The sequence below is a fragment of the Donghicola mangrovi genome (assembly GCF_013377535.1).
GTDB lineage: Bacteria > Pseudomonadota > Alphaproteobacteria > Rhodobacterales > Rhodobacteraceae > Donghicola > Donghicola mangrovi.
This window is the reverse complement of the sequence record NZ_JABCJE010000002.1, coordinates 114,023-170,475: the sequence shown is the minus strand read 5'-3', so window position 1 is coordinate 170,475 and position 56,453 is coordinate 114,023. Positions and strand designations below refer to the sequence as shown.

Annotated in this window: 57 protein-coding genes (2 of these 57 running past the window's edge); 16 read left to right on the top strand and 41 right to left on the bottom strand. The window is 62.2% G+C overall.

Features of this window, described 5'->3' with window-relative positions:
- The 3 genes from secD to HJ536_RS05330 form a co-directional block, all read right to left on the bottom strand.
- Positions 1-527 carry the start of a protein translocase subunit SecD gene (gene secD / locus HJ536_RS05340; RefSeq protein ID WP_176854134.1) on the bottom strand. 1,135 nt of this gene lie to the left of the window's left edge, so 527 of the gene's 1,662 nt are visible here — the first part of the coding sequence; its start codon is at positions 525-527; the stop codon falls past the left edge of the window.
- A gap of 28 nt (positions 528-555) precedes the next feature.
- Positions 556-840, bottom strand: a complete 285-nt coding sequence (gene yajC, locus HJ536_RS05335; protein WP_176854133.1) for a preprotein translocase subunit YajC — start codon at positions 838-840, stop codon at positions 556-558.
- 136 nt (positions 841-976) lie between these two features.
- Positions 977-2,341, bottom strand: a complete 1,365-nt coding sequence (locus HJ536_RS05330) for a calcium-binding protein (RefSeq protein ID WP_177156946.1) — start codon at positions 2,339-2,341, stop codon at positions 977-979.
- 480 nt (positions 2,342-2,821) lie between these two features.
- On the opposite strand from HJ536_RS05330, the gene serS reads away from it, so the two are divergent.
- Together serS and HJ536_RS05320 are read left to right on the top strand one after the other, a co-directional pair.
- A complete protein-coding gene (gene serS, locus HJ536_RS05325) occupies positions 2,822-4,114 on the top strand; it encodes a serine--tRNA ligase (protein WP_177156945.1) in 1,293 nt (430 codons plus the stop codon).
- A gap of 78 nt (positions 4,115-4,192) precedes the next feature.
- Positions 4,193-4,600, top strand: a complete 408-nt coding sequence (locus tag HJ536_RS05320; protein WP_177156944.1) for a hypothetical protein — start codon at positions 4,193-4,195, stop codon at positions 4,598-4,600.
- Between the two features lie 99 nt (positions 4,601-4,699).
- Here the strand turns inward: HJ536_RS05320 and der are convergent, their stop codons facing one another.
- From der to HJ536_RS05305, 3 genes are read right to left on the bottom strand one after another with little or no spacing between them, the layout of a single operon-like run.
- Complete coding sequence (der, locus tag HJ536_RS05315) at positions 4,700-6,181, bottom strand: ribosome biogenesis GTPase Der (protein ID WP_177156943.1); 1,482 nt, start codon at positions 6,179-6,181, stop codon at positions 4,700-4,702.
- 49 nt (positions 6,182-6,230) lie between these two features.
- Positions 6,231-7,544, bottom strand: coding sequence for a PQQ-binding-like beta-propeller repeat protein (locus tag HJ536_RS05310; protein ID WP_228028644.1), 1,314 nt, complete (start codon positions 7,542-7,544; stop codon positions 6,231-6,233).
- Between the two features lie 22 nt (positions 7,545-7,566).
- Positions 7,567-8,229, bottom strand: coding sequence for a tetratricopeptide repeat protein (locus tag HJ536_RS05305; protein ID WP_176854128.1), 663 nt, complete (start codon positions 8,227-8,229; stop codon positions 7,567-7,569).
- Between the two features lie 247 nt (positions 8,230-8,476).
- Here HJ536_RS05305 and HJ536_RS05300 point away from each other — a divergent pair, with 247 nt between their 5' ends.
- Both HJ536_RS05300 and HJ536_RS05295 read left to right on the top strand, forming a co-directional pair.
- The gene (locus tag HJ536_RS05300; RefSeq protein ID WP_177156942.1) at positions 8,477-9,691 is read left to right on the top strand and encodes an efflux RND transporter periplasmic adaptor subunit; all 1,215 of its coding nucleotides are present in this window, start codon (positions 8,477-8,479) and stop codon (positions 9,689-9,691) included.
- Positions 9,688-13,401, top strand: coding sequence for an efflux RND transporter permease subunit (locus HJ536_RS05295; protein ID WP_177156941.1), 3,714 nt, complete (start codon positions 9,688-9,690; stop codon positions 13,399-13,401). Before HJ536_RS05300 ends, HJ536_RS05295 begins: the two co-directional genes overlap by 4 nt.
- A 64-nt stretch (positions 13,402-13,465) precedes the next feature.
- Here the strand turns inward: HJ536_RS05295 and HJ536_RS05290 are convergent, their stop codons facing one another.
- The 3 genes from HJ536_RS05290 to HJ536_RS05280 form a co-directional block, all read right to left on the bottom strand.
- Complete coding sequence (locus tag HJ536_RS05290) at positions 13,466-15,235, bottom strand: FAD-dependent oxidoreductase (protein ID WP_177156940.1); 1,770 nt, start codon at positions 15,233-15,235, stop codon at positions 13,466-13,468.
- Positions 15,236-15,454: 219 nt separating this feature from the next.
- A complete protein-coding gene (locus HJ536_RS05285) occupies positions 15,455-17,281 on the bottom strand; it encodes an ABCB family ABC transporter ATP-binding protein/permease (protein WP_177156939.1) in 1,827 nt (608 codons plus the stop codon).
- Positions 17,282-17,347: 66 nt separating this feature from the next.
- A complete protein-coding gene (locus HJ536_RS05280; RefSeq protein ID WP_177156938.1) occupies positions 17,348-18,631 on the bottom strand; it encodes a LysM peptidoglycan-binding domain-containing protein in 1,284 nt (427 codons plus the stop codon).
- A gap of 108 nt (positions 18,632-18,739) precedes the next feature.
- On the opposite strand from HJ536_RS05280, the gene HJ536_RS05275 reads away from it, so the two are divergent.
- Complete coding sequence (locus HJ536_RS05275; protein WP_177156937.1) at positions 18,740-19,306, top strand: LOG family protein; 567 nt, start codon at positions 18,740-18,742, stop codon at positions 19,304-19,306.
- Here the strand turns inward: HJ536_RS05275 and rarD are convergent.
- The 8 genes from rarD to HJ536_RS05235 form a co-directional block, all read right to left on the bottom strand.
- Complete coding sequence (gene rarD, locus HJ536_RS05270; RefSeq protein WP_177156936.1) at positions 19,198-20,127, bottom strand: EamA family transporter RarD; 930 nt, start codon at positions 20,125-20,127, stop codon at positions 19,198-19,200. The genes HJ536_RS05275 and rarD overlap by 109 nt on opposite strands.
- A 158-nt stretch (positions 20,128-20,285) precedes the next feature.
- Positions 20,286-20,894, bottom strand: coding sequence for a superoxide dismutase (locus HJ536_RS05265; protein ID WP_176854120.1), 609 nt, complete (start codon positions 20,892-20,894; stop codon positions 20,286-20,288).
- A gap of 89 nt (positions 20,895-20,983) precedes the next feature.
- Entirely contained in the window at positions 20,984-21,424 is a 441-nt protein-coding gene (locus HJ536_RS05260) for an NUDIX hydrolase (protein ID WP_177156935.1), read from the bottom strand.
- Positions 21,425-21,461: 37 nt separating this feature from the next.
- The gene (locus HJ536_RS05255; RefSeq protein WP_176854118.1) at positions 21,462-22,031 is read right to left on the bottom strand and encodes a sarcosine oxidase subunit gamma; all 570 of its coding nucleotides are present in this window, start codon (positions 22,029-22,031) and stop codon (positions 21,462-21,464) included.
- A complete protein-coding gene (locus tag HJ536_RS05250; protein ID WP_177156934.1) occupies positions 22,024-25,038 on the bottom strand; it encodes a sarcosine oxidase subunit alpha family protein in 3,015 nt (1,004 codons plus the stop codon). Before HJ536_RS05250 ends, HJ536_RS05255 begins: the two co-directional genes overlap by 8 nt.
- A gap of 63 nt (positions 25,039-25,101) precedes the next feature.
- Positions 25,102-25,431 carry a sarcosine oxidase subunit delta gene (locus HJ536_RS05245; RefSeq protein WP_177156933.1) on the bottom strand — a complete coding sequence of 110 codons (330 nt, stop codon included), beginning with the start codon at positions 25,429-25,431 and terminating at the stop codon, positions 25,102-25,104.
- A 204-nt stretch (positions 25,432-25,635) separates the two neighbouring features.
- On the bottom strand, positions 25,636-25,881 hold the full coding sequence (locus HJ536_RS05240) for a hypothetical protein (protein ID WP_177156932.1): 246 nt from the start codon (positions 25,879-25,881) through the stop codon (positions 25,636-25,638).
- A 66-nt stretch (positions 25,882-25,947) separates the two neighbouring features.
- Positions 25,948-27,192, bottom strand: a complete 1,245-nt coding sequence (locus HJ536_RS05235; RefSeq protein WP_177156931.1) for a sarcosine oxidase subunit beta family protein — start codon at positions 27,190-27,192, stop codon at positions 25,948-25,950.
- A gap of 199 nt (positions 27,193-27,391) precedes the next feature.
- On the opposite strand from HJ536_RS05235, the gene ccmI reads away from it, so the two are divergent.
- From ccmI to aat, 7 genes are all read left to right on the top strand, one after another.
- Positions 27,392-28,624 (top strand): c-type cytochrome biogenesis protein CcmI, encoded by a 1,233-nt coding sequence (ccmI, locus tag HJ536_RS05230; RefSeq protein ID WP_176854113.1) that lies wholly within the window; start codon positions 27,392-27,394, stop codon positions 28,622-28,624.
- Positions 28,621-29,097 (top strand): Holliday junction resolvase RuvX, encoded by a 477-nt coding sequence (gene ruvX / locus HJ536_RS05225; RefSeq protein ID WP_177156930.1) that lies wholly within the window; start codon positions 28,621-28,623, stop codon positions 29,095-29,097. Before ccmI ends, ruvX begins: the two co-directional genes overlap by 4 nt.
- Positions 29,094-29,327 (top strand): DUF1289 domain-containing protein, encoded by a 234-nt coding sequence (locus HJ536_RS05220; RefSeq protein WP_176854111.1) that lies wholly within the window; start codon positions 29,094-29,096, stop codon positions 29,325-29,327. The genes ruvX and HJ536_RS05220 overlap by 4 nt, the downstream gene beginning before the upstream one ends.
- 135 nt (positions 29,328-29,462) lie before the next feature.
- The gene (locus tag HJ536_RS05215) at positions 29,463-30,077 is read left to right on the top strand and encodes a TetR family transcriptional regulator C-terminal domain-containing protein (RefSeq protein WP_176854110.1); all 615 of its coding nucleotides are present in this window, start codon (positions 29,463-29,465) and stop codon (positions 30,075-30,077) included.
- Positions 30,078-30,310: 233 nt separating this feature from the next.
- The gene (gene accB / locus HJ536_RS05210; protein ID WP_177156929.1) at positions 30,311-30,802 is read left to right on the top strand and encodes an acetyl-CoA carboxylase biotin carboxyl carrier protein; all 492 of its coding nucleotides are present in this window, start codon (positions 30,311-30,313) and stop codon (positions 30,800-30,802) included.
- Positions 30,803-30,810: 8 nt separating this feature from the next.
- A complete protein-coding gene (gene accC / locus HJ536_RS05205) occupies positions 30,811-32,157 on the top strand; it encodes an acetyl-CoA carboxylase biotin carboxylase subunit (protein WP_176854108.1) in 1,347 nt (448 codons plus the stop codon).
- A gap of 87 nt (positions 32,158-32,244) precedes the next feature.
- Positions 32,245-32,883 carry a leucyl/phenylalanyl-tRNA--protein transferase gene (aat, locus tag HJ536_RS05200; RefSeq protein ID WP_177156928.1) on the top strand — a complete coding sequence of 213 codons (639 nt, stop codon included), beginning with the start codon at positions 32,245-32,247 and terminating at the stop codon, positions 32,881-32,883.
- On the opposite strand, the gene HJ536_RS05195 is transcribed toward aat, so the two are convergent.
- The 6 genes from HJ536_RS05195 to HJ536_RS05170 all read right to left on the bottom strand — a co-directional run bounded on the left by HJ536_RS05195 (position 32,820) and on the right by HJ536_RS05170 (position 36,595).
- Positions 32,820-33,203, bottom strand: a complete 384-nt coding sequence (locus HJ536_RS05195) for a DUF2155 domain-containing protein (protein ID WP_338082408.1) — start codon at positions 33,201-33,203, stop codon at positions 32,820-32,822. The two genes, aat and HJ536_RS05195, sit on opposite strands and share 64 nt — an antisense overlap.
- Positions 33,200-33,649: an outer membrane lipid asymmetry maintenance protein MlaD gene (gene mlaD / locus HJ536_RS05190; RefSeq protein WP_177156927.1), complete on the bottom strand. Its 450-nt coding sequence runs from the start codon at positions 33,647-33,649 to the stop codon at positions 33,200-33,202. The genes HJ536_RS05195 and mlaD overlap by 4 nt, the downstream gene beginning before the upstream one ends.
- Before the next feature lie 2 nt (positions 33,650-33,651).
- Complete coding sequence (locus HJ536_RS05185) at positions 33,652-34,035, bottom strand: NADH:ubiquinone oxidoreductase subunit NDUFA12 (RefSeq protein WP_176854105.1); 384 nt, start codon at positions 34,033-34,035, stop codon at positions 33,652-33,654.
- Positions 34,036-34,094: 59 nt separating this feature from the next.
- Entirely contained in the window at positions 34,095-34,451 is a 357-nt protein-coding gene (locus HJ536_RS05180) for a RidA family protein (RefSeq protein WP_176854104.1), read from the bottom strand.
- A gap of 100 nt (positions 34,452-34,551) precedes the next feature.
- Positions 34,552-35,823, bottom strand: a complete 1,272-nt coding sequence (gene clpX / locus HJ536_RS05175) for an ATP-dependent Clp protease ATP-binding subunit ClpX (protein WP_176854103.1) — start codon at positions 35,821-35,823, stop codon at positions 34,552-34,554.
- A gap of 142 nt (positions 35,824-35,965) precedes the next feature.
- The gene (locus tag HJ536_RS05170; protein WP_176854102.1) at positions 35,966-36,595 is read right to left on the bottom strand and encodes an ATP-dependent Clp protease proteolytic subunit; all 630 of its coding nucleotides are present in this window, start codon (positions 36,593-36,595) and stop codon (positions 35,966-35,968) included.
- Between the two features lie 187 nt (positions 36,596-36,782).
- Between HJ536_RS05170 and HJ536_RS05165 the strand changes: the two genes are divergently transcribed.
- Positions 36,783-38,009, top strand: a complete 1,227-nt coding sequence (locus HJ536_RS05165; RefSeq protein ID WP_177156926.1) for an FAD-binding domain-containing protein — start codon at positions 36,783-36,785, stop codon at positions 38,007-38,009.
- A 13-nt stretch (positions 38,010-38,022) separates the two neighbouring features.
- On the opposite strand, the gene hemA is transcribed toward HJ536_RS05165, so the two are convergent.
- From hemA to HJ536_RS05105, 12 genes are all read right to left on the bottom strand, one after another.
- A complete protein-coding gene (gene hemA, locus HJ536_RS05160; RefSeq protein ID WP_177156925.1) occupies positions 38,023-39,249 on the bottom strand; it encodes a 5-aminolevulinate synthase in 1,227 nt (408 codons plus the stop codon).
- Between the two features lie 66 nt (positions 39,250-39,315).
- Positions 39,316-40,572 carry an NAD(P)/FAD-dependent oxidoreductase gene (locus HJ536_RS05155; RefSeq protein ID WP_177156924.1) on the bottom strand — a complete coding sequence of 419 codons (1,257 nt, stop codon included), beginning with the start codon at positions 40,570-40,572 and terminating at the stop codon, positions 39,316-39,318.
- A gap of 34 nt (positions 40,573-40,606) precedes the next feature.
- On the bottom strand, positions 40,607-41,323 hold the full coding sequence (locus HJ536_RS05150; RefSeq protein ID WP_420811088.1) for a c-type cytochrome: 717 nt from the start codon (positions 41,321-41,323) through the stop codon (positions 40,607-40,609).
- Positions 41,324-41,335: 12 nt separating this feature from the next.
- Positions 41,336-42,424, bottom strand: coding sequence for a c-type cytochrome (locus tag HJ536_RS05145; RefSeq protein ID WP_177156923.1), 1,089 nt, complete (start codon positions 42,422-42,424; stop codon positions 41,336-41,338).
- Entirely contained in the window at positions 42,408-43,673 is a 1,266-nt protein-coding gene (gene soxC / locus HJ536_RS05140) for a sulfite dehydrogenase (RefSeq protein WP_176854096.1), read from the bottom strand. The genes HJ536_RS05145 and soxC overlap by 17 nt, the downstream gene beginning before the upstream one ends.
- A gap of 82 nt (positions 43,674-43,755) precedes the next feature.
- Positions 43,756-45,453: a thiosulfohydrolase SoxB gene (gene soxB / locus HJ536_RS05135; RefSeq protein ID WP_176854095.1), complete on the bottom strand. Its 1,698-nt coding sequence runs from the start codon at positions 45,451-45,453 to the stop codon at positions 43,756-43,758.
- 104 nt (positions 45,454-45,557) lie between these two features.
- Positions 45,558-46,424, bottom strand: a complete 867-nt coding sequence (gene soxA, locus HJ536_RS05130) for a sulfur oxidation c-type cytochrome SoxA (protein ID WP_176854094.1) — start codon at positions 46,422-46,424, stop codon at positions 45,558-45,560.
- A gap of 67 nt (positions 46,425-46,491) precedes the next feature.
- A complete protein-coding gene (gene soxZ, locus HJ536_RS05125) occupies positions 46,492-46,821 on the bottom strand; it encodes a thiosulfate oxidation carrier complex protein SoxZ (protein ID WP_176854093.1) in 330 nt (109 codons plus the stop codon).
- Between the two features lie 44 nt (positions 46,822-46,865).
- Entirely contained in the window at positions 46,866-47,285 is a 420-nt protein-coding gene (gene soxY / locus HJ536_RS05120; protein WP_177156922.1) for a thiosulfate oxidation carrier protein SoxY, read from the bottom strand.
- 25 nt (positions 47,286-47,310) lie between these two features.
- Entirely contained in the window at positions 47,311-47,787 is a 477-nt protein-coding gene (gene soxX / locus HJ536_RS05115) for a sulfur oxidation c-type cytochrome SoxX (protein WP_176854091.1), read from the bottom strand.
- Between the two features lie 140 nt (positions 47,788-47,927).
- Entirely contained in the window at positions 47,928-48,482 is a 555-nt protein-coding gene (locus tag HJ536_RS05110) for a SoxW family protein (RefSeq protein ID WP_177156921.1), read from the bottom strand.
- A 36-nt stretch (positions 48,483-48,518) separates the two neighbouring features.
- Positions 48,519-49,256 (bottom strand): cytochrome c biogenesis CcdA family protein, encoded by a 738-nt coding sequence (locus HJ536_RS05105; RefSeq protein ID WP_177156920.1) that lies wholly within the window; start codon positions 49,254-49,256, stop codon positions 48,519-48,521.
- Between the two features lie 70 nt (positions 49,257-49,326).
- On the opposite strand from HJ536_RS05105, the gene HJ536_RS05100 reads away from it, so the two are divergent.
- From HJ536_RS05100 to HJ536_RS05090, 3 genes are all read left to right on the top strand, one after another.
- Positions 49,327-49,719 (top strand): thioredoxin domain-containing protein, encoded by a 393-nt coding sequence (locus tag HJ536_RS05100; protein WP_228028643.1) that lies wholly within the window; start codon positions 49,327-49,329, stop codon positions 49,717-49,719.
- Positions 49,720-49,746: 27 nt separating this feature from the next.
- Positions 49,747-50,082: an ArsR/SmtB family transcription factor gene (locus HJ536_RS05095; protein WP_176854087.1), complete on the top strand. Its 336-nt coding sequence runs from the start codon at positions 49,747-49,749 to the stop codon at positions 50,080-50,082.
- A 61-nt stretch (positions 50,083-50,143) separates the two neighbouring features.
- Complete coding sequence (locus HJ536_RS05090) at positions 50,144-51,196, top strand: YeeE/YedE family protein (protein ID WP_177156919.1); 1,053 nt, start codon at positions 50,144-50,146, stop codon at positions 51,194-51,196.
- Here HJ536_RS05090 and HJ536_RS05085 read toward each other — a convergent pair whose 3' ends face one another.
- The 6 genes from HJ536_RS05085 to HJ536_RS05060 all read right to left on the bottom strand — a co-directional run.
- The gene (locus tag HJ536_RS05085; RefSeq protein ID WP_176854085.1) at positions 51,197-51,673 is read right to left on the bottom strand and encodes an Rrf2 family transcriptional regulator; all 477 of its coding nucleotides are present in this window, start codon (positions 51,671-51,673) and stop codon (positions 51,197-51,199) included.
- A 67-nt stretch (positions 51,674-51,740) separates the two neighbouring features.
- Positions 51,741-52,133: a Cu(I)-responsive transcriptional regulator gene (gene cueR / locus HJ536_RS05080; RefSeq protein WP_176854084.1), complete on the bottom strand. Its 393-nt coding sequence runs from the start codon at positions 52,131-52,133 to the stop codon at positions 51,741-51,743.
- Entirely contained in the window at positions 52,130-54,544 is a 2,415-nt protein-coding gene (locus tag HJ536_RS05075; protein WP_177156918.1) for a heavy metal translocating P-type ATPase, read from the bottom strand. The genes cueR and HJ536_RS05075 overlap by 4 nt, the downstream gene beginning before the upstream one ends.
- A gap of 74 nt (positions 54,545-54,618) precedes the next feature.
- Entirely contained in the window at positions 54,619-55,377 is a 759-nt protein-coding gene (locus HJ536_RS05070; protein ID WP_177156917.1) for a LamB/YcsF family protein, read from the bottom strand.
- Positions 55,374-56,387 (bottom strand): 5-oxoprolinase subunit C family protein, encoded by a 1,014-nt coding sequence (locus HJ536_RS05065; RefSeq protein ID WP_177156916.1) that lies wholly within the window; start codon positions 56,385-56,387, stop codon positions 55,374-55,376. Before HJ536_RS05065 ends, HJ536_RS05070 begins: the two co-directional genes overlap by 4 nt.
- On the bottom strand, positions 56,384-56,453 hold the final stretch of the coding sequence (locus HJ536_RS05060; protein WP_228028642.1) for a 5-oxoprolinase subunit B family protein. 653 nt of this gene lie beyond the right edge of the window; only the last 70 of its 723 coding nucleotides appear in the window; the start codon falls outside the window, past its right edge — the gene reads right to left on this strand; the stop codon is at positions 56,384-56,386. The genes HJ536_RS05065 and HJ536_RS05060 overlap by 4 nt, the downstream gene beginning before the upstream one ends.

Here is a 56,453-nt window from a genome sequence, read left to right as displayed (position 1 = left end):
TCCGCTTCGGAGAGCTGGACGATGATGTCCGACCCGTCCGAGCTGACAGCCAGATCGCTGGCGCCGGCGCCGGTCAGACTGGTGACCGGACGGGCCAGACCATTCACAACCTCGAGCGCCTTGGCCATGCCCTCGGGCTGGCTGATGCGCACGCGCAGGATGCCGGGCTCGCTGTCCTGCAGACGGATGGTGCCGACAGTGGCACGCTCGTCCCGCAGGGCATCACGGACTTCGGGCCACAGGGCCTCCATCCGCTGCTCGTAAACATCTGCAACCTTGACCTCGGCCAGAAGGTGCGCGCCGCCCCGCAGGTCGAGACCCAGGTTCACCAGGTTCGACGGCAGGAACGACGGCCATTGGGCAGCCAGTGCTTGGTTTTCTTCGGTATCCATGCCCGCAGCGATCGCCGCTCTGGCATCATTGGCCTGTTCCACACGGGTGTAGAACAGGTTCGGAAGCGCGAACACCAACCCGAGGACAACAACGCCCCAGATCAGAATGCGCTTCCACAACTCGAGTTGCAGCATGACTGCCCCTTTTAAAACGAGTGACGGATTACTCGGCCTTCGCAGGTTCGGTCTTGCTCAGAACCTGGGTGATGGTCGATTTGATAACGCGGACCTTCACACCTTCGGCGATTTCGACTTCCAGTTCGTTCTCGTCTTTGACCTTCGAGACCTTGCCGATCAGACCACCCTGAGTGACGACCTGATCACCGCGGCGCAGATTGGCAACCATGTTCTGGTGCTCTTTCATCTTTTTCTGCTGGGGGCGGATCAGCAGGAAGTACATGATCAGGAAAATCAGGACCAGGGGTACGAACTGCGCAAATGCTTGCATGAGGATGGTTCCTTTGTAATCGGCGGGCGTCGCCCGAAAAGTGTCGGGCGGAACCTATGCCCCCGACCCTGCCAATGCAAGGACAAGGGGGCGCAATTCGCATTGCACCCCCTTGGTTCGGGTCGAAAACGGGCCGTTACAGGATCAGCTGTCCACCGGGGGCCGCATCCACGAATTGGCGCAGTTCCAGATGGTCCTGAATTTGTTCGATCGTCACGTGTTTGACGAACAACAGGGGCGCGCCGTTTTCCTGATCGTAATTCCAGACCACCAGACTGACGCCCTCTTCTTCCTGACGCAGATAGAAGGCCAAGTTTTCATTGGAACTCTGCATATCGGCCAGATCTTCCTCGGTCTGGCTGCCATCCAGATGGTGGAAGGGATCATAGTCGATGACGATCTTCTCGCCCTCTTCCCAGTCGTCGATGGTGGCCATGTCCTCGATCATCAGGTGCTGGCCGTTGTCTGAAATCACCGAGTCGATGTAGAGCCGGAAGGTATCCTCGCCCGCGCCCCCCTGCAGGGTGTCGCCATCGTCGCCGATCAAGGTGTCATTGCCGTTCCCGCCGCGCAGAATATCGGTGAATTCGTCAATATCGCTGGCGTCATCGTCCTTGACGCTGGACTTGGCAAAGCCCTCGACCGCGACCAGAACGTCATCCCCATCGCCGCCATTCAGCGTAGACGAACCGTCGAAGTCATAGAGCCGGTCATCCCCGTCCCCGCCCTCGAGCAGGTCATAGTCGATGGTGCCGTCGGTGCTGTCGTACTGGGAATAGCCGTCATAGATCAGGTCATCCCCAGCCCCGCCATAGTAGCTGTCGTTGCCATCATCCTCGCCATCGGGGGCGGCGGACAGAACCTCGCGCAGGGCGTTGCTGTTAAAGAGGTTCAGGTTGGGCTGCCCCATCAGGGCTTCGGGATCGTCGATATCGTCAGCCGTGTTCTGGTCACCGATCAGGATGTCATTCCCGTCACCGCCCGAAACACTGTCATCGCCGGTTTCACCGATCAGATAATCCGCGCCATCATCGCCCCAGAGACTGTCATTCTCGGCCCCGCCAAAGATGTTGTCGTCGCCGTCATCACCATGGATGCTGTCATTGCCCGCATCCCCGAACAGAGAGTCCTGTCCCGCATCACCGTTGATGGTATCATCCTCGGAGCCGCCGAAAATCTCGTCATTGCCGTCGCCACCGTTCAGCAGGTCATAGCCAGCCTCGCCATAAAGCATGTCGTCATCGGCATTACCCGAAACGGTATCGTCGCCTTCGCCCGCGTTCAGGGTATCCTCGCCCTGCCCGCCGCGCAGCAGATCGTTGCCTTCGTTGCCGCTGATCAGATCGCTGCCGCTGTCGCCGGTGATGGTGTCATCCTCCTCACCCCCGACCAGATCGTCTTGCGTGCTTTCGGTATCCTCTCCGGACACGCTGCTGGACGCGACGCCACCTAAAATCCCCAGGCTCGCCAAGCCCAGCAGGAGCATAACTGCACCACTCATAATTGAACCTCATGACCCGATTTTTTTCGTTGTTTCCAGTGCTGGCACAGTCTCGATTCAGCGCAAAACCCTTTTTCCCAAGGGCATTCAGGCGCAAATCGCCCTTGCCACATTGGTTAACGTTGCCGTTTCCCAATGAAAAAAGGGGCCCCCGCGCGCCCCGCCATACCGCCACCACCCGCGCGCCCCAATCACGCCCCGAACATTCCCAAACCGCGCCAAATCCCTGCCCCGCGCCCGCGCCCGATCTGCCCGATCCGCGCCACAATCCGCCCCGCACCAGGCCTCTGAAACAACCAGCCCGCGAATCACGGCCCCTCTTTCTTGGGGCCAATACCCCCGGGGGTCTGGGGGCAGGCAGCCCCCGGCCGCGCCCCATCCGCAACGCTCCGGACTTTTCCGCAGATGCGAAACCCGCAACTCTACCCCTCGGTCAAAATCTGTTGCATAAGGCCCGCGGAAGATTCAGTGGAGAGACCCATGCACGACATTCGCTATATCCGCGAGAACGCAGCAGCCTTTGACGCCGCCCTGGCCCGCCGTGGCCTCGATCCGGTCTCGCCCTCGATCCTGGCCATTGACACCTCGCGCCGCGAAAAGATCCTCGCGGCCGAAACCGCTCAGGCCGAACAGAACAAAGCCAGCAAAGAAGTCGGCGCCGCCAAAGCCCGCGGCGACGAGGCCGAATTCGAACGCCTGCGCGCGCTGGTCGCCGAGAAGAAAGCCGAAATCGCCCGCCTCAACGAAGAGGCCAAGGCCGAAGACGTCGCTCTGAACACCCTGCTGATGGAAATCCCGAACCTGCCGTTCGACGATGTCCCCAATGGCAAGGACGAAAACGACAACGTCGAGGTCAAGAAATGGGGCACCCCCGCGACCCTCGATTTCGACGCCAAAGAGCACTTCGAGATCGCTGGCGTCATCCCCGGCATGGATTTCGAAACGGCTGGCAAAATCTCCGGTTCGCGCTTTGTGGTGCTAACCGGCGCAGTCGCCCGCATCCACCGCGCTCTGGCGCAGTTCATGCTGAACACCCACGTGGATGAAAACGGCCTGACCGAAGCTTGGACCCCCGTCCTCGTCAAAGAAGAGATGATGTACGGCACCGGCCAGCTGCCCAAATTCGGCGAGGACAGCTACAAAACCACCAACGGCTGGTGGATGGTCCCGACCGCCGAGGTCACCCTGACCAACTTCGTCAACGGCGAGGTTATCGACGAGGCAACCCTGCCCCGCCGCTATGCCGCGCACACCCAGTGCTTCCGCTCCGAAGCGGGCAGCGCGGGCCGCGACACCTCGGGGATGCTGCGCCAGCACCAGTTCGAAAAAGTCGAAATGGTCTCGATCACCCACCCCGACACCAGCCGTAATGAACTGGACCGCATGACCGCCTGCGCCGAAGGCATCCTTGAGCGTCTGGGTTTGCCCTACCGCACCGTCGCGCTCTGCACCGGCGACATGGGCTTTGGCGCGCGCCGCACACACGACATCGAAGTCTGGCTGCCCGGCCAGAACAAATACCGCGAGATCAGCTCGGTCTCGGTCTGTGGTGATTTCCAGGCCCGCCGCATGAACGCGCGCTTCAAGCCCACCGCTGGCGGCAAGCCCGAATTCGTGCACACCCTGAACGGCTCGGGCCTTGCTGTGGGCCGCTGCCTGATCGCGGTCCTCGAAAACGGACAACAAGCCGACGGGTCGGTGAACCTGCCCGAGGCGCTGTACCCCTACCTCGGGGGACGCACCACCCTCAGCGCCGACGGCCAACTGGTCTAAAGCGCCCCAAGCCACACCAAACGCCCGCGGCACCGCCCGCGGGCGTTCTCGTTTCCCCAAGCGAAATATTCGGCCAACATGCATATTACCTCTCTCCCGCTTCCCGCCCGCGTTCTGTCCCCCGCCGCGACCGGCCTTCTGGCCCCGCTGGCCCTGACCCTGATCGCAACCCTCCACGGACCCGAGACCGCGACTTGGACCAGCGCGCTGTTCCTTGCGGCGCAAACCGTGGCTTTGCTGACCCTCGCCGCTCCGGCGCTGAACGTCCGCGTCGCAGCACCCCTGCTGGCGGCAACCACCCTGCTGGCCCTGACAACCTCTGCGCTGATCCTGCCGCTCGCTATTCTGGGCCACGCCTTCTGGGCGCTCCTGCACCAGTCCCAGCGTTTCACCGCATACCTGCCGCGCGGCTACCTCTACTTCACCCTGACCGCGAACCTGACGCTGGCCACAGTGCTGACCTTCACCCTGCACTTCACCCAATAAAAAAGGACGCCCCGACACGGGGCGCCCTCTTTCTTCTTGCAGAAATACTCTCGGGGGTCCGGGGGCAGACAGCCCCCGACCGCGCCCCACATATCCCAATCAGTCCTTTTTCTTCGGACCCTTCTCCAGGTGCTTCTTCAGCTTCGAAGGCTGCGCCTTCTTCTTTTCCTTATAGGGGTTCCGATCGCCCTGATCCCGCATATAGAGGCGGATCGGGGTTCCGGGCATATCAAAGTCATCCCGCAAGCCATTGATAAGATAGCGCGAATAGCTATCGGGCATTTTGTCGGGATGCGAGCACATGACAACAAATCCCGGCGGACGGGTCTTGGCTTGGGTCATGTAGCGCAGCTTGATGCGGCGGCCGCTCGGAGCCGGCGGCGGGTGCGCCGAGACCATGCCCTCGAGCCAGCGGTTCAGCTTGGCGGTCGACACACGGCGGTTCCACACGTCATGGGCCCGCTCGATCGCGGCGCGCAGACGGTCCAGACCTCGGCCGGTTTTCGCAGACACGGTCACCAGCGGTGCGCCGCGCAACTGAGGCAGCAGACGGGCGAACTCTTCTTTCAGTTCCCGCAGTTTTTCCTGCTTGTCGTCCTCGATGTCCCACTTGTTGACAGCGATGACCACGGCCCGCCCCTCGCGCTCGGCAAGGTCGGCAATCCGCAAATCCTGCTGTTCGAACGGGATGGCCGCGTCCAGCAGCACCACCACGACTTCGGCGAATTTCACCGCGCGCAGACCGTCCGAGACCGACAGCTTCTCAACCTTGTCCTGCACCTTGGCACGCTTGCGCATCCCCGCAGTGTCAAAGATCCGCATCGGCAGACCGTCCCAGTCGATGCGCAGGGCAATCGCGTCACGGGTGATCCCCGCTTCGGGGCCGGTCAGCAGGCGGTCTTCGCCAAGAATTTTGTTGATCAACGTGGACTTACCCGCGTTCGGACGGCCCACAACGGCCACCTGAAGGGGTTTGTTCGCGGTCGGACGATGGACCTTCATGTCCTCGTTGCCGTCGAAATCGTCCTCTTCCTCGCCCACTTCGACCTCGGTCTCGGGGGCTTCGGCAGCGGCGCGTTCCTCGAACTCGTCGGCCAAGGGCAGCAGCTGGACATACAGATCGTTCAGACCTTCGCCGTGTTCTGCGGACAGGCGGATGGGTTCCCCCAAACCAAGGCCGTACGCCTCGATCACGCCCGCATCAGCGGCGGCGCCTTCGGCCTTGTTCGCGGCCAGAATGACGTGTTTCGCCCGCTTGCGCAGGATTTCCGCAAAAATCTCGTCGGTCGGGGTGACGCCCGCGCGCGCGTCGATCATGAACAGACAGATGTCCGCCATGTCCACAGCACGCTCGGTCAGGCGGCGCATCCGCCCCTGAAGGCTGTCATCCGTCGCATCCTCGAGGCCGGCGGTGTCGATCACGGTAAAACGCAGGTCGGCAAGGCGCGCGTCGCCTTCGCGCAGGTCGCGCGTCACGCCGGGCTGGTCATCGACCAGCGCCAGACGTTTGCCAACAAGGCGGTTGAACAACGTGGACTTGCCCACGTTGGGGCGGCCCACGATGGCCAAAGAAAAGCTCATAGTTCCGACTCCGTCAGGATCAAGCCGCAGCCCTTAACGCAAAAATGCGTCAACGGAAAGCGATCAGTTTGCCCTTGCGCGAGACAACATAGACAACACCGTTCACCACGATGGGCGCGGCAGCCGCCCCGCCATCCACACTGACCGCACCGGTCTGCGCGCCGGTGGTTACGTCAAAGCTTCGCATCAGCCCGTCGCTGGAGGCGACCAGAAGCTGACCGTTCACCAACAGCGGGCCAAAGTTCGCAACAACCTCGGCGCGTTTCAGGGGCTTGCGGGCGGTAAAGTTGGGCAGTTCGGTGCCCCAGATGCGCGACCCGTCCGCCGCATCCAGACGCAGCAGCTCATTGCGGTCCGAAATCAGGAACACGGAGCCGCCGCCAATGGCCACGGGGCTCAGGGCACCCTCTTGGGCTGTCCACAGACGCTCGCCGGTGTCCACGTTCAGGGCAGCCACGCGGCCCGAGTGGTTCGAGACATAGACGATACCGCCGTCAATCACCGGATCGCCGGTGATCGAGCTGATCTGCGACAGCGCCGCACCATTGCGCGAACCCGAAACCGAGGCCGTCCAACGCTGGACGCCGCCCATGCGGAACGCGCTGACCAGATCGCCGTTCGAGAACGGGAACAGAACCAGCTGGTCGGTCACTGCGGGCGCAGGGCCGCCAACGATGGTCGCGCCGCCTTCGACGCCGTTCAACTGCCAGCGGATACGGCCATTGGCCTTGTCCAGAGCCCAAGCGCGGTTGTCGCTGGACACAAAGTAAATCAGATCGCCTGCAACGGTCGGGGTGCCGGTCCCGCCCGCCTCGAGCTGTTGATCCCACAGCACGCGGCCGGTCGCGATATCCAGCGCCGCCAGTTTACCAAAACCGGACGAAACATAGAGAATGTTGCCATCCGCCGCCAAACCGCCGCCCGACGCCTGATCGGTCGCATCGGTGATCGGGGTCAGGTCACGGCGCCACAGCACACGGCCATCGGGCGCGGTCGCTTGGACCACGGCCTCGGAATCCAGCGTAAAGACGCGGTTGTCCACGAAAACAGGCTGCGCTGTGATGCGGTGCTTGCGATCCTCGGCAGCGCCAATGGACACGGCAAACATGGGCTCCAGCGGGTAGCTTACCGCCAGATGGCCCGGATTGTTGCGGGCGTTCGCCTGCGCTTGGGACCATTCGGTCAAGTTCTGCGCCGCGGGCAAGGAGATCGCTTCGCTGCGGTTCACGTCCTGCACCACGGGCGCGTCGCCACGCAGGGTCAGGCGTTCGCCGGGCAGGATCACTTCTTGCTGTGCACAGCCGGCCAGAAAGGTTGTCGCGGCAAGAACCGCAGTCAGGGCGGAGCGGCGGCAAAGCATCATGGCAATCTTCCTCGTCAAACGATTATTGGGCGGCCGTTTCGGGCGCGACCCCAAGGGCGGTCAAGGTATCACGCACGCGCTGGCGCTGGTCGGCGGCGACCTCGGCATCGTCCAGAATACGGTTCAGGGCTTCGACCGCGGCGTCACGGTTGCCTGCACCGGCCTCTAGGTAGGCCAGTTCTTCCATCGCCAGAAGGCGCAGGGGCGCACCGGGGGCAGCCAACGCTTCCAGAGCAACGCGGCGGGCGTCGATGTCCTGGGTTTCGGGGGCGATGCGCAGCGCCTTGAACGCGGCGATATCACGGTAGATACGCGGCAGCTCACCATTTCCGGCGACGGTGTTCAGCGCCTCGATCGCGGCATCGAAATCACCGGCCTCGACCAGAGCCTGAGCGCGCATCTGCGCCACGATCGCGGCAGCGGTCGCATCGGGGGCCTGCACGGCAGCCAATGCTTCGGCGCGAGCCTCGGGGGTGTCGGCGGAGGATGCGTCAAGCAGGCTATCACCAAAGGCTTCGGCCTTGGCGGTGGCCTGACGTTTCGACCATTCGTTATAGGCAGCGCCGCCCACAATGGCGACCACGGCAACTGCGGCAATCCAGCCATAGCGTTTGATGAACGCGAAAGTGCGGTCGCGGCGGACCTCTTCGGTCACTTCGTCAATAAAGCTGTCGGTATTGCTCATAGTCTGCCCCGTTTGTCTTTGCTCCTCTGTAACCCCAGACGTGATAGCTTGCCAAGGGCGATGGTGTCTTTGGGGGACGGTCAGACGTCCAAACGGGGTTCTGGAATACCTGTATGGGCGAAACAAGGTGTCGCGGACTAATCTGAACTAAGTGGTTTAGCGTATACAATTTCAGTGTAGAAATACTGTCGAACGATTCCCGCGGAGTCATGTTATGATTTTCCGCGCGCCGAGCCCGAGGATAACAATGCGTATCGTGCAAATCCTGACTGCCCTGATTGTTACAGGGGTGTTGTATCTTGTTGTTTTTGAACGGGAACAGTTGCTGGCCTTTGCCGGTGCGGCCCCACAGACCGAACAGCAGGCCAACGCGCCAGATGACACTGGCCACGTTGTCAGTGTGGTGGCTCAGGCGATGCAGGCGCAGGAAATCGACAGCGCGGTCATTCTGCGCGGCCAAACAGAGGCCGCCCGCAAGGTCGAGTTGCGTTCGGAAATTACAGGTCAGGTGATCTCTTCGCCCTTGCGCAAGGGGAAATATGTGACCCGGGACACGATCATGTGCGAACTTGATCCGGGCACCCGTCAGGCCAATCTGGCCGAGGCCAACGCCGCAATCGCCGAAGCCGAAGCCGCCCGCCCCGAGGCCAGCGCCCGCGTCATCGAAGCCCAAGCCGTTCTGCGCGAGGCCGAGATCAACGCCCGCGCCGCCCGCGAGCTGTCCAAGAACGGCTACGCCTCGGAAACCAAGCTGGCCAACGCCGAAGCCGCCATCGAAAGCGCCCGCGCCGCGGTCGAGGCTGCGACCGGCGGTCTGGCCAGCGCCGAGGCCCGCATTCTGTCCGCTCAGGCCGCTGTCGCCTCGGCGGAAAAGGAAATCGACCGCCTGACCATCGAGGCCCCCTTTGACGGGATCATCGAGGATGACACCGCCGAACTGGGCAGTCTGATGCAGCCCGGCAGCCTGTGCGGCACCGTGATCCAGCTGGACCCGATCAAGGTCGTGGGCTTTGTCCCCGAAACCGAAGTGAACCGCATCGAGATGGGTGCCAAGGCTGGCGCGCGTCTGACCACCGGTCAGCAGGTCGTGGGCCGCGTGACCTTCCTGTCGCGCTCGGCCGATGAGGTCACCCGCACCTTCCGCGTGGAAATCGACGTGGCCAACCCCGATCTGGACATCCGCGAAGGCCAGACCGCTGAGGTGGCCATCAGCGCCCCCGGTGCCAAGGCGCACCTGCTGCCCCAATCCAGCCTGACCCTGAATGATGACGGCGCCTTGGGCGTGCGTGTGGTGGATACCGGCGACATCGTCCGCTTTATCCCTGTGAAGGTTTTGCGCGACACCGTGGATGGCATTTGGGTCAGCGGCCTGCCCGAAACCGTGTCCGTCATCGTCGTCGGTCAGGAATACGTGGTTGATGGCGTGACCGTGAAACCGACCTACCGCGAGGCGCAGCGATGATCGGTATCGTCGATTGGGCCGCCGCCCGCGCGCGGATGGTCCTGTTCTTTGTCGCGATCTCGATCGCGGTGGGGGCCTTTGCCTATGTGGGCCTGCCCAAGGAGGGCGAGCCCGACATCGAAATCCCCGCGCTGTTCGTGTCCGTCCCCTTCCAAGGGATCAGCGCCGAAGACAGCGAGACCCTGCTGGTCAAACCCATGGAGACAGAGCTGTCCGATCTGGACGGCCTGAAGAAGATGTCCTCGACCGCGGCCGAGGGGTACGCGGGTGTGGCGCTGGAATTCGAGTTCGGTTGGGACAAGACCAAGACCCTCGCCGATGTGCGCGACGCCATGAACACCGCCGAGGCGAACTTCCCCGAGGGGGCCGAGAAATACTCGATCACAGAGATCAACTTTAGTGAATTCCCGATCATCATCGTGAACCTGACCGGCGCCGTGCCGGAACGCACGATGAACCGCATCGCCAAGGACCTGCAAGAAGATATCGAGAACCTTGATGCGGTGCTTGAGGCCGGTATCGCTGGCAACCGCGACGAGATGCTGGAGGTCGTGATCGACCCCCTGAAACTGGAAAGCTACAACGTCACCGCAGACGAGCTGATCAGTGTTGTGCGCAACAACAACCAGCTGATCGCAGCGGGCGAAGTGAAATCGGAACAGGGCTCTTTCTCGGTCAAGATCCCGTCGTCGTTTGACGAACCCCGCGATGTCTACGACCTGCCCGTGAAAACCAACGGCGACCGCGTGGTCACCTTGGGCGACATCGCCGACATCCGCCTGACCTTCGAAGACCGCCAAGGCACCGCGCGCTACAACGGCGAGAAAACCGTTGCCCTTCAGGTGGTTAAGCGCAAAGGCTACAACCTGATCGACACCGCCAACGAAGTGAAGGCCGTGATCGAGGCCTCTCGCGCCGCTTGGCCCGCCGATATGAAGGCCGCCGTGCAGGTGGGCAGCTCGAACGACCAGTCGCGCACCGTGGACAGCATGGTCAAACAGCTCGAAGGCTCGGTTCTGACCGCCATCGCGCTGGTGATGATCGTGGTTCTGGCTTCGCTCGGCATCCGTCCGGCTCTGCTGGTGGGCTTCTCGATCCCGACGTCGTTCCTGCTGTGTTTCGCCATTCTGGGGGCCTCTGGCATCGCGATTTCCAACATCGTGATGTTCGGCCTGATTTTGGCCGTGGGTATGCTGGTGGACGGCGCGATCGTGGTCGTGGAATACGCCGACAAACGCATCTCCGAGGGCGCGGGCCCCATGCACGCCTATGTCGAGGCTGCAAAGCGCATGTTCTGGCCCATCGTCAGCTCGACCGCGACGACCCTTTGTGCGTTCCTGCCCATGCTGTTCTGGCCCGGCGTCCCCGGCGAATTCATGGGGATGCTGCCTGTCACGCTGATCTACGTTCTGTCGGCGTCCCTCGTGGTGGCTCTGGTCTATCTGCCGGTTTTGGGGGGCGTCTCTGGCCGCCTCAGCCGGATGTTCCACCGCTCGGGCGATGGCCTGCGCAAGATCGCCCCTTGGTGGGTGCGTGCACTGCTGGTGCCCCCCAGCCTGTACCTGATCTTCATTGGCGCGATGCAGACCCTGAACCCCGGTTATCTGACCGGCGGCCAAGCGGGCAGCGGCTTTGGCGCGTATCTGCCCGGCATCATCCTGTTCCTGATCGGTGCGTCCCTGTCGACCATCACACTGGACGCCGCCCGCATCGAATGGCGCAAGAAAACCCGCATCGACGCTGGCTATCACCGCACCGCCTTTGGCTGGGTGATCCACGGGATTGTCGGCAACCCGATCATGCCGCTGGCGGTGATCGGTGGCGTCATCATCTTTGTGATGTCCACCTTCACCTACTACGGTGCGAACAACAAAGGGGTCGAGTTCTTTGTGGCCTCCGAGCCCGAGCAGGCGCAGGTCTATGTCCGCGCCCGCGGCAACCTCAGCCTGACCGAAAAGGACGATCTGGTCCGTCAGGTCGAGGATGTGGTTATCGCCCATCCCGGTGTGCGGTCGGTGTTTTCGTTCGCCGGTAGCGGAGGTCTGAACACCAACAATGGCGGCGCGCAGGCCCCTGCGGACACCATTGGTCAGGTGCAGTTCGAAACCATCCCGTGGGAAGAACGTCAGGGCCGCGCCGATCTGGACGGCAACGTCGTGCTCGAGGAATTAACCGCCCAACTGAACCAGATCCCCGGCATCGTGGCCGAGGTTCAGGAACTGGCCATGGGCCCCGCCTCGGGCAAACCGGTCCACCTGCGCCTGAGCGGGGATGACTGGACCGACCTGACCAGTGCGACCAACGCTGCCGCCGCGCAATTCGCCCAAACCCCCGGCCTGATCCTGATCGAGGACACCCTGCCCCTGCCCGGCATCGACTGGCAGATCGACGTGGACGTGGCCAAGGCGGGGCGCTACGGCGCGAACGTGGCGGCTGTGGGCGCGATGGTGCAGCTGGTGACGAACGGGCTGCTGCTCGACACCATGCGCGTGGACAGCAGCGACGAAGAGATCGACATTCGCGTCCGCCTGCCCGAGCAGGATCGCGTACTGTCCACCCTTGATACGCTGAAGGTCCGCACCGCCGAGGGCCTTGTGCCTCTGGCGAACTTCATCACCCGCAAGCCCGTCGCGCAGCTGGCCGAGATCAACCGCGTCGACCAGAAGCGTCACTTCGACGTCAAGGCAGACGTGGCTCCGGGTTTGTTCAAACTGGTTCAGGATGGCGAAATCACTGCCATGGTACAGGACCTGTCGGTGCTGCCAGTGGGCGAGCGCGGTCAGGCCTTTGCGAACCGTGCAGACGTGGCTTACGGGTTGTTCTGGCTGGCAGACGGCGCCGATGCGGAGGCCGTACGCGATGCGGTGAACGATGGCACGCCGCTGGCGCCAGTGAACGGAAACGAGCGGATCGAGCAGCTGAACCAGTGGCTGGACTCGGGCGCCCTGCCCGAAACCATCGATCACGAATGGACCGGCGACCAAGAGGACCAAGCGGAATCCGGTGCCTTCCTCATGAACGCTTTTGCGGGCGCGATGGGGCTGATGTTCGTGATCCTGCTGGCGCAGTTCAACAGCTTCTATAACTCGGTTCTGGTGTTGCTGGCGGTGGTCCTGTCCACGGCGGGCGTACTGATCGGGATGCTTGTGATGGATCAGGCGTTCTCGATCATCATGACCGGGACGGGGATCGTGGCGCTGGCGGGGATCGTGGTGAACAACAACATCGTTCTGATCGACACCTATCAGGAATTCTCGCGGTATATGCCCCGCATCGACGCGATCACCCGCACCGCCGAGGCCCGCATCCGCCCTGTTCTGCTGACCACCATCACCACGATGGCCGGTCTGGCGCCGATGATGTTTGGCCTCAGCCTTGATTTCATCAACGGCGGCTATTCGATCGACAGCCCGACCGCCCTGTGGTGGAAGCAGCTGGCGACCGCGGTGGTGTTCGGTCTGGGCATCGCAACGGTGCTGACGCTGGTCTTCACCCCGTCGCTCTTGGCGTTGCGGATTTGGGCTGGGACCTACCTGCACTGGATCGCGAACCTGCTGGCCAAGATGTCCTTGGGCAAAGGCAGCCGCGCGGCCCGCGATCTGGCCTTGGCCCGTGCGGCCAAGCGGGTCAGACACCCCGAAATCATCTGGGAGGTCGAGGATATCTCGGCCCCCGTCCCCGCCGCCCCCACCATGCGCGCTGCGGAATAAACCAAGACGGACAAAAGAAAACCGCCGGCTCCCATCAGGAGCCGGCGGTTTCATTTTCGGGACGTTACTGCGCGGCGATCAGGTTACGTTCTGCGGCGCGCTGTTCCTTGAGGTGATCCGCCAGACGCATACAGAACGAAGCGATCATCAGTGTGGGGTTGGCGTGGCCACTGGTCGGGAAGACCGAAGCCCCCGCCACATAGAGGCCATTCACGCCGTGCACCTTGCAGTCCGCATCGACCACGCCCAAGGTCGGGTCTTCGGCCATGCGGGTAGTGCCTACGGTGTGGGCCATATCGATAATCACGGCTTCGTCGTAGCGCTTTTCGGTGATCCAGTCGGCCAGAACCGGTCGCGGCAGGCCGGTAGCAGCCAACTGATCCGACAGCTCGTTCGCCAGATCGGCCAGCGATTTGCGCGGCGCCTCGCCGATGGTCCAGATCACTTTGGGCAACGGCTGACCAAAGCGGTCCACGTCCTCGGACAAGACGATGCGGTTTTCGGGATCAGGCTCTTGCTCGGTCAGGGCCTTGATGTGGATGCCGGTGATCTTGTGGGGCACACCGCGGGTTTCGAACTCTTCGACCACAAAGTTCGGGCTGATCAGGATCGCCGCGCTGGTGATCATGCTCTTGACCTTGTGCGGGACCAGCTTGCTTTGCAGAACCTTCTGGCCAACGGCAGCGCCCACGATCCCGAAGTTCAGGAAGATGGATTTGACATCCGCCAGCTTGTTGGTGCTCTCGTTTTTCAGAATGCGTTTGATGGCGTCGATGGGGTTATCCTCGGCGCGTTCCATCATGAAGCAGCAGACGCAGTTTAGGGTCTTGTGTTCGGCCTGATAAGCATCGGTCGGGGACAGACCGGGCATATACATCAGGGTGCGGCCTTCGTGGGTCAGACCGTAGAAGCCAAAGCGCTTCTTGATCGGGCCCAAATCCTCGAGGGGGAAGCGGCCCAGAGTGGCACCGGGGTGGTCCATCAGGTAACGGCCGACCTGATCGTGGTCGTTGCCAAGACCCGCAGGTTTCGCATCCTTAGACAAGAGCAGCAGGCGGGCGTTTTCCACGGCGCTTGCCGCCAAAACGACGGTCCCCGCATAAAGTTCCTTGCGCGTGCCATCGAGGCTGGTCGCCAGAACGCCGGTGACTTCGGTGCCGGCGTCATTCGACAGAATTTTCAGCGCGGTCGCATCGGTGACGATGGTCACGTTGGGGCGGTCGGTCTGCAGGAACTCTTCGCCCATGCGGAACACGTCCATCGGGTTCACACGCGAGCGCGCGAACTGCCAGAAATAGCTGCGCAGGTTGCTAAAGGTGGGCTCTGCGGGCTTGCGTTTCGCGACCTCCCAGAAGCTGTCGTCATAGGCATTGGGGCCCAGGTTCAGCCATTCGGCGGCGCGCTCGAAATAGGGGTGCAGACCTTCGCGGTCGATCGGCCAACCCGACAGCGGAACCCAGTCACGCTTGGCAAAGTCGATCGGGTCAAAGGTGGCGGACTTGCCCGCCCAAGCCACGGTCGAGCCGCCGATCATCCGGCAGCGGACGCCGAATTCCTGTACTTCGTGCTGCCAATGCTCGGTATTCTCGCCGTGCATCTTGCGGCGCATGTCGACCACGGCCTCGCTTTTCAGATCGCCCTCGTGCTGGGTGCGGTCAAGGGCGGCTGTCTCGGCGCTTTCGGTTTTCCCTGCGCTGTCCAGCAGAACGATGTTGGCACCAGTATCGGCCAGTTCTGCTGCTACGGTCAGACCCGCGGGGCCAGCGCCAATAATTAGATAATCAATCTGTCCATGCTGAGCGTCAAATTCAGCTAAGGGCTTCACGGTGGTCATCGTGCCTCTCAAATAACTTGGAGGAAGATCGAAGGGCCCTAAAAAATGTCGGCCCGGAAATCAACCAAGGGTAAACATAAATATATCAATATCTACCCTAGGATGTATTCCGTGAGAAGCCTCGATTAAAGAAAATTCTACGTGCTAGAGCACCAAAATGGAGGCTGAAATGAGCATCCCAGCCCCATCAAATGTCACGGCGATACTTTTCATTACATATTACGCCGCGTCTTGTTCCGCAGCCTGTCTCCGCCAGAGGCTAGCGTATCTTCCATTTTTTGCCAAAAGCTCAATATGGGTGCCGTGCTCAACAATCTCGCCATCTTCAAGGACCACTATCATGTCCGCATCGGCAATCGTGGACAAGCGGTGTGCAATGGTTAGCACCGTGCGTCCTTGGGCCGCGTGCACAAGTGCCTCCTGAATGCCCTTTTCTGTCTCGGTATCCAGCGCACTGGTCGCTTCGTCCAGCATCAGAATCGGCGGGTTCTTGAGCAAGGTGCGCGCGATGCCCACGCGCTGCTTTTCTCCGCCCGATAGTTTCAGGCCCCGTTCGCCCACCTGGGTATCGTAGCCATCGGGCAAGCGGCTGATGAAGTCGTGGATTTGGGCGGCCTTGGCGGCCTCGATCACATCCGCCTCTGAGGCGCCATCGCGGCCATAGGCGATGTTGTAGCGGATGGTATCGTTGAACAGCACCGTGTCCTGCGGGACCACGCCAATGGCCGCGTGCAGGCTGGTTTGGGTCACGTCGCGCAGGTCCTGCCCGTCGATGCGGATCGCGCCACGGGTCACATCATAGAAGCGGAACAACAGGCGGCTGATGGTGGACTTGCCCGAACCGGACGGACCAACGATGGCCACGGTTTTCCCCGCCTCGATGGTCAGAGACACGCCCTTCAGAACCTCGCGTTCGGGGTCATAGGAGAACCGCACGTTGTCCAAAGTGATCTCGCCGCGCTGGACGGTCAGCGGGCGGGCGTCCGGTTTGTCCAGAACCTCGGCGGGTTGGTCCAGCAGGTGGAACATTTCGGCCATATCGACCATGCTCTGGCGGATTTCGCGGTAAACGGTCCCAAGGAACCCGAGCGGGCTGGTGATCTGCACCATATAGGCGTTCACCATGACGAAATCGCCCACGGTCATGTCGCCCCGCTGCACGCCCAAGGCCGCCAAAATCATCACCCCCGCCAGACCGATCGAGATAAAGAACGACTGGCCAGAGTTCAGAAAGGCCAGCGAATAGCTGGTTTTCAGCGCCATCTGCTGATAGCCCGCCATGCTCTCGTCATAGCGTTTGGCTTCGCGCTCTTCGGCGTTGAAATATTTGACGGTTTCGAAGTTCAGCAGGCTGTCGATGGCCTTCTGGTTGGCGGTGGTGTCCTGCTTGTTCATCTCGCGGCGCAGCTTCACTCGCCATTCGGTGACGATAAAGGTAAACGCGGTATAGGCGATCACCGTCCCCAGAACGATCAGCAGGTACCACACGTCGAACAGAACCATCAGCCAGATCGAGATGAGCAGAAGCTCGATGGTCAGCGGCCCGATGGACAGCAGGGTAAAGCGCAGCAGGAACTCGACGCCCTTGATCCCGCGTTCGATGATCCGCGACAGGCCGCCGGTTTTGCGCGTCAGATGATAGCGCAAGGACAGGTTGTGGATGTGGCGAAAAGTTTCAAAGGCCAGCTTGCGCACCGCCCGCTGCCCCACGGGGGCAAAGAACACGTCCCGCAACTGCTGCAAGGACACGGTCAGGAACCGCGCCACCGCATAGATCACCGTCAGCGCCACCGCCCCCATGGCAAGGCCCGCCACATCGGGAATCTTGCCGTCCGGCGACAGGGTATCGACCGCCAGTTTATAAAGGTAAGGCGAGGCCGTAGCGACCAGCTTGGCCACCAAGAGCGACACCAGCGCCAGCACCACGCGGACGCGAATCCACTTGGGTTCCTTGGGCCACAGATAGGGAGTGACGCGGCGCAGGACGTGCCACCCGCTCTGGCGTGCCTCGGCGGATGACGGATCGGTGGGGGTCTCGGGGGGCATTCAGGCCTCTGTCTGGTTACGGGCAGACATTAGGGCAGCACCCTGCCCTTGACCAGTGCAGCGCCGTTATTCGTTCGGCAGATCAAAGATCTGGCCGGGGTAAATCAGGTCCGGATTGCGGATTTTGTCGCGGTTTGCCTCAAACACGCGCACATAGAGCAGACCGTCGCCATATTTCCCCTCGGCAATCGCCCAGAGGGTCGAACCGGGGGTCACAGTGGCGGTCACCGCGCCAGAGGCATCGCGGGGCGCATCTGCCAGAACCTCGGCGCTTTCGCGGCGGAACGGGGTTTCCAGACGCGAGGCAACCGAGCCATCCACGGCGATTTCGTCGACGCGCAGGGTGTAGTCACCGCTGTTGATTTGGGGCAGTTGCACCTGCCAGCCGCCGTTCTGGTCGATGGCGGTGGTGATGACGGGCTCGTTGTCCACATAGACGCGCACGTGGCCTTCGCCGGTGCCGCGGCCAGCCAGATTAACCTCGCCCTCGGCGTCATAGCTGATGACGTCCAGCGCCACCTGCTCCATCACCTCGGGGGCCGAGCCGCCGGGTTGCAGGACGCGCATCCCCTTGTCGTCGGCCAGCAAAACGGTCGGCGCACCGGGGGCGTCGGACGCAATCGGCAAAGGCGCAGAGTCGGCGGGTGCCTCGGGCGCGGTGGTGGCGGTTTCGGTGGCAACCGGTTGGTCGGGCGCGTCGGTGGTGGCCTCGGGCGCAGTTTCGGCGACCTCGGGCTCCACGATCACGGGGGCAAGGATCACGCGCTGGTTGCCTTGGGCGCCCATCTGCTGACCGTCCAGCTTGGCCAAGGTCAGAACGCGCGCACGGGGCGCGGGCGGCAGATCAAGGAAGCTGGCGAATTTGCCATCGGTGCCTGCGTCAGCCGTGGCCACGCGCACACCGTCCACCAGAATAGCCAGACCGGCGCCAGCGGGCGCAGAGCCCGCAACCAGCGTCGCGCCGTTGGGTTCGACCCGCACCAGATCGAACAGGATCGTGGCATCGGTGCCATCGGCGGGGGTCGTGTCTGCGGCGGCAACCTCGGGCTCGGCAGCTTCGGGTTCGGCAGCCTCGGGGGTGGCGGTTTCGGCGCTTGTAACCTCGGCTTCGGGCTGGGGCGCGGGCGCTGCGGCTTGGGTGTTACTTTGGGTGTCTGTTGCGGCGGCCTGAGCGGGCGCTTCGGCGGGAACGGCAGGCGCAGCGTCGGTGTTCGCAGGGGTGGCAGAGTCGGTCTGACCCGCGGTCATCCCCTCGGGCAAATCGGTCCGACCGGACAAAAACATGGCGACGACTGTTGCAAAGACGATCCCTGCCCCTGCACCCATCAGAATATTGCGCGACTTGGCCATTATTCTTGTTCTTCCTTAATTGCCGCAGCCTCCACCCAGCTGTTGATCGAAGATATCAACGCCCTTACATGGGGTCTAGGCGAATTCCCGCCGAAGGAGACTGCACCAATGTCCTTGTTTTCCGTATGTGTCTTTTGCGGCGCACGTTCGGGCAAAAACCCAGCTTATGAAAGCACGGCCAACGATATGGGCGCGGCAATTGCGGCCAATAACTGGCGTCTGGTTTACGGTGCGGGCGATGTGGGGCTGATGGGCGTGGTGGCCCGCAGTGCTCAGGCGGCGGGCGCACAGACCTTTGGCGTGATCCCCGAGCACCTGATGAAGTGGGAGGTCGGCAAACGCGATCTGTCCCAGTTCATCATTACCGAGAATATGCACGAGCGCAAAAAGGTCATGTTCATGAATTCGGACGCCGTGGTCGTGCTGCCCGGCGGTGCTGGATCGCTAGACGAATTCTTCGAAGTGCTGACATGGCGCCAGCTGGAGCTGCACGCACGCCCCATCATACTGGTGAACACCGAAGGCTACTGGCAGCCCCTCGTGGACCTGCTGACCCACGTGGTTGATCAGGGGTTCGCGGGCGCCTCAACGCTGGGTTTCGTGACCGTGGTGGACACGGTAGACGAAGCTGTCTTGCGTCTGCGCGAAGCGGCGTTGAAACCCGCAGCGGTGTAAATCGCCAGCGCCGTCCAGATCATGCCAAAGGCCACCGCGTACCAGATCCCGAAGGGCTCGCGGAACAACAGGACGGCGACCAGAAACTGAAGCGTGGGGTTCATGTATTGCAAGAGCCCCATCGTCGCCATCGGGATGCGGCGGCTGGCATAGCTGAACATAATCAGCGGCAGCCCCGTCAACGGGCCGGAAAACACCAGCATCGCGGTTTGGGACGGCGTGTCCATGGCCAGCCCTCCGTGCCACAGCACGAACAGGGAAATCGGCGCGATCAGGACGACTTCGGCGGTGACGCTGACCACAGGCCCCACGTCCAGCCACTTCTTTAGCACCCCGTAGAGGCCAAAGCTGAACGCCAGCGTCAGCGAAATCCAAGGCGCAACCCCAAGCCCCCATGTCAGCATCGCCACGGCGGCTCCGGCCAACAGCACGGCGGCCATCTGCATTGGCCCCAAACGCTCACCAAACACGATACGCCCCAACACAACGGCGACCAGCGGAAAGATGTAGTAGCCAAGGCTGGCCTGCGTCGCGTGCCCGATGCTGACCGAGTAAATAAAGAAGTACCAATTCACCGAGATCATCAACGAAGACCCCGCGATGATCATCAGCGACCGGCGATTCCTGAGGGCCGAGATCAGCTGGCCGAACTTGCCCTGCCCCGTCAGCACCAAGGCAAAGAACACCATGGACCACAGGGTCCGGTGCGCCAGAATGGTCAGGGGCGGTACATCCGCAAGCTGCTTGTAATAGATCGACGACAGCCCCCAGACCGTACAGGCCCCGATCATGGCAAGAATACCGCGCGTGGTCTGGGTCATCATGGGCTCCTTGGGCAGTCATAGGTTTTGTGCGCCTGCCCGACAATGAATGCAATGGGCTGCAGCCCCCCGATTTGTGCATTCCCGCAGATGCCCCCCGACAACAAAAAACGCCCCGCAGTGATGCGAGGCGTTTGAACCCGTAAGGGTCAGGAAAATCAGGCGTTCGACAGACGCTCTGCAACGTTTTCCCAATTGACCAGCTTGTCGAGGAAGTTGGTCAGGTAGGCGGGACGCTTGTTGCGGAAGTCGATGTAGTAGCTGTGCTCCCATACGTCGCAGCCCAGCAGTGCGGTCTGGCCAAAGCACAGGGGGTTCACTCCGTTCTCGGTCTTGGTGACCTTGAGGGTGCCGTCGGTGTCGACGACCAGCCATGCCCAACCCGAACCGAACTGGCCTGCGCCTGCCGCCGAGAAGTCTTCTTTGAACTTGTCGACCGAGCCGAACGCGTCAACGATGCGGGCTTCCAGTTCCGACGGCATTGCTGCGCCGTTGGGGCCCATCATTTCCCAGAACTGAACGTGGTTCCAGTGCTGCGATGCGTTGTTGAAGATGCCGTTCTGGGCAACTGCGCCAGCGTTGTAGGTGCCTTTGATGATCTCTTCCAGCGACTTGTCCGCCCACTCGGTGCCGTCGATCAGCTTGTTGCCGTTGTCGACATAGGCTTTGTGGTGGATGTCGTGGTGAAACTCCAGCGTCTCCTTGGACATGCCCAGATCGGCAAGTGCGTCATGAGCATAGGGAAGTGCGGGAAGTTCGAAAGCCATAGTAGCCCCCATTATTCGTGTGAAAAAAAGATACGTCTTAGGTGATCGCCAACACGCGATCCGTCAAGCCTAACCATCACAGAAACCGCCTAGTTCCCCAAAAAGTTGCCTAAAGCAGTCGGAAATAGAGCGATGCCGCGCTGCCGCAATTCCAGAGGGGCGATCCAGAGCGCATTGGCCACTGCGCCGCTATCCTCGGCAAAGGTGAATCGATCCGAAAAACCGCTGTCGTCAAACGCAACTTCGGCTGCAAAAACAACCTCGTGGCCGGTCATGCCGTGGTGGGTGTAGATATTTTCAAAGACCTGCGGCGCGCCGGTGACGCGGGCCTGAACCCCCATCTCTTCGGCAAATTCGCGGATCAGGGCGTCGTGCCAGCTTTCACCGAATTCCACGGTTCCGCCCAAGGGGCGCACGCCTTTCGGCGCACCGGTGTCATCGGGGACTTCAGCAACCAGCAGGCGATCACCGCGCCAGTGCAGGCCAAGGGCTTTGACACGGATGGTTTGTTGGGGGCGCCAGATGTTCATGGGGGCACCCTATCACCGGATGCCCCCTTGAAATAGTTTAGAAGTAGCCGACTTCGCCGCCCTTGGCCGCCGAGGTGCCCAAGAGCTTGAAGGCGTATTCCGCAACCGAGCGGAAGCAGACCAGACGGAAGCTTTCCTCGCCCGACATCCAGAACGCTGCGGCGATCTGGGAAATACGGGTGCGGCGCAGATCCCCCACGCCGAACGCTTCGGGCGACAGGTCCACGGGCGCGATCTTGGCCAGAACCTCGCGGGCGGCGGCACCGTCGATGCCGAACACCGCGCGGGCGTCCGAGACGTTGACCGCGAGGAAGTGCTGACCGGCCAGCGTTTCGTTCAGCTGACCCACACGCTCGACCACTTGGCTGTAGGGCACGAACACCATCAGCTCGTCAGGCGACATCCATGCGATGCCCCCTTCCAGCGTGCCGACCATCTTGCGGATGGCAGGCAGAGCGTCCACACCCGCCACGGCACAAACGGCCTTGGCAAAGGCGGCGTCCGACTGGTTGCCGCGCACGGTGATCATTCCGTGCAGGCCCAGTTCGGAAACGCGGGCGAACCCTTCGGTGTTGGCACCGGCCAGTGCGCTGATTGCTTCAGACATTCTGCTTCTCCCCTTCCTTGTCGTACCAGACAGGGTCGACGATTTTCGCCATGACGGTGGTGCCGTCGGTTTTGCCGAATTCCACCAGCTCGCCCATACGCTCGGGGCCGTGCTTGATCAGACCCATCGCGATGCCGCGGCCCATGGTGGGCGAATAGTAGGTCGAGGTCACGCGCCCGATCATGTTGCGCTGGCCGTTTTCGTTGTGGCCGTGGACCACAGCATAGGCGCCATCCGGCAGAACACTGCCATCGACGGTTTCCAGACCAACCAGACGCCACCGGTCTGCCGACGCCAGGAAGGTGCGTTCCTGACCGCGCTTGCCGATATAGTCCTCTTTCTTTTTCGAGATCGCCCAATTCAGCCCCAGATCCTGCGGGATCACGGTGCCATCGGTTTCGTCCCCGATCATGATAAAGCCCTTTTCGGCGCGCAGAACGTGCAGGCATTCGGTGCCATAGGGCATCATGCCGAACTCTTCGCCAGCGGCCAGCAGCGCATCCCAGAAGGCACGACCCTGCGACGCAGGAACCGCGATTTCATAGGACAGCTCGCCCGAGAACGAGATGCGGAACACGCGGGCGTCAAAGTCACCCAGCTTGCCTTGGGTCCAGTCCATGAAGCCCAGATTGGCCTTGGACACGTCCATGCCACCCAGCTTTTCCAGAACCTGACGGGCCTTGGGGCCAACCACGGCGATCTGCGCGTATTCTTCGGTGACATCAGCGGTATAGACCTTGAAGTCCCACCATTCGGTCTGCAGCCACTCTTCCATATGGGCGTGGGTATGCGCCGCGCCGCCAGAGGTGGTGTGCACAAGGAAGGTATCCTCGTCCAGACGCGCAACCACACCGTCATCCATCAGGAAGCCATTTTCGTTGCACATCAGGCCATAGCGGCATTTGCCGACCTTCAGGGTGCTCATCATGTTGGTGTAGAGCAGATCGAGGAACTTGCCCGCGTCCGGCCCTTTGACGATGATCTTACCCAGCGTCGAAGCATCCAGCAGGCCCACATTGGTGCGGGTGTTGTTCACTTCGCGGTGGACCGACTGCTCGTGGGTTTCGGACCCGCGAGTGTAGCAGTACGGACGACGCCACTGGCCGACCGGTTCCATATAGGCGCCGTTGGCCTCGTGCCATGCGTGGATCGGGGTCTGACGGATGGGCTGGAAGATATCGCCGCGCGCCGCGCCACCGATCGCACCCATCGAAATGGGGGTGTACGGCGGACGGAAGGTGGTGGTGCCCACCTGCGGAATCTGTTCACCCAACGTATCAGCAAGGATCGCCAAGCCGTTGATGTTGCTCAGTTTACCCTGATCGGTTGCCATGCCCAGTGTGGTGTAGCGCTTGGTGTGCTCGACGCTCTCGTAGCCTTCGCGGGCCGCGAGCTGGACGTCCGACACTTTCACGTCGTTCTGGTAGTCGAGCCACATCTTCATGCGCAGTTCGTACACCGCGTCCGAGGGCATCATCCACACCGGCTGCAGGGGCTTTTCGTCCCGTGCGTCGCCGGTCGGAGCGGGGGTGCTGGCGGGGGTGAAACCAGCCGCTTCGGCTGCCTTCTTGCCTGCCGCATCCGCATCCGCCAGCACATCGCCAAGGCCCAAGGGACCGGACGCGCAGCCAGCGGTGATGACATAGGGCTTGCCGTCGTGGCTGGTGGGCGCACGGCTGGCATCGGGTTTGAAGTGGGCCTCGGCCTCGTCCCAGTTCAGCTTGCCGCCGCAATGGGACCACAGGTGGACCACGGGCGACCAGCCGCCGGACATCGCCACGGCGTCACACTTGATGGTTTCCAGAACCGCGCCGCCGTTGCCGTTCATACGGCACAGCTCTACGCCCTCGACGCGCTTGCCGCCTTTGACTTTGGCGATGGCTTTGCCGGGCTCCACGCGGATGCCGGCTGCACGGGCCTTGTCGGCCAGAGCGCCGCCACCGTATTCGCGGGCGTCGATGATGACTGGAACCTCGACCCCCAGATCCTTGAGGATCAGAGCAGTGCGGTAGCCGTCGTCGTTGTTGGTGACCACAACGGTTTTCTGACCCACGGCCACACCGTAGTTCACCGCATAGTCGCGCACGGCGCTGGCCAGCATCACGCCGGGCACGTCGTTGCCCGCAAAGCTGATCGGGCGTTCGATGGCACCGGTTGCCGTGACGATCTGCTTGGCGCGGATGCGCCACAGACGGTGACGGGGGGCGTCCACTTCGGGCGCGTGGTCGGTGATCCGTTCGTAACCCAGAACGTAGCCGTGGTCATAGACCCCTGCCCCCATCATGCGGCGGCGGACGGTGACGTTGGGCATCTCGTCCAGACGCGCCAGCGCGCCTGCAACCCAAGTCTCGGCCGACATGCCGTCGATTGTGCCGCCGTCAACAACAGCGCGGCCACCGAAATGGGCGGTTTGCTCCATGAGCAGAACCTTGGCGCCAGCCTCACCGGCGGCCAGAGCCGCCTGAAGGCCAGCCACACCCCCGCCGACAACGATCACGTCGACATAGGCGTAGAAGTGTTCATAGCGGTCGGCGTCCATGTCCTTGGGCGCCTTACCCAGACCCGCCGACTGACGGATGAAGGGTTCGTACACGTGCTTCCACAGGGGACGCGGGTGGATGAACATTTTGTAGTAGAAACCGGCGGTCAGGTAGTTTGCAAACAGACCGTTGACCGCGCCCACGTCGAACTCGAGCGAGGGCCAGTGGTTCTGGCTGGTGGCGGCCAGACCATCGAACAGCTCGGTGGTGGTGGTACGCTGGTTGGGCTCGAACTTGGCGCCGGAACCGAGGTTCACCAGTGCGTTCGGCTCTTCGGCGCCAGATGCCACGATCCCGCGGGGACGGTGGTATTTGAACGATCGGCCGACCATCATCTGGTCGTTGGCCAGCAGCGCCGATGCCAGCGTATCGCCCGCATGGCCCTGCATCGTCTTGCCGTTAAAGGTGAACGCGACAGATTTCGAGGTGTCGACCAGACGGCCTGCCTTGGAAAGTCGGGTGCTCATTCTCTCAGACCTCGCTTTTGCCGGAGAACGGGGGGATTTGAGTATTTACGCAAAGCAGAAAGGTCATTCGAACTCTCTCCACTTAAAACCGGGGCGCGCTGCGCGGATTTTGTCCAGAAGGTCCGCAGGCGGCACCGAGGTTTGGGCAGGATAGGTGCCAAAGACCTCGAGCGTGACGGTGCAGCGGGCGGCGTGGAACCACTTGCCGCAGCCGTTCGCGTGGCGCCAGCGTTCGAAATGCACACCCTTGGGGTTTTCGCGCATGAACATGTAGGTTTCGAAATCCGCGTCAGTCGAGCCCGGTCCGAAACGTTTCAGATGGGCCTCGCCGCCAGCGGAGAGTTCGGTTTCCTCGGCCATGACGCCGCAATAGGGGCACTGGAGTGTCAGCATGAGGCCAATCCTTTTGCACGGAAAGAGGTGGTGATTGCGCACGACAAAGACCGCAGGGCACGGAATGCGTGCTGCGGGGCGGTGGTGCGAATTGTTCGGGAATAAGAGTCGCCGCCCCCCTGAGGTAAGTCGGAAAGCGGGGTGCGGCGACGGGATGCTTCGGCCATTCGATCTTGGAACGACCGGCCGAAAGGCAAGTCGTTGTTATTGGCCGGTTGCGTCTTTTGCGGCGTCGTTGACAGCGTTTGCAGCGTCTTCGATCGCTTCGCCGGTTTGTTCGGCAGCGGGGCCTGCGCCTTCGATGCTGATGTTGATGCCATCATCGCGGCCGAAGTCCATACCGTTATACAGTGCGAACCCAAGGACAATGACAGCAACGACGAGCGCGCCGACAATGAACGAGAGGGTGCTGTTCGAACCGTTCGAGGTGTTGCTGTCTTGGGTAGCCATGCGTTTGCTCCTGTGCAAGTCTGAGTTACACAGTCAACGCGGGATATGCCGGTAAAGTTCCGCATTTTAGTGCGCCACACCTGCTGCCACGGATTCGTCGATAAAGCGGCCCTCTTTGAAGCGGTCGACGCTGAACTCGGCGGCCAGCGGCGAATAGCCCTTGGCCATCAGTTCCGCCATCGCCCAACCGGAGCCGGGGATCGCCTTGAAGCCGCCGGTGCCCCAACCGCAGTTGATGAAGCAGTTTTCCAGCGGGGTTTTCGAGATGATGGGCGAACGGTCGCCGGTCATGTCGACGATCCCGCCCCACTGGCGCAGCATCTTCAGACGGCTGACCATCGGGAAGGTTTCCACGAGGGCGCGAACGGTTTCCTCGATATGATGGAAGGAGCCGCGCTGGGTGTAGTTGTTGAAGCTGTCGGTGCCGCCACCGATGACCATCTCGCCCTTGTCCGACTGAGACATGTAGCCGTGAACGGTGTTGGCCATGACCACCACGTCCATGCAAGGTTTGATCGGTTCGGACACCAGAGCCTGCAGCGCCGCCGATTCAATCGGCAGACGGAAGCCCGCCTGTTCGGCCAGCACGCCCGAATGGCCAGCGACCACGATCCCCAGCTTGTTACAGTCGATCGAGCCTTTGGTGGTCTCGACGCCCACAACGCGGCCAGCGATGCGGCGCACGCCGGTCACTTCGCATTTCTGGATGATGTCCATGCCCATGTCAGAGCACGCACGGGCATAGCCCCATGCCACCGCATCGTGGCGCGCGGTACCGCCGCGGCGCTGCCACAGGCCACCCAGAACAGGGTAACGCGGGCCGTCGATGTTGATGATCGGAACCAGTTCTTTCACCTTTTCACGGCTGATGAACTCGGTCTTGACGCCCTGCAGCGCGTTCGCGTGGGCGGTCCGCTGATAGCCGCGAACCTCGTGATGGGTCTGGGCCAGCATGATCAGGCCGCGGGGGCTGAACATCACGTTGTAGTTCAAATCCTGCGACAGGGTTTCATACAGGTCGCGGGCCTTCTCGTAGATCGCCGCCGAAGAATCCTGAAGATAGTTCGAGCGGATGATGGTGGTGTTACGGCCGGTGTTGCCGCCCCCCAGCCATCCTTTTTCGATCACCGCAACATTGGTGATCCCGAAATTTTTCCCGAGGTAATAGGCCGTTGCCAGTCCGTGACCGCCAGCGCCAACAATAATGACGTCATAGCTTTTCTTGGGCTCCGGCGAGCGCCAGGCGCGTTCCCAGCCGGTGTGATGGCGAGCGCCCTCGCGGGCGACAGCAAAGACGGAATAGCGTTTCATCAGCCTCGAATCCGTAGGTGTGATCGTTCATGTCCCGTAGTGGACCTACAGCGGTTTTGGACCGCTTCTAGCTGCGTCACAATACATACTAGATGCGACATGCAGACCGGACCCTATGCGACATAGGGTGGTTATGGCGCGATTTTGACTTTTTCCAAGACTGATAACTGCCTAAATAGCCACCAACTGTGGAGATGACATGACATTCTGGATCATTACCTTTGGCCTGGCCGCTTTGGTTGCGCTTCTTCTTATATTGGCGCTTGTTCGCGGCAAATCCGGCGCCGAACCCGCCGCTGCCTATGATCTGAAGGTCTATCGCGACCAGATGAAAGAGGTCGAGCGTGACGCCGCCCGCGGTGTCATCGCCCCCGAAGAAGTGGACCGCCTGAAGGCGGAAATCGGACGTCGCATTTTGACCGCTGATGCCAAGCTTGCCGAAGAGCAATCCGGCAAGGGTCAGCCCCGTTCTGCGACCTATGCCTTGGCCGCGATCGTTGGCGCGCTGATGCTGGGTGGCGGCTGGTGGATGTACAGCCACTATGGCGCGTTTGGCTATGGCGATCTGGCGCTCAAGGACCGCATCCGCATGGCCGAAGAGCGCCGCGCCGACCGTCCCGCGCAGACCGAAGCCGAGGCCGAAATGCCCCCCATCCCCGCCGACCAGATCGATCCCAAATACGTCGAGTTGGTGGAAAAGCTGCGCGCCGCCGTGGCGCAGCGCCCCGATGACCTGCAGGGTCAGGAACTGCTGGTGCGCAACGAGGCGGCCCTTGGCAACTATGTTCAGGCCCACGAGGCTCAGGCCCGCATCCTGCAAATCAAGGGCGATGAGGCGACCTCGACCGATTACGCCGACTATGCGGATGTGCTGATTCTGGCCGCCGGTGGCTATGTCTCGCCCGAGGCGGAAAACGCTCTGAAAGCGGCGCTAACGCGCGATAACACCAACGCCACTGCCCTGTACTATTGGGGTCTGATGCTGACCCAGAACGACCGCCCCGACAAAGCGTTCAACATCTGGAACAGCCTTCTGCGCAAGGGCCCCGCAGATGCCCCGTGGATTGCACCGATCCGTGCCCAGATCGAAGAGGTCGCGATGCGTGCAGGCGTCGAATACCAGCTGCCCCCCGAAGGTGGCGCGCCCATGCTGCGCGGCCCCAACGCGGCAGACATGGCCAACGCCGCCCAAATGAGCGAGGAAGACCGCCAGAACATGATCCGCGGCATGGTCGCCAACCTGTCCGAGCGTCTGGCCACCGAAGGCGGCAGTGCCGAGGAATGGGCCCGCCTGATCAACGCCTATGGCGTCTTGGGCGAAAAGGAACAGGCGCAGGCCATCTGGACCGAGGCGCAGGCCCGCTTTGCCGACCGCCCTGCCGAGCTGGAAACCATCCGCGCAGCGGCCGCGAACACCGGAGTGGCCCAGTGATCTACGAAGACATCGCGGAGTTTGCCGCAGCCGTTCCCCCGATGACCGCTCTGGCCGGTCTGGATTTCGGCGACAAAACCATTGGCGTCGCGGTCTCGGACACGTTCCGCGGCGTGGCCAGCCCCCTCGAAACCATCCGCCGCAAGAAATTCGGTCTGGATGCCGAGGCTCTGCTGGCCATTCTGGCCAAACGCAATATCTCTGGCATTGTTCTGGGCCTGCCCCGCAACATGGACGGCTCCGAAGGCCCCCGCTGCCAAAAGACCCGCGCCTTTGCGCGCAACCTGTCGAAGCTGACCGACATCCCCATGACCTTTTGGGACGAACGTCTGTCGACCGTTGCCGCCGAACGCGCCCTGCTCGAGGCCGACACATCCCGCCGCCGCCGTGCCGAGGTTATCGACCACGTGGCGGCCAGCTATATCCTTCAGGGCGCACTGGACCGCCTTGCCCATCTGGGAAGAACCGATTGACCGACGACATCTGGAAGCGTGACGAAATCGAAAGCCCCTGCATCAAGATCTGCGTGATCCACCCGGAAACACGCCTGTGCACCGGCTGCCTGCGCACCATCGACGAGATCACCGCGTGGTCCCGCATGACGCCGGACCTGCGCCGCAAGGTGATGGGCGAACTGCCCTCTCGCGAGGCGCAGCACAAACAGCGGCGCGGGGGCCGCGAGGCGCGTCTGAAACGCGCCTAAGGGCCTGATCCGCGCAAGAACCTTCGGCCAATCGGCAGGTTTTTGCGCCCGCGCCTAATATTCAGCCGTTTTTACCCCGTTTTGCGGGCATTTCTGTGCTTTACAAGGGGTTCCTGCGCACCGTAGTTACCCCAAATGACCCAGCGCAAACCCAAAACCCGCATTCAGCAGAAAAACACCGAAGCGATCCTCGAGGCCGCTCTGGTCGTGTTCTCGCAATTCGGGTTCCGCGGCAGCACGCTGGACCAGATCGCCAAAGAGGCGGGCCTGTCCAAACCGAACCTGCTGTATTACTTCCCCTCCAAGGAAGCGATCCACACCGAGGTGCTGGAAGGTCTGCTGGACAACTGGCTGGACCCCCTGCGCGAGATGGATGAAAACGGCGACCCGATCGACGAAATCCTGTCTTACATGAAGCGCAAGCTGGAAATGAGCCGCGACTACCCGCGCGAAAGCCGCCTGTTCGCTAACGAAATCCTGCAGGGCGCGCCCCGCATGATGCACGCCATCACCGGCGAACTGAAGGAACTGGTGGACAGCAAGGTCGTGATCATCCGCAAGTGGTCCGCCGAAGGGCGCATCGCCGAGATTGATCCCTATCACCTGATCTTCTCGATCTGGTCGCTGACCCAGCATTATGCTGACTTTGACGTACAGGTTCGCGCCATCCTCGAAGAGGATCAGGACCAGATTTTCGCCGAAGCAGACAGCTATCTGACCACCCTGTTCACCCGGATGCTCAAGGTCTGATCGCGGCGCGCAAGTACGAAAATTACCCTAGGTAACGCGCCCGCGAATTTATCTATCATCGCAATTCATTTTATAGATAATTCACTCATCCGTGAGGTGAAACCGAGCGTTTCAAGGGCCCAAACGGTGATCCAACGCTTTTCACGCGATAATTGACCGCGTATAAGCCCTGCAAATTCGAGAACTCTGCCTATCTCTCATAAGGGCAGAGAATAGCTATCATCGAGGACGGTATGAGCAAACATTCCCATGACGCAGATGTCGCCTTTATCCAGGCCCTGGCAGAACTGCTGCGCGAAAACGATCTGACCGAGCTTCAGGTCAAGCGCGAATATGGCGAGGACGACAGCCTTGATGTGCGCGTGTCGCGCGCGGCCCCCGTCGTCGCCCCTGCGCCCGTCCAATACGCCGCTGCCCCCGTTGCCGCAGCGCCCGCAGCTGCCGCTGCCCCCGCCGCAGCGCCTGCCGCCAGCGACAACCCCGCAGACCACCCCGGCGCCGTAACCTCGCCGATGGTGGGTACCGTTTATCTGCAGCCCGAACCCGGCGCTGCGTCGTTCATCACCGTGGGCGCACAGGTAAAAGAGGGTGACACCATCCTCATCATCGAAGCGATGAAAACCATGAACCACATCCCCGCCCCCAAATCGGGCACCGTCAAGCGCATCCTCGTCGAGGACGGCTCGGCTGTGGAATACGGCGCACCGCTCGTTATCATCGAGTGAGGCACCAGATGTTCGATAAAATCCTGATCGCTAACCGGGGCGAAATCGCGCTGCGCGTCATCCGCGCCTGCCGCGAGATGGGTATCGCTTCGGTCGCGGTCCATTCAACCGCCGACGCCAACGCGATGCACGTGCGCATGGCCGACGAGGCTGTGTGCATCGGCCCGAACTCGAGCGCGGACAGCTACCTGTCCTTCCCCGCGATCATCGCCGCATGCGAAGTGACCGGCGCCCAAGCGATCCATCCCGGCTATGGTTTCCTGTCGGAAAACCAGAACTTCGTGCAGATCGTCGAGGATCACGGCATCACCTTTATCGGCCCCTCGGCCGAGCATATCAGCCAGATGGGCGACAAGATCACCGCCAAGGAAACCGCTGAAAAGCTGGGGATTCCTGTGGTGCCCGGTTCCGCTGGCGGCGTTCCCACCGTGGAAGACGCCAAGAAATGCGCCGCCGAGATGGGCTATCCCGTCATCATCAAGGCAACCGCCGGTGGCGGTGGCCGCGGCATGAAGGTCGCCCTGAACGAGCAGGAAATCGAGATCGCTTTCCGTACTGCCCGTTCCGAGGCCAAAGCCGCATTCGGCAATGACGAAGTCTATATCGAGAAGTACCTCCAGAAACCGCGCCACATCGAAATTCAGGTGTTCGGCGACGGTCAGGGCGGCGGTGTACACTTGGGCGAGCGTGACTGTTCGCTCCAGCGCCGTCACCAGAAGGTCTTCGAAGAGGCTCCCGGCCCCTGCATCACCCCCGAAGAGCGTGCGCGTATCGGCAAAATCTGCGCCGACGCGATCGCGAAAATGGGTTACCGCGGTGCCGGCACCATCGAGTTCCTGTACGAAAACGGCGAATTCTACTTCATCGAGATGAACACCCGCCTGCAGGTGGAGCACCCCGTCACCGAGTCGATCTTTGGCGTGGACCTTGTCCGCGAACAGATCCGTGTGGCAGCCGGTATGCCCCTGTCGTTCACTCAGGACGATCTGGTGATCAACGGTCACTCGATCGAGGTGCGCATCAACGCCGAGCGTCTGCCGAACTTTGCACCCTGCCCCGGCAAGATCACCCAGTATCACGCTCCGGGCGGTCTGGGTGTGCGGATGGACAGCGCGCTGTATCAGGGCTATTCGATCCCGCCCTATTACGACAGCCTCATCGGCAAGCTGATCGTGCACGGCCGTGACCGTCCCGAGGCGCTGGCCCGTCTGAACCGCGCCCTTGGCGAGCTGATCGTGGACGGCGTGGACACCACCGTGCCCCTGTTCCATGCTCTGCTGGCGGAAAAGGACATCCACGACGGCAACTACGATATCCATTGGCTAGAGAAGTGGCTGAAAGCGAATTTCGGCTGATCTTTCAGACCAGTAGAGCACATTCCCAAGGGCAGGCCATCGCGCCTGCCCTTGCGCATTCCGGCGGGCGGATTAGGATCATCGCTTATGACGATCACTCCGGAACTCCTTTTGAATGCTTACGCCGCGGGCGTGTTCCCCATGTCCGAAGGGCGGGACGATCCCGACCTGTTCTGGGTGGACCCCAAGCTGCGGGGCATCATTCCCTTGGACGGGTTCCACATCTCGCGCAGCTTGGCGCGGAGCATCCGTCAGGGCGGTTACGGCGTGTCCCTGAACGGCGATTTCGAGGGGGTCATGCGCGCCTGTGCGGACCGGCCCGAAACGTGGATCAACGCCGAAATTCTGGACCTGTATTGCCGCCTTCACCATATGGGCTGCGCCCATTCGCTGGAAATCTGGTCGGCCGAGGGCGAGCTGATCGGCGGCGTCTATGGCGTGGCCCTTGGCACCGCCTATTTCGGAGAGAGCATGTTTTCCCACCGCACCGATGCGTCGAAACTGGCGCTGGCGTGGCTGGTGGATCACTTGCGGCGTACGGGCTTTACCCTGTTCGACACGCAGTTCCTGACCAAACATCTGGCCAGCTTGGGCGCGGTTGAAATCCCCCGCGCCAAGTATCGCAAACTGCTGGCCGCGGCGTTAACCGACGTGGCGGATATTTATTCGGCAGATTTGGAATCAGACCCGCTGGCGGTTTTGCAGCGCAACACCCAGACGTCATAGCGCGGGTGGTCCATCGGGTTCAGCGCCGGGGAAGACGCCACCATCCAGCCCTGAAACACCGCCGCTCCGTCGTTTTCCGCGACAGAAAGAAAGGCATACGCCTCGCCCGAGGGGTCATTGGGGGGATAACGGCATTCGCCAAGCGCAATCGTGACCCGCCCCAAAGTGGCGTATTCACCGTTGTTCACCTCGATATCGGTGACTGCGCCGGTGATCTTGTCCAGACCGCGCAAATAGGCGCCAGTGCCGCGCGTGGTTGCCTGTTGGGCAACCGCGGGCAGCGACATCGCCACCAGGGCCAGAGCAGCGAAACGCGTCACTCTTTGCCCCCGGAGACGAACTTCATCATCAGCGACACAAGGCTGATCGCGCTCTGGGTATCCTCGATGTCATCGCCAGCGGCGAAGTTATCGGGGGACGCGCCGGGCACGATCTCCATGTAGTTGCCGCCAAGCAGACCTTCGGATGCCACGGTGATCGCGCTGTCATCAGGCAGATCGATGCCGTTTTTCACCTGAATGGTGGTCTCGGCGCGGAAGGTCTGGGGGTTCAGCTGCATGTCAGTGACAGTGCCGATCTTGACCCCGGCCAAGCGCACATCGGTCCCGAGGGAAATCCCCTCGGCCGAGCGGAAGCTTGCGGTCAGCGGATAGGTCGCGGACTGTCCAACCGACAGACCCGCCACCTGACCCGCGTAAACCACGAAACCAATGGCCAGCGCCATGACGGCGCCGCCAACCAGTACTTCGGTACGGTTCTCAGCCATGATTATTCAGGCTGCCATGCCTCGTAATCCTGGCGCGGAGCCGGATCGGGGCGACGGATGGACCCTGCGGGCGCATAGGCCATTGCAGTACCGGTCAGGTTTTCCTGATGGGGCTTTTCCCAAGACTTGTGAACCAGCGGACGGTCGGTCGGCGGCTCGTCAAAGGTGTAGTGCAGCCAGCCGTGCCAATCGGGGCTGACGCGGCTTGCCTCGGCTTCGCCGTTGAAAATCACCCAGCGGCGCTTGCCGCCTTCGGTCTGGTAAAAGACGTTGCCCTGCTCGTCCTCGCCGACCTTCTGGCCATGACGGCTGGTCCAGAGCAAGGTGTTCAGAGTGGCGCCGTTCCACCAGGTCACGGCCTTCAGCAGCGTGTTCAGGATACCCATAGGTGCCTCCGATCTAGTTACCTTCCGTATGGCCGATTGGCCTCGAAAGGTCCAGTCCCTTAGCTGTGAGCCAGCGCGGTAACTTCGATTTCGATGCGGTATTTGTCGTCGATCAGGCGGCATTCCACCATGGTCGCTGCGGGCGGGTTTTCCCCGAAGGTTTCCGCAAGGATCGGCCAGCAGGGTTCGAATTCCGCGCGGTCGGGCATGTAGTAGTTCACGCGCACCACGTCGGCAAAGCTGCTGCCTGCCTTTTCCAGTGCCGCGCCGATCACTTCGAGCGCCGATTTGCACTGTTCCTGAACCGTGTCGCCCTGACCGACGGTGCCTGCCACGTGGACGAAACCGCCCGCGACAACCGCACGGCAGTAGCCGATTTTCTCTTCAAACACACCGCCTGATTTGATGCGCTTCATGTGCCTTAACCTTCTGGAAATTTCTGGCCCCCTTGGGCCGGACAAGAAAAATGCCTGCCCCGTCAAGGGCAGGCACTGGAATGTGTGTCAGATCACCGGATCAACCGGCGCTGGCCCCGCCCTTTTTGGCGGTTTCCGAATAGATCATCAGCGGCTTCGCCTCGGAGGCATTCACAGCCTCTTCGTTCACCACGACCTCTTCGACTTCGGCCATACCGGGCAGATCGAACATGGTATCCAGCAGGATGTCTTCCATGATCGAACGCAGACCACGAGCACCGGTCTTGCGGGCAATGGCGCGGCGCGCAATGGCCAGCAGAGCGTCCTCGGTGAAGGTCAGCTTGGTGTCTTCCAGTTCGAACAGGCGCTGGTACTGCTTGACCAAAGCGTTCTTGGGCTTGGTCAGGATGGTTACCAGAGCGTCCTCGTCCAGATCCTCGAGCGTGGCGATCACGGGCAGACGACCAACGAATTCGGGGATCAGACCGAACTTCAGCAGATCCTCGGGCTCCAGTTCCTTGAGCAGCTCGCCGACACCCTTCTGGGTCTCGTCACGCACGTCGGCACCAAAGCCCATCGCGCTGCCCTTGCCGCGCTGTGCGATGATCTTGTCGATGCCCGCGAACGCGCCGCCACAGATGAACAGGATGTTCGTGGTGTCCACCTGCAGGAATTCCTGCTGCGGGTGCTTGCGGCCACCCTGCGGGGGGACGCTGGCCACGGTGCCTTCCATCAGCTTCAGCAGAGCCTGCTGAACGCCCTCGCCCGATACGTCGCGGGTGATCGAGGGGTTCTCGGACTTGCGGGTGATCTTGTCGACCTCGTCGATATAGACGATGCCGCGCTGAGCACGCTCGACGTTGTATTCCGACGCCTGCAAGAGCTTGAGGATGATGTTTTCCACATCCTCGCCCACGTAACCGGCTTCGGTCAGGGTTGTGGCATCCGCCATGGTGAACGGAACATCAAGGATGCGCGCAAGCGTCTGGGCCAGCAGGGTCTTACCGCAGCCGGTCGGGCCAAGCAGCAGGATGTTCGACTTCGACAGTTCGATATCCGAAGAGCCCTGCGAATGGTTCAGACGCTTGTAGTGGTTGTGTACCGCCACCGACAGAACGCGTTTTGCACGCGCCTGGCCGATCACATAGTCATCCAGTACTTCGCAAATTTCTTTGGGAGTGGGTACGCCGTCGTGCGACTTGAGCCCGCTACCCTTGGTTTCTTCGCGGATGATGTCCATGCACAGCTCGACGCATTCATCACAGATGAACACGGTCGGGCCGGCGATCAGCTTGCGCACCTCGTGCTGGCTCTTTCCGCAGAAAGAACAGTAGAGGGTATTTTTGCTGTCGCCGTTGCTATTGTTCGACATATCTCACCTTCTCGGCATTGTTGGTAATCGCGGGCCGGTGCCCGGAAAACCCCTTGGTCTTGAGCGATGCTAGGCCAGCATGCCCACCGCCACAATGTCAAATGTGCCACGGTGCGGTATTCCGTGGCACAAACCAGTACCGTTATGCCTTCTCGTCAGGCTTTGTACGGTTCTCGACGATTTCGTCGATCAGGCCCCATGCCTTTGCATCTTCTGCAGACATGAAGTTGTCACGCTCCAGCGCGGCTTCGACGGTTTCGTAGTCGTTGCCGGTGTGCTTGACGTAGATCTCGTTCAGGCGGCGCTTCAGTTTCTCGGTCTCGCGGGCGTGGATCATGATGTCCGTCGCCTGACCCTGATAGCCACCAGAGGGCTGGTGCACCATGACGCGGCTGTTGGGCAGCGAGAAGCGCATGCCCTTTTCACCGGCGGTCAGCAGCAGCGAGCCCATGGACGCGGCCTGACCGATCACCAGGGTCGAGACCTTGGGTTTGATGTACTGCATGGTGTCATAGATCGACAGGCCCGAGGTCACGACACCGCCGGGGCTGTTGATGTACATGCTGATCTCTTTCGAGGGGTTCTCGGCCTCGAGGTGCAGCAGCTGTGCCACGATCAGGCTGGACATACCGTCGTGCACGGGGCCCGACAGGAAAATGATCCGTTCCTTCAGAAGGCGCGAGTAGATGTCGTATGCGCGTTCGCCGCGGCTGGTCTGCTCTACCACCATGGGCACAAGGGTGTTCATGTAAGTATCGATAGGATCGCGCATTCTTTGCCTCTGCCTGCTGTCGTTCGGACATTAGAATTCAAAATAACTAACTGAGTCTTAGTCCTGCACAATACCCCCTGCAAGAGGTGTGCCCTTTTTTAAACGTCTCAAATGCACAGTTGTTGATCAAAAGCCTTTTCGACCTACGCTTTGGAAGGCACCAAACAGGACAAAACTGCGGTATTCCATGCCCCTACCCGATCAACATTTTTTACCCACCCGCGCAGCAGGTCTGGTCCACCTGCGTGATTTTGTACCACTGGCCGGTCAAGCCTATGGCGCGCGGCGCAATTTTGACCTCGGGGCGGGGCGTCACGGGGAAAATGTGTCGTGCCTGTCGCCCTATATCCGGCACCGTCTGATCACCGAAACCGAGGTTCTGGAGGCTGTACTGGCCCGTCACAGCCCCAAAGCCGCTGACAAGTTCATTCAGGAAGTTTTCTGGCGCACCTATTGGAAGGGCTGGCTCGAGATGCGCCCCGCCGTCTGGCAGGCCTATCGCGCCGAGTTGGGATGGCAGCTGGACCGGCTGAAAACCGAATCCGGTTTGCGCCGTGTCTGGCAGGACGCCTGCGCGGGGCAAACGGGCATCGCGCCCTTTGATCACTGGGCCAAGGAGCTGGCACAGACCGGCTACCTTCACAATCACGCGAGGATGTGGTTCGCCTCGATCTGGGTGTTCACGCTGGGGCTGCCTTGGACGCTGGGGGCGGACTTTTTCATGCGGCATCTGCTGGACGGGGACCCTGCGTCGAACACCTTGTCGTGGCGCTGGGTGGCGGGGCTGCAAACGCGGGGCAAGGCCTATGTGGCGACCGCCTCCAACATCGAGACCTACACCGAGGGGCGGTTTTCCGGCGTGACCGGATTGGCAGACAGCGCCCACATCCCCGAGGGGCCCGACAACCCCGCCCCGATCGCCCTGCCCGATTTTGCGCCCTTGGCGGATGGACCGACCGCGCTGCTGGTCCATTCCGACGATCTGGCTTTGGGCGATCTGACCCGCGCAGTGCCTGAACCGCTGGGAACCGCCGTTCTGGGGGACATCGGCCATCGCAGCCCGCTGGAGATGTCGCCGCATGTGCAGACCTTCGTGGATGGCGCCGTGCAGGACACCGTGACCCGCTGGGCTGACAAACTGGGGCCTGTTTCGCGGCTAACGCCCGAGGACGTCGCGGAGTGGGCCGCAGCTCTGGGGGCGCGGCAGGTGGCCACGCTTTATGCCCCGGTCGGCCCCGTGGCCGATGATCTGGCAGCCATCGACCATGCGCTAAAGGCCAACGGCATCCCCTTGATCCGCCTGCGAAAACCCTATGACAGCCGCGCGTGGCCCCATGCCACCAACGGCTTCTTCCGGTTCAAAGAGAAAATCCCCGCACTGCTTGGGGCGATGCGGGGTTTCGAGGTGGTCTAACCGACCAGAGGGATCATTCCGCCGCCATCGGAGCCCTTGCCAACCGGCACTGGGCCCACAGATCGCCAAGCGCGGTCACCAGACGGTCCATGTCCTCGTCCGAATGCACGGGGCTGGGGGTGATGCGCAGACGCTCGGTCCCTTTGGGGACGGTGGGATAGTTGATCGGCTGGATGTAGACCCCGTGATCCATCAGCAGCTTGTCCGAGATGAACTTGCACTTGACCGGATCGCCGACCATCACCGGAATGATGTGGCTTGGGTTCGGGATATGGGGGATGCCGATCTCGTCCAGACGGGCGCGCAGTTCGGCCACGCGGGCCTGCTGCTTTTCCCGCTCGGTGCTGCTGGATTTCAGATGCCGGATCGAGGCCGCCGCCCCCGCAGCCACGCTCGGCGGCAAAGCGGTGGTAAAGATGAACCCGCTGGCAAAACTGCGCACGAAATCGACCATACCTGCGGTGCCGGTGATGTAGCCGCCCACCACGCCAAAGGCTTTGCCCAGAGTGCCCTGAATGATGTCCACGCGATGCATCACGCCGTCCCGCTCGGCCACGCCGCCACCGCGGGGGCCGTACATGCCGACAGCGTGCACCTCGTCCAGATAGGTCAGTGCGCCGAACTCCTCGGCCAAATCGCAAATCTCGGAAATCGGGGCGATATCACCATCCATCGAGTAGACGGATTCAAAGGCGATGATCTTGGGCTGACCTTTGGGCAATGCCTCAAGATGCGCGCGCAAGTCATTCATATCATTGTGCTTCCAGATCACGCGCTGCGCACGGGAATGGCGCATCCCCTCGATCATCGAGGCGTGGTTCAGCGCGTCCGACAGGATCACACAGTTCGGGATTTTCGCGGCCAAGGTCCCCAATGCTGCCCAGTTCGACACATAGCCGCTGGTGAACAGCAGCGCCGCTTCTTTGCCATGCAGATCGGCCAGTTCGCGCTCCAGCAACACGTGGTCATGGGTCGTGCCAGAGATGTTGCGCGTGCCGCCCGCGCCCGCGCCGCAGCGGTCCAGCGCATTGTGCATCGCGGCCAGAACGTCGGGGTGTTGGCCCATCCCCAGATAGTCATTCGAACACCAGATCGTCACGGGGCGTTCGTTACCCGCAGCGTCGCGATGGGTGGCATGGGGGAAATCACCGGTCCGGCGTTCCAGATCCGCGAAATGGCGGTAATTGCCCTGAGCGCGCAGGTCATCCAAAGCGCCGGTGAAAAAGTGGTTATAGTCCATACGTGCCTCTGTCCCTGTCTGGGGGCGCAGCGTGACCCGCGCCCCTTTTGTGTTGTCCGTTTGGCCCTAGCCGAAGATGTCCGCAGTAATGCCCGCATACCATCCAACGGACTCTTCATAGGTTGCTTTACGCAAAGTGGCGTCTTCACCCGTTTGGGATATGAACCCATCCACTTTGGCGATCTTTTCGTCGGTCGCCTCATAGGTCGCGCCGACCTTGACCCCGTCATCGGCGTCGATGAGCGACCAGCATGTGTTCGAGAACTTGGCCGGAAACACCTTGGACCCAGTAAGCGCCCCGCGAATGGCCATCGCCGCGACCTTGGCCTGAGAGTTGGCCGAGAAGCCGGATTTGGGCATGTCCCCCTGCGCACAGGCATCGCCAAGCACGTGGATATTCTCGTCCATACGGCTTTGCATGGTGTGGCCGTTGACCGGAGCCCAGTTGCCATCGTTCACGCCCGCCATGTCACAGACGCGCCCCGCCTTCATCGCGGGAATGACGTTGCAGACATCGGCCTTGATGATTTCGCCGTCCACGTTGACGGTCATATCGTCGGGGTTCACCTCGACCTTGTCGCCGCCGAAATCGGGGCCAAGCCGTTCGATCATGCCGCTGTAATGGGTGTCCCAGCCCTCTTCGAACAGAGCCTGTTTCGAGAATTTCTCTTTGGGATCAACGATGATGATCTTGGCGGTGGGATTATTGGCCTTGAGCGTGTGCGCGACCATGCTGATCCGCTCGTACGGGCCCGGAGGGCAGCGATAGGGGTTCGGCGGCGCGACCATCACATAGGTCCCGCCCTGCGGCATGGCGTCGATCTGCGCCTTCAGCAGTTCGGTCTGGCTGCCGCCCTTGTACGCATGGGGCATCTTGTTTTGCGCCGCAACGGACCAGCCGGGCACGGCGCCCTCGACAAAGTCGATACCGGGGGCCAGCACCAGACGGTCATAGGGCACGGTGCCCCCACCCGCCAGCGCCACGGTCTTGGCATCGCGGTCGATGCCGATGGCCCAGTCGTGGACCACATTCACCCCGCCCGAGGCCAGCTTGCCATAGGAATAGCCAAGGCTCTCGATATCGCGGAAACCGCCCAGATAAAGGTTGGAGAAGAAACAGGTGTAGTAGTGGCGCGTAGGCTCGATCAGGGTGACGTCGATGGCCCCCTTGCTGTCCTTGGCCACATAGCGGGCCACGGTCGCCCCGCCTGCGCCGCCGCCAATGACGACCACACGGGGTTTTCCCGCGGCGCGGAGCATGGGGGCAGCAAAGCCGGCTGTGGCGGCCCCCGCGGCGATGAAAGAACGTCTGTTCAGCTTCATAGTCTTTCCTCCCTGTTTGTGCGGCCCGATGAATTCAGTGTCCGAGCTCTGCAAAGTACGCGGCCAGCGCCGCGATCTCTTCGTCCGACAGGCGCCCCGCCATCATTTGCATAACAGGATGGGGCCGGACTTTTGCTTTGTAGGCATGCATGGCCACAACGAAATCCTCGGTGGGCCAACCCGTGATGGACGGGATGCCTTGGTCACTGCCATTTCTCTGGTGGCATGTGCTGCATTCACTTGAGAGGTATTCTCCGTAGGCAGGGTCCCCCACGATAGCCAGCACTTCGGCGGATAGATCTACTTCTTTGGATAGGGCGGTGGGTTCGGCTTCGGGGATATCGCGCGGGTTGTCCGAGAACTGGCGCAAGTAGGCCAGCACATCGTGGCGGTCCTGCGCGTCCTTCAGCCCGCGGAAATTCATGCGGGTGTCGCTGACAAGGGCCTTGGGGTTCTCTAGATAGGCATCAAGGTGATCATAGTCCCAGACCAGCCCGTTGCGCCCCTCTCGGGCCAAACCGTCCGAGTAGGTGAAATCGGGCGCGGTGCCAGCGGTCCGCCCGAACAGACCATTGAGCTGCGGGCCGACCTTGTTGGCGGCCTCTGCCCCCACGGCGTGGCATCCCGCGCATTTGCGGAACACCTTTTCACCGCGTGCCGGATCCCCCAGCGGGGCCGCGACCTCTTCTGCCTGTGCCTGATGCACAAAGGCAGCGGCGAAGACCGCCGCTGCCCCCAGATATGTCGCGATCCCGCGCACCGGTTACTGGCCTGTGGTCTTGAGGAATTCGATCACCGCAGCGATGTCATCCTCTTTCTTCAGACCGGCAAAGGACATCTTGGTGCCCTTCACCTCGGCTTTGGGATTGGCAAGGAAGGCCGCCAGACGATCGGGGGTCCAGACGCCGCCGTGGTCGGTCATCGCGCCCGAGTATTTGAACCCGTCCGCGCTGGCTACGTCGCGGCCCACAACGCCGTTCAGCTGGGGACCAGAGCCGTTTTTGGCACCGTCACCGACCTTGTGGCAGGCCTTGCACTTTTTGAAGACCTTCTCGCCTGCTTCGGCCAGCGCCATGTCGATGACGGCGGGCGCCTCGGCTGCGGGGGCCTCGGGGGCGGCAGTCATCTCGGCCTTCTGTTCAGGCTCGGCGGCGGGCTCTGCTGCGGGTTCTGCAGCGGGCGCTTCGGCGGCCTGATCGTCAGCGCCGTGGTCCGGGGTCACGTCCAGAACGGTGGCGCGCATGGTGATCTCGACGGTGTCCTTGCAGTTTTCCATGCAAGGCTCGGTGCGCCAGATCGGGTATTCGGTCTCGGCGCGGTCGTCGATGATAAAGCCATCGGCGTTGTTCATCTGCACGTCAAGGAAGGTCTCCTTGGACAGCACGAAATCCTCGTCGACCATGTCGTTCGAATAAAGGATGTAGGCCACGATCGCATAGACATCGTCCGCGCTCAGGCTTTGGGCATTGCCAAAGGGCATCGAGCGGTGAACGTAGTCAAAGGTCGTCGACAGGTACGGCCAGTAGCTGCCCACGGTTTTCAGCGGATCGTCATCGGCAAGGGTGCCGTCCCCGCCCGCCAGCTTGGGCCAGTTGTCGCGGCCCTCGGCAAAGTCACCGTGGCAGACGGCGCAGTTCTCGGCAAAGACTTCCTCGCCGGTCAGAACATCGCCCGAGCCTTCGGGCAGGCCGGTGCCATCGGGGCTAACGTCCAGATTCCATGCGGCAATCTCTTCAGGCAGAGCGTCGCGGCCCAGACCGAATTTCGCGTCCTCGGCCAGCACTTGGGTGGCCGTGGTCAGCATCAGGGCGCCAATGGCGGCGCTGCCGAAAAACTTAAGAGACTTCGACATTTTCTGCCTCTCCGTTCGATTTCACATGCCAGGTCTGGATGCAGTTGTTGTGGTAGACCGAGTTCAGACCGCGCACTTCGCGCAGCTGCTTCTTGGTCGGCTGGACATAGCCGGTCTCGTCCATGGCGCGCGATTGCAGCAGCATTTCCGAGCCATCCCAGTTGATGTCCAGATAGAAGCGCGCCAGCGCCTTGTTTCCGGACTCCGACGCCAGACGGGCCTCTTGCCACGTTTTGCCACCGTCGATGGAGACGTCCACGCGGGTGATCTTGCCGTGGCCGGACCAAGCCAGACCGGTGATGACCAAGGGGCCGGTGCCGTGCTTGATGGGGGCCTGCGGGCTGGGGCTGGTGACGACCGATTTGGCGTCCATAACCCAAGTCCACTTGCGGCTGGTGCCATCCGCCAGAGTGTCGGTGTATTTCGAGGTTTCCTCGCGGCTTTCGACCGCCTGATCGGTGACCTCGATGCGGCGCAGCCATTTGACCCACATATTGCCTTCCCAACCGGGAACGACCAGACGCACGGGGTAGCCATGCTCTTTGCGCAGGGCCTCGCCGTTGGCTTTGAAGGCGACCAGAACATCGTCCAGCGCTTTTTCCAGCGGGATCGAGCGGCCGTTCGACGACGCATCCGCGCCCTCGACATAGACCCACTTGCCCTCGGTCTGGATGCCAGCCTCGTTCAGCAGGGTGCGCAGGGGCACGCCGGTGTATTCCATGTTGTGGATCATACCGTGGGTGAACTGCGCGCCGTTCAGCTGAGCGCCCGCCCATTCCATGCCGGTGTTCGCCGCGCATTCGCAGAAGTACACGTGCTGCTCACGGGGAAAGCGTTCCAGATCCGCGTAGGTAAAGACCAGCGGACGGTCCACCAGACCGTTGATCATCAGGCGGTAGTCATCCTTGGACAGCTCGATCGCACCCGAGTGGTGTCGTTCAAACGCGCAGCCCTGCGGGGTGATGGTGCCGTCCAGCGCGTGGATGGGCGTAAAGTTGATCGAGCTGATCGGGTCCGCAGTCAGCCACGGCACGTTGCGGCGCACCACGTCCTGTTCGAACTTGATCGGCAGGCCATAAGGGGTGGCGTCCACGCCCTCGCCCAAGCCTTGGGCCCAAGGCTGGACCTCGGTGATCAGCGGATCGGGCGTCGCGGCGCGGGCACCGGCGGCGGCCCCTGCCCCGATCACAGCCGCCCCCGCCAGAAACTGGCGGCGCGACGGTTTGGGGCCCTTGAAGCTGGATGTCATGTCCTTTGCTCCTTTTCATCAGATCGAAGAATTCTGTTTCGTGAATTCTTCGGGGTAAAAAAATTTGGTTCCAGCGGGCGCGTCAGGCGCCCACCACCTGCACGCTGGTGTTGGGCTCGACCACGACGGTGCCCTTCTTGCGGATGTGGCTTTCGACCACGTCCCAGATTTCGGGGCCTTCGGTGCCCTCGTTCACGCTGGCCCAACCGGCAACAACGTAAGACTTTGCGGGGTCCAGCTTTTCTCCGGTTTTCAGCAGGGTCAGTTCGCTGATCCGGCTGCCCTGAGGCTGGTTCACATCGATGCGGTAACCCAGACCACCCATGCGGACCATGTCGCCGCCCTGCTGGTAATAGGGGTTCGGGTTGAAGATGTTGTCGGCCACGTCTTCCATGATGGTATGGATGAATTCGCCGGTCATTTCGGTGCGATAAGCCTTGGGGTAGGTCATCGAGGTGACGTTCCACAGATCCTCGCGGGTGATCGCCTGACCGGGCAGAACCGAGGGGCCCCAGCGCACGCCGGGCGACATGGCGATATCGGCCTCACGCTCGGACAGCAGGGCGTCACAGATCAGATCATCCCACGTACCGTTGAAGTTACCACGGCGATAGAGCAGCGAGTCTGTGTGGCCGATGACCTCTTCCAGCTTGTCCTTGTAGGGCGCGCGCTGTTCGTCGATCAGCGAGGCAACCTCGGCATCGGGGGCGATCACGTCCGAGAAGATCGGGATCAGCTTGTGGCGGAAGCCCATCATGCGGCCATCGCGCACGTCCAGATCGACGCGGCTGACGAACTTGCCGTTGGACCCGGAGGCCACGATGATCGTGTCGCCCACCAGAACGGGTTCGGGCAGCGCATCATGGGTGTGGCCCGACAGGATCACATCGATGCCGCTGACAAGGCTGGCCATGTGGCGGTCCACGTCAAAGCCGTTGTGCGACAGCACGACAACCAGTTGCGCGCCCATGCCACGGACTTCGTCCACCATGGCCTGCATATTCTCGTCGCGGATGCCAAAGCTGTATTCGGGGAACATCCAGCCGGGGTTCGCAATCGGCATATAGGGGAAGGCCTGACCGATCACAGCGATCTTGGCTCCACCTCGTTCAAAGAACTTATAGGGCTTGAACAGCTCGGCGGGTTCGTCCCACTCGGCGTCAAAGATGTTCTGCGCCAGTGCGTCGAACGGCAGGCCCGAGACCAGTTCGTTCACCCGCTCGGAGCCCAGAGTGAACTCCCAGTGGAAGGTCATCGCGTCCGGCTTCAGGGCGTTCATGACATTGACCATGTCCTGGCCTTGGGTGTGGTAGCAGGTGTAGGACCCGTGCCACGTGTCGCCGCCATCCAGCAGGATCGCGTCGGGACGATCGGCGCGGATCGCGTTGATCACGGTCGCCACGCGGTCCATGCCGCCCATCTTGCCATAGGTTTTGGCCAGCGAAGAAAAGTCGTTATAGCTGAGCGCATAGTGGTTGGGCGAGCCGTCCGCGATGCCGTAAAGCTTTCGGAAATCGGCGCCGGTGATGTGGGGCACGTGCCCGCGCGCGTCGCCCACACCGATGTTCACTTCGGGCTCGCGGAAGTAGATCGGTTTCAGCTGCGCGTGAATATCGGTGACGTGGATCAGCGAGATATTCCCGAAGGTATCGAATTGCAGCAGTTGGTCCTGCGTCAGCGCCTGCTGCGCTGCCAGTCGGCTCCAATTGCCGAAACCCGACGCCCCGACCAGTGCGGTGGCGGCCATCGAGGCCTGAAGAAAATCGCGGCGGGAAATCATGTGTTGCTGACTCCGGTTATCAGATCGTTTGGAACAAAGGCTCCCTGCCCCGTGCACTCATGCACGGGCCAAGGAGAAGTTTGGTCTTTGGGTATTGTCGTTGATTAGTTGCGGACCGACGGGCCTTCGACCGACAGGCCGTTGCCGCGCGAGGCGACATAAAGCTCCAGCGCCACGAATTCGGGGCTGCCGGGTTTGTAGGTTTCCGCGCGGGTGTCGCGAACACAGCCCTTGAAGCGGGTGTGAACGGCGATCAGCTTGGCATCCCCCAGACGATAGGCCGGGAAGCCGTTGATCATGCCCTGCGACAGGTGGTCTGCGCGGATCAGGTTGTCATAGTTGTCTTCGTGGCAGTTCGCGCAGGACAGCTCCAGCTGGCCGGTGCGGGTGTAGTACATCTCTTTGCCCTTTTCCCACATCGCTTGGGCGGGGCCGTCGATGGCAACGTTCACCGGCATACCGCGCGACACGGCCGACAGCAGCGCGACCATCTCGGTCATCTTGTTGTCGGTGTAATCCAGAGCCTCGGCGCCCATGTTTTCGGTGCGGCACCCGTTGATCTGCATTTCCAGCGTGCGGACTTCTTCGGCCTTGTCGTTCCACTTGGGATAGACAGCGCGGACACCGGCCAGAGACTCGGGCGCCTCGTGGCAGGAGGCGCAGCTTTTCTCGGCGGTGCCTTCGACGGTGTTCCAGGCTTCGCGGGCGTTATCCACGCCGATCATGCCGGGGTTGTCAAAGTCGTCGCGCTGCAGGTCCTGCGTTTCGGGGGTGCGGAATTCCCAGCCCGACTGGATGGTCTTGAGTCCTTCCAGATGCGCAGGAGCCGCGGTGTGGGTCACGATTTCGATCTCGCCGTTCACGACCAGCGGTTCGGTCGGATCGGTGGCATGGGCGCTGGTGGCAATCGCCAGGGTGCTTGCGGCAAACCCCAATGCGATCAGTACCTTGCTAGTTACTTGCTTGGTCATTCATTCCTCCCTGAAGCCAGTGAACGGAGCGGCAGAGTTATGCTCTCTGCTCACTCCGCGTCTCGCATTAGCTAACGGCGATCGGTTTCTTGTCTTCGTAGACAGAGCCGTCATCGTCGTACCAGGTGAACTTGAATTCACCGGCTTCGGCGACGGTCGCGTCAAACTCGAAGTAAGGGTTGGTCGAGATCGCGGGCTCCATGGTCACGTCGATGACCATCTGGCCGTTAAACTCGCAGGTAAAACGGTTGATGATCGAACGGGGGATCAGGTTGCCTTCTTTGTCTTTGCGCTGGCCAGACTCCATCGGGTGGCTGATCAGGGTCTTGAGCGTGACGGTCTCGCCTGCCGAAGCGGATTTGGGGACCTTGACGCGGGGGCGTACATCGTTTGCCATAGTGGTCTCTCCTGAGAAATGCGTTGGGTTCGGTCAGGGGCAGATCAGCCGCCGCAGCCGCCGATGGTCACTTTGACGGTGGAAGACGCCTTGGCGATCGAGCCATCCTCGAACTTGGCCAGAGCGACCACGTCCTGGGTGCCGGCCAGACGGATGCGGGTGGTCACAACGCGCGAACCCGACAGCGGGCCAAAGTTGTACTGGGCCACACCGGGGGTCGGGTTGCCGGTCGCCAGCAGCAGGATGCTGGTTGCGCCGGGGGCATCGACGGTGATCGGAACGGTGTTGCCGTTTTCCGCGATTTCGGGCGCGGTCAGGGTGATGCCGTCAGCTTTGGCCTCTGCGCCGCCGGTGAATTCGGCAATGCGCTCGTCTGCGGTCGCTGCGGCCACGCGGAAGGGCAGCATGGCCAGTGCAGCGGCCCCTGCGCCCAGTGCGAGTGTGTCGCGTCGGGTAAATTGCATGTCTCTCTCCTTGGATCAGGGACGCTTAGTCTTTGAGCGTCATCAGGTAAGCGACGACGTCTTCGACTTCCTGCGCGGTCAGCAGCGGGGTCAGCGCCTCGGTGGGCGCTTTGCCGGTGTAGGCATCGCCCGGGCGGATATAGCCGTCGTTCTTGTAGAAGGCGGGCATGATGGTGCCCTCATAGGTTTTCTTGGCGTTCGCCACGATGCCGCGCAGGTGCGCTTCGTCCCAGCGGGTGGCAACGCCATCCAGCGTCGGGCCGACTTCGCCGTGGAACGGAACATCCGCCATCGCCGAGATGGCGTGGCAGGCGACGCAGTTGCCCTTGCTCTTGGTGGACATGACCTTTTTGCCATTCGCTGCGTCCCCGGCGGCGCCGGACAGCGAGGCAGCAATGGCCCCTTCATCGGTGTACTGGACGTCTGCAGGCGCGACATCTTCTGCGAACGCCACGCCGGCATAGCATGCGGCCACCGCCGCAAGTGCAAATGAAAGCTTCATGTTTCCTCCCTGGCTACCATTCTTCCGCTGGTAGTCTGCGTATACTGTAGAACACCGCGCACCTTTGACGCAACAACAAATTCAACTAAGTGAATTTTATAATATGTTGCAGTGCAGCGTAGCCCCGCGCCCGTGTCTGATCACTCGGCAAGTTTGCGTTGAAGGTACTTCTGGAAGGGCTCGTCGCCCTCGTAGCCCTTCTCAAGAACCCAGTTCAACATATTGAACGTAGTACCTTTTCCAAAGGCTCCAGGCATGGTGGCCACCGCAACTTGGGGGGCCTTGGTGCCTTCGGGAACCTCTTCGGGAAAGAACATCACGGTTGGGGTGAACAGCATACCCCAACGTTGGATAGTCTCTTTCTCCGAAAGGGTAGTTCCGTCGAAATCCGTGACCTCGACGTCGCCAAACATGTTGAGCTGTACAACGAAAAACCGGTCCGTCAGCAGGGATTCGATCTCGGGGACGGGAAAGACCTCTTCGTGCATTTTCTTGCAGTAGATGCAGCCGCGCTGCTCAATGATCACCATCAGGCGCTTGCCCTCGGAATTGGCCTCGGCCAGATCCTCGCGCAGGTCCTTGAAGGTGTCGTGCATCCAGTCGGCCTTGTGCAGACCGTCATCCCCCATCGTGGCCGCCGAAACCGGCAGTGCCAGACAGATCATCGCCGCAAGGGCGCTTAGTCGTGTGAACATGTCATTCCTCCCAGATGACAAGGCGGGCCGGTGTCGTCAGCCCAAAGACGTGAAAGACGGGAACCACTCGATCATCAGGGCCGCGATCAGGTTCACTGCATTGGTGGCAATCAGCACCGCAAAGACGATCAGCATGACCCCCATCAGTTTCTCGACGTAGCCCAGATATTTGCGGTTCCGCTGGGCCCAAGCCAGAAACGGCCCCGCAAAGAACGCGGCCACGATGAACGGCGCGGTCATCCCCATGCCATAGACGAACAGCAAGGCCCCGCCCTGCCACAGATCGCCCATGCCGCTGGCCACCATCAGGATCGACGCCAGCGCGGGCCCCACACAGGGCGTCCAGCCAAAGCCAAAGGCCAACCCCATCACATAGGCTCCGCCCATCGACGCGGGGTTCGCGCGGCTTTCCATGCGAGCCTCGCGGTACAGAAGGCCGATCTTGAAGACCCCCAGAAAGTGCAGGCCGAACACGAACAGCACCGCCGCCGCCACATAACTCAGCGGCTGCTTCCACTGAGCAAACGCCTGCCCCACCGCCGTCGCCCCCACCCCGAGCAGGACGAAAATCGTAGTCACTCCAAGGGCAAAGGCCACCGCCGACCGGATCAGACGCAGGCGCGCACCCGTTTCGATGCCCCCGTCCCCGCGCAGTTCCGCCACGGACAGGCCAGCCATATAGCTCAGGTAAAACGGAACCATTGGCAGGATGCACGGCGTGAAAAACGACAGCAGCCCCGCCAGCAATGCCCCCGCATAGGTGACATCCAGCATGTGATATTCCTTGATTTATTCAAATATTTGATTACATGCTTATCAGAAGCTGTCAATCGGGTTCACAAGGATGCCGCGTTTGTTTGCCAAAGCCGTTTTTGCCGGTGCGCTTGCACTGGTTCCGTTCGCCGTTCCCGCGGCCGAACTGGTTATGGTCGAGCAGGTCGGATGCGCCTATTGCGCCCGCTGGCACAAAGAAATCGGGCCCATCTACCCGAAAACCCCTGTCTCGGTCTCTGCCCCCCTTCGAACCGTCCAGCTGACGTCTCTGGACACCGCAGATTTCGAGATCACGCGCCCTGTCGTGTTTACTCCGACCTTCCTCTTGGTTGACGAAGGGCGCGAACTGGCCAGACTCGAAGGCTATGCCGGAGAGCACTTTTTCTGGCCGTTGGTCGAGAAAATGGTCGCTGACCACACTGGCCTAACCCCCGCAAACGCCGTATCAAGCGGCGGTTCGTGACGTTCGATAAAGAGTAGGTTCCCCCTCATGCCCCTTCCTGCCATCACCGAAGACCTCACCGATTTCGAAATGGACCGCATGGTCGAGCGTGCGACCACTGCGGCCAACTTCCTCAAGGCGATCAGCCACGAGGGCCGTCTGATGATCCTCTGCCATCTGGTCGAGGGCGAAAAATCCGTGACCGAGCTTGAGGAACTGCTGGCCGCCCGTCAGGCCGCCGTATCCCAACAGCTGTCGCGCCTGCGCCTCGAGGGGCTGGTTGTGCCCCGCCGCGATGGCAAAACGATATATTATAGTTTGGCAGATGACCGTCCGCGTCGTATCCTAGAACGCGTTTACGAAGTGTTCTGTGAAGGCGAGTAACTAACGGACACGAAAATCTGCCGGGATCTCCCGGCCGTCATTGGGCTTGGGGAGGGTTCCGATGATCGACGGGATATCCGATGCAACCTTGGTTGCACTGATCGGCGCATTGGGCGGCTTACTCTTGGGGTTGGCCGCACGTTTGGGGCGGTTTTGCACCCTTGGCGCGATCGAGGACTATTTCTACGGCGGTAGCGACATTCGACTGCGCATGTGGGGCGTGGCCATCGGGGTCGCGATGACCCTCATCTATGCAGCGGCGGCCTTTGGGATGTTCGACCCCACCGCCGGTTTCTACCTGAAAACCAAATGGTTGCCTTGGGCCTCTGTGATCGGGGGCGGCATGTTCGGCTATGGCATGGCGATGGCTGGCAACTGCGGTTATGGCGCGTTGGCGCGTCTGGGGGGCGGCGATCTGCGCTCGTTCCTGATCGTGGTGGTCGTGGGCATCTCGGCCTACGGGACGCTCTATGGCCCCGCCGCATTCGTCTTTGACGCGGTCTTCCCCCGCCTGCCCGCCAGCGCCCCCCAAGGGATCGCGCACGGGCTATCCCGCGTGCTGCCGGTCGCCCCTTGGGCCGTCGGCGTGACCGCCGGTCTGGCGATCTTGACGTTTTCTGTCTGGCCCCAGCGTATGCGCAAAAACCGCAAATCCGTTATCTGGGGTGCGGTTGTGGGGCTGGCGATTGCGTCTGGCTGGATCGGCACCGGCTGGGTCGAACACAACGGGTTCGAGGTCGTCCCTGTCGTCTCTCACAACTTCTCGGCCCCCGTGGGCGAGGCAATGCTTTATGCGATGCTCGGGTCCACCCACGCGCCCTCCTTTGCGGTGGGCTCGGTGCTAGGGGTCTGGACCGGCGCGCTGATCGGCAGCTTCATGCTGGGTCACTTCCGCTGGGAGGCGTGCGAGGACCCGCGTGAACTGCGCCGCCAGATCATCGGCGCGATCCTGATGGGCGTTGGTGCGGTGATTGCTCTGGGCTGCACCGTGGGTCAGGGCCTGACGGCCATGTCCCTGCTCAGCTATTCGGCGCCGGTGACGATGGCCGCAATCCTGGGAGGAGCAGCCTTGGGCCTTCGCCACCTGATCGAGGGCTTCGCCCCCGCCGAATGATCAGACCTCGATCGCCGGACGCCGCGCCGGGGTCGAGCAATGGGGCGTCATCGCCAGCATGGTTTCCAGCGCATGGTTATCGCAGGTCAGCGCATCTAGCGTGATGCTTTCCATGTGGGAATAGAACGCGTCCAGCGCGTCCGAGATCGCCGTTTTCAGGCGGCAGGCATTGGTCAGCGGGCAGGTGTTGTCCACATCGGCAAAGCATTCGGCCACAGGCACATCGGCCTCGAGCTTGCGGAAAACCTCTCCGATCGAGATTTCGGCAGGCTTGCGGGCCAGCGCCAATCCGCCCCCGCGACCACGGGTGGTTTCCAGAAAGCCCAGTTGTGACAGCTGGTTCACGATCTGACCCAGATGGTTTTCCGACGAATTGCAGGCTTCGGCGATGTCATGTTTGGTAACGCGACGGTCCATATTGACCGCGCAGAACATGAGCGCCCGAATGGCAATGTTTGTCCGCTTGGTGATCCGCACTGGGGGTCCTCCTTCGTATAGCTTGGCAAACGCTATCACGATGCGGTGAACCCCGATTTGATTTAGATCAGATGTGGGTTTGCGCCAAATCCTCGAGGATCGGACAATCCGGTCGATTGTCCCCCGCGCAACAATGCACCAGCCGCGCGAGGGTGTCACGCATCTCGGCCAGTTCCTTGAGCTTGGCCTCGATCTGCTCCAGATGGCTTTGGGCGATGGCGCGGACATCGGCACTGCTGCGCCCGTTATCCCCCCACAGCGCCAAGAGGTTGCGGCAATCCTCGATCGAGAACCCCAGATGCCGCGCCCGCCCCACAAAGGCCAGCTTGTGCAAATCGCTTTCCGAGAATTTCCTGTAACCGTTTTCACCGCGCGCGGGGGTGATCAGGCCGATATCCTCGTAATACCGGATGGTTTTTGACGGCAGGCCCGTCCGTTCGGAAACATCCTTGATATTCATGCGCTTGCTCCTTTGGTCAGGGACACGCGGTTCAGGCGCAGGGCGTTCCCGAGCACGAACACGCTGGACAGGGCCATCGCGCCCCCCGCCAGCATCGGCGACAGAGTGATCCCGAAGGCAGGGAACAGCACGCCCGCCGCCACGGGGATCAGCGCGATGTTGTACCCGAACGCCCACGCAAGGTTCTGGCGGATGTTGCGCAGGGTCGCGTGGCTCAGGGCAATCGCCCGCGGCACCGCCTGCGGGTCACCGGACATCAGCACCACATCCGCGGCCTCAACAGCCACATCGGTGCCGGTCCCGATCGCGATCCCCACGTCCGAGGCCGCCAGCGCAGGCGCATCGTTAATCCCGTCCCCGACAAAGGCAATCGCACCGAATTCTTCCTTCAGCTTGGCAACGGTGTCGCGCTTGCCCTCGGGACGGACACCGGCGACCACGCGGGTGATTCCCAATTGCCCCGCCACGTAGTCCGCCGTGGGCTGCGCATCGCCGGTCACCATCACGGGCTCCAGCCCCTCGGCCCGCAGGGCGCGGATGGTGTCGCGGGCGCTGTCCTTGATCCGGTCGGCCACGGCGATGGCCGCAATCACCTGAGCGTCACGAGACACCCAGACCACGGTTTCCCCGCGGGCGGTGCGCTGGTCAGCCTCAGCCTGCAAGGGCGCCGGTATGGTGCCGCCGACCCACTCGGGGATGCCGACGCGGATGGCCCCGCCATTCACTTGCGCCTCAACACCCTGCCCCGTTTGGCTGCGGAAGCCTTCGGCCTCGGGCACCTGACCCGCGCCGCGCACGATGGCGTGGGCGATGGGGTGCTCGGACTTTGCCTCCAGGGCAGCGGCCAGCGCCAACGCCTCCGCCGTCTCAACGCCATCTGCGGGCAGAACAGCGGCCAGTTCGGGACGCCCCTCGGTCAGAGTGCCAGTTTTGTCGAAGACCACGGCCCGCACCGATTGCAGCTTTTGCAGGGCCTCGCCCTTGCGGAACAGGACACCCAGCTTGGCCGCCCGCCCCATGCCCACCATGATCGAGGTCGGCGTCGCCAGACCCATCGCACAAGGACAGGCCACGATCAGCACCGCCACACCGGCCACCAGCGCATGAGCCAGATCCGGCCCCACCGCCAGCCACACCACAAAGGTCAGCGCCGCCAGCCCCAGCACCACCGGCACGAACCACATGGTCACCCGGTCGATCAAGGCCTGCACCGGCAGACGCGCCCCTTGGGCGGTTTCGACCATGCGGATGATCTGGGCCAGCGCCGTCTTGCTGCCCACCGCATCAGCCCGCAGGCGCAGGGCTCCGTTGGTGTTCAGGGTGCCCGCCGACACGGCGTCCCCTTCGGATTTCAGAACCGGCAGGGGTTCGCCGGTTAGCATGGATTCGTCCACATGGCTCTGACCGGACAGGACGATCCCGTCCACCGCCACCCGCTCGCCGGGGCGCAGGTGCAGGATGTCACCGGTCGCGATCTCGGCCACGGGGCGCTCGACCACAGAGCCATCCACCAGTTCGACCCGCGCGGTTTTCGGGCTCAGGTCCATAAGGGCGCGGATGGCCGCACCAGTGCGCCCTTTGGCCCGCGCCTCCAGCCAGCGGCCCAGCAGGATCAGGGTACAGATCACCGCTGCGGCCTCGAAATAGACGCCGTGCCCCGCCACATGCATCGCGGACGGGAACAGGGTGATCACCGTCGAATAGCCCCACGCCGCCAGAGTCCCCAGCGCGACCAGCGCGTTCATATCGGGCGCGCCCCGCAGCAAGGCCGGTATCCCCAGCGTAAAGAACCCGCGCCCCGGCCACGCCAGAACCAAGGTCGTCAGCACCAGTTGCAGCAGCATATCGGTCCGCGCCCCCAGCGTGCTGTCGATCAGCGCGCCGAAACCGGGGATCATGTGGCGGCCCATTGCCAGCACAAACACCGGCACAGCCAGTACCGCAGACAGGATGAACCTATCGCGATAGGACACTGATTTATCGACAACTTCCGCCGCTTCATCCGAACGCACCCGCGCCCCATAGCCAGCCGCCTTGACCGCCGCGATCAGGTCGCCCGCAGTGACACCGGAATAGACTTTGGCGCGCAAACGGTCCTCGGCCAGATTGACCTTGGGCTCAACCACGCCATCGACTGTGGACAGGGCCTTTTCCACCCGCAGCACGCAGGAGGCGCAACTTAGCCCCTCTAGGTCCAGCACGATTTCCTCGGTCTGAAGAGGGTAGCCCGCGCGGGCCAGACGCGCCTCAAGAACGGTGGGGTCGAACCCCTCGCCCGTGTCGAGTTCCAGCGTGTGGGTGGCAAAGTTGGTGTTCGCTTCCAGAACGCCGCCCACCTCGGCGGCAGCGGCGGCCGAGCGGCGCGCACAGGCCGCGCAGTTCAGTCCGGACAGTTTGTACTGGCGATGCATGGCAAGGATTCCTTTTCTCTTGCCATCCATATAGGGCTTCCAGCTACTGGAAGCTCAACCCCCGAGAGCAGATTTTATTGCGGCGCGGCAATCTGCACCCCGGCCCCTTCGAGCCGAGCACGAACCGCCCGCGCCATGTCGATGGCCCCTTGGGTGTCGCCGTGCAGGCAGATCGTATCGACCGGCACATCGACCCGCTTGCCCGATTGGGAAATCACGCAGCCCTCGGTCACCATTTGCAGGACGCGGTCCGCAGCCTCGGCCGGATCATGCAGGACCGCCCCCGCCTGCCCGCGCGGCACCAGCGTCGCGTCTTCTTGATAGGCGCGGTCAGCGAAAATCTCGGCGCTGAAGGTGGCGTTGAGCTGCTCGGCCGCGCGCTGCTGCTGGGTGCCCGCGATCACGAAGAGCCGCAGATCGGGCGCCACGGCCAAGGCCGCCCGATAGCACACCAGCGCCATCTCCTGATCCCGCGCGCACATATTGGCCAGTGCCCCGTGCAGCTTCAGATGGGCCACGGGCACACCCGCCGCCGCTGCCATCCCCATAAAGGCCCCCAACTGGTACTGGACCAATCCGGTCAGTTCGGCGGCAGTCAGATGCAGATCGCGCCGCCCGAACCCTTGCAAATCGTGGAAACCGGGATGCGCGCCCACGGCCACGCCCGCCTGTTTGGCCTGCGCAATGGTCTGCGCCATGACCACCGGATCGCCCGCATGGAACCCGCAAGCCACATTGGCGCTGCTGATCACCCCCAGAAGGGCCGCGTCATCCCCCATGACCCAAGGGCCAAAGCTCTCGCCCATATCGGCGTTCAGATCGATGGTGGTCATTCCCAGCCCTCCGGATCGGTGGCCGACACAACGCCGGACACCAGTGAATAGGATAACAGATCGTGCATGGTCTCTAGCCTGCGCACCACAGGGCGGACCTTGGCCCGCAGCCCCTTGGCCCAGTCGTTCTGCGCCGCCCGCGCGGCCAAAGCCTCTGGCACCGTGACAAACCGGAACCGCACCTGCGCCCCCGACGGCATCTGGGCAAAGGCCGGCAGATCGGCACTGATCACCGTGGCAATGCGGGGGTAACCGCCCGTGGTCTGGGCCTCGCGCATCAGAACATAGGGCGTCCCGTCGCCGGTGATCTGGATATCGCCAAGACTGACAATCTCGGACGTCACACTCAGGCCATGATCGGACTGCACACCCTGCCCGCCGAACGCCAGAGCTGCCCCCATCCGGCTGGCCTTGGCGGTCTTGGTAAACACCGTGCCCTCCAGCCAGTCCCGCCCCTGATCACCAAACCAGTGCGATTGGACCGAGGGGATGACGCGGATCACCTCTGGCGGCGCATCCCGCGATGGCAGGCCCAAACCGGCCTCGGCCTTGGCCGCCACAACGGTCAGCACATCCCCCGCGCCCAAAGGCGCCCCGATCCCCGCCTGAAAATGCGTGCCCTTGGCCCCAAGGCGCAAAGGCACATCCCAAGTCCCCGCCACCGACAGATACCCATAGGCCCCACCCGTCGCCGCGCCGATGTCCAGCACGGCGCCCGCGGGCCAAGGGTGGCTCTGCCCCCAAGACAAGGCCGCGCCCTCCAAAGTCACCTTCATCGCAGCGCCGGTCAGTGCAATGACCAGATCGGCATCCGCACGGAACCGTCCGCCCATCTGCCCCATCTCGATCGCACAGCCATCAAAGGCAGCCCCCAGCAGCGCCCGCGCCTCGGCCAGCGCCAAGGGGTCCATCGCCCCGCCTGCCGACAACCCGAACGCCGCCATACCGGCACGCCCCGCATCCTGCAACGTCACCGAAGGGCCTGCAGACAAGACCTCGATCCGGCTCATAGCGCGCCCTCGGGGATCAAACCGCCCCCCGCCGCCATATGCGCGGCAAAGGCATCGGCCCCCACC

Coding starts and splice junctions, on each gene's coding strand:
- HJ536_RS05280 (WP_177156938.1), bottom strand. CDS start 18,631: ATGGCCAAGTCGCGCAATATTCTGATGGGTGCAGGGGCAGGGATCGTC.
- HJ536_RS05245 (WP_177156933.1), bottom strand. CDS start 25,431: ATGCTGACACTCCAGTGCCCCTATTGCGGCGTCATGGCCGAGGAAACC.
- HJ536_RS05170 (WP_176854102.1), bottom strand. CDS start 36,595: ATGCGCGATCCTATCGATACTTACATGAACACCCTTGTGCCCATGGTG.
- aat (WP_177156928.1), top strand. CDS start 32,245: ATGACGATCACTCCGGAACTCCTTTTGAATGCTTACGCCGCGGGCGTG.
- HJ536_RS05155 (WP_177156924.1), bottom strand. CDS start 40,572: ATGAAGCTGAACAGACGTTCTTTCATCGCCGCGGGGGCCGCCACAGCC.
- HJ536_RS05090 (WP_177156919.1), top strand. CDS start 50,144: ATGATCGACGGGATATCCGATGCAACCTTGGTTGCACTGATCGGCGCA.
- hemA (WP_177156925.1), bottom strand. CDS start 39,249: ATGGACTATAACCACTTTTTCACCGGCGCTTTGGATGACCTGCGCGCT.
- HJ536_RS05250 (WP_177156934.1), bottom strand. CDS start 25,038: ATGAGCACCCGACTTTCCAAGGCAGGCCGTCTGGTCGACACCTCGAAA.
- HJ536_RS05275 (WP_177156937.1), top strand. CDS start 18,740: ATGTCCTTGTTTTCCGTATGTGTCTTTTGCGGCGCACGTTCGGGCAAA.
- HJ536_RS05300 (WP_177156942.1), top strand. CDS start 8,477: ATGCGTATCGTGCAAATCCTGACTGCCCTGATTGTTACAGGGGTGTTG.
- HJ536_RS05285 (WP_177156939.1), bottom strand. CDS start 17,281: ATGCCCCCCGAGACCCCCACCGATCCGTCATCCGCCGAGGCACGCCAG.
- soxZ (WP_176854093.1), bottom strand. CDS start 46,821: ATGGCAAACGATGTACGCCCCCGCGTCAAGGTCCCCAAATCCGCTTCG.
- HJ536_RS05075 (WP_177156918.1), bottom strand. CDS start 54,544: ATGCATCGCCAGTACAAACTGTCCGGACTGAACTGCGCGGCCTGTGCG.
- HJ536_RS05265 (WP_176854120.1), bottom strand. CDS start 20,894: ATGGCTTTCGAACTTCCCGCACTTCCCTATGCTCATGACGCACTTGCC.
- HJ536_RS05165 (WP_177156926.1), top strand. CDS start 36,783: ATGCCCCTACCCGATCAACATTTTTTACCCACCCGCGCAGCAGGTCTG.
- HJ536_RS05310 (WP_228028644.1), bottom strand. CDS start 7,544: ATGATGCTTTGCCGCCGCTCCGCCCTGACTGCGGTTCTTGCCGCGACA.
- HJ536_RS05105 (WP_177156920.1), bottom strand. CDS start 49,256: ATGCTGGATGTCACCTATGCGGGGGCATTGCTGGCGGGGCTGCTGTCG.
- soxC (WP_176854096.1), bottom strand. CDS start 43,673: ATGACATCCAGCTTCAAGGGCCCCAAACCGTCGCGCCGCCAGTTTCTG.
- yajC (WP_176854133.1), bottom strand. CDS start 840: ATGCAAGCATTTGCGCAGTTCGTACCCCTGGTCCTGATTTTCCTGATC.
- mlaD (WP_177156927.1), bottom strand. CDS start 33,649: ATGGCTGAGAACCGTACCGAAGTACTGGTTGGCGGCGCCGTCATGGCG.
- HJ536_RS05065 (WP_177156916.1), bottom strand. CDS start 56,387: ATGAGCCGGATCGAGGTCTTGTCTGCAGGCCCTTCGGTGACGTTGCAG.
- accB (WP_177156929.1), top strand. CDS start 30,311: ATGAGCAAACATTCCCATGACGCAGATGTCGCCTTTATCCAGGCCCTG.
- HJ536_RS05110 (WP_177156921.1), bottom strand. CDS start 48,482: ATGTTCACACGACTAAGCGCCCTTGCGGCGATGATCTGTCTGGCACTG.
- ccmI (WP_176854113.1), top strand. CDS start 27,392: ATGACATTCTGGATCATTACCTTTGGCCTGGCCGCTTTGGTTGCGCTT.
- cueR (WP_176854084.1), bottom strand. CDS start 52,133: ATGAATATCAAGGATGTTTCCGAACGGACGGGCCTGCCGTCAAAAACC.
- HJ536_RS05185 (WP_176854105.1), bottom strand. CDS start 34,035: ATGGGTATCCTGAACACGCTGCTGAAGGCCGTGACCTGGTGGAACGGC.
- HJ536_RS05290 (WP_177156940.1), bottom strand. CDS start 15,235: ATGACCACCGTGAAGCCCTTAGCTGAATTTGACGCTCAGCATGGACAG.
- HJ536_RS05215 (WP_176854110.1), top strand. CDS start 29,463: ATGACCCAGCGCAAACCCAAAACCCGCATTCAGCAGAAAAACACCGAA.
- rarD (WP_177156936.1), bottom strand. CDS start 20,127: ATGACCCAGACCACGCGCGGTATTCTTGCCATGATCGGGGCCTGTACG.
- soxA (WP_176854094.1), bottom strand. CDS start 46,424: ATGACCAAGCAAGTAACTAGCAAGGTACTGATCGCATTGGGGTTTGCC.
- HJ536_RS05305 (WP_176854128.1), bottom strand. CDS start 8,229: ATGAGCAATACCGACAGCTTTATTGACGAAGTGACCGAAGAGGTCCGC.
- HJ536_RS05260 (WP_177156935.1), bottom strand. CDS start 21,424: ATGAACATCTGGCGCCCCCAACAAACCATCCGTGTCAAAGCCCTTGGC.
- accC (WP_176854108.1), top strand. CDS start 30,811: ATGTTCGATAAAATCCTGATCGCTAACCGGGGCGAAATCGCGCTGCGC.
- HJ536_RS05100 (WP_228028643.1), top strand. CDS start 49,327: ATGCCGCGTTTGTTTGCCAAAGCCGTTTTTGCCGGTGCGCTTGCACTG.
- HJ536_RS05095 (WP_176854087.1), top strand. CDS start 49,747: ATGCCCCTTCCTGCCATCACCGAAGACCTCACCGATTTCGAAATGGAC.
- HJ536_RS05145 (WP_177156923.1), bottom strand. CDS start 42,424: ATGTCGAAGTCTCTTAAGTTTTTCGGCAGCGCCGCCATTGGCGCCCTG.
- HJ536_RS05180 (WP_176854104.1), bottom strand. CDS start 34,451: ATGAAGCGCATCAAATCAGGCGGTGTGTTTGAAGAGAAAATCGGCTAC.
- HJ536_RS05240 (WP_177156932.1), bottom strand. CDS start 25,881: ATGGCTACCCAAGACAGCAACACCTCGAACGGTTCGAACAGCACCCTC.
- soxY (WP_177156922.1), bottom strand. CDS start 47,285: ATGCAATTTACCCGACGCGACACACTCGCACTGGGCGCAGGGGCCGCT.
- der (WP_177156943.1), bottom strand. CDS start 6,181: ATGAGCTTTTCTTTGGCCATCGTGGGCCGCCCCAACGTGGGCAAGTCC.
- serS (WP_177156945.1), top strand. CDS start 2,822: ATGCACGACATTCGCTATATCCGCGAGAACGCAGCAGCCTTTGACGCC.
- HJ536_RS05070 (WP_177156917.1), bottom strand. CDS start 55,377: ATGACCACCATCGATCTGAACGCCGATATGGGCGAGAGCTTTGGCCCT.
- HJ536_RS05235 (WP_177156931.1), bottom strand. CDS start 27,192: ATGAAACGCTATTCCGTCTTTGCTGTCGCCCGCGAGGGCGCTCGCCAT.
- clpX (WP_176854103.1), bottom strand. CDS start 35,823: ATGTCGAACAATAGCAACGGCGACAGCAAAAATACCCTCTACTGTTCT.
- HJ536_RS05330 (WP_177156946.1), bottom strand. CDS start 2,341: ATGAGTGGTGCAGTTATGCTCCTGCTGGGCTTGGCGAGCCTGGGGATT.
- soxB (WP_176854095.1), bottom strand. CDS start 45,453: ATGATTTCCCGCCGCGATTTTCTTCAGGCCTCGATGGCCGCCACCGCA.
- HJ536_RS05320 (WP_177156944.1), top strand. CDS start 4,193: ATGCATATTACCTCTCTCCCGCTTCCCGCCCGCGTTCTGTCCCCCGCC.
- soxX (WP_176854091.1), bottom strand. CDS start 47,787: ATGAAGCTTTCATTTGCACTTGCGGCGGTGGCCGCATGCTATGCCGGC.
- HJ536_RS05255 (WP_176854118.1), bottom strand. CDS start 22,031: ATGTCTGAAGCAATCAGCGCACTGGCCGGTGCCAACACCGAAGGGTTC.
- HJ536_RS05295 (WP_177156941.1), top strand. CDS start 9,688: ATGATCGGTATCGTCGATTGGGCCGCCGCCCGCGCGCGGATGGTCCTG.